The organism is Nocardia sp. NPDC050710 (genome assembly GCF_040654375.1).
GTDB lineage: Bacteria > Actinomycetota > Actinomycetes > Mycobacteriales > Mycobacteriaceae > Nocardia.
Map to the genome: position 1 here is coordinate 1 of NZ_JBFAHV010000002.1, position 57,671 is coordinate 57,671.

Below are 57,671 nucleotides of genomic sequence, written 5' to 3' on the forward strand. Positions count from 1 at the left end.
CAGATTGCGGGCAGTCCGGTCACCATCGGCCGTCCGGTGGATGGTATTGCGGCGCTGGTGCTGGATGCCCGGTTGAATCCGGTGCCGCCGGGTGTTGTGGGTGAGTTGTATCTGGCGGGTGTGGCGATGGCGCGTGGTTATCACGACCGGCCGGATCTGACCGCCGATCGCTTCGTCGCCTACCCCTCGGGTGATCCGGGCGAGCGGATGTATCGCACGGGCGACCTGGTCCGTTGGGTCCCGGCGCTACGACGTGACGACACGGAGGTATCGCCGGGCGGATGGGAGATGGAGTTCCTGGGCCGTACCGATTTCCAGGTGAAGATTCGTGGTTTCCGTATCGAGCTGGGTGAGATCGATGCGGTGCTCGGTGGGCATGACCGGGTCGAGTGGGTCACCACGGTCGGTCGTGAGAATGCGGCCGGGGCCATGGTTTTGGTGTCGTATGTGTTGCCGGTGTCGGGTGCGAGTCTGGATCCCGTGGCATTGACGGAGTTCGCGGCGCGGAGTTTGCCGCAGCATATGGTGCCTGCGGCGGTGGTGTTGCTCGATGAGGTTCCGTTGACTGCGGTGGGCAAGGTGGATCGTCGGGCGTTGCCGGAGCCGGAGTTGGTCGAGCGGCCGTATCGGGAACCGGCGACCCCGCTGGAGCGGGCCGTAGCCGAGGTGTTCGCGGACGTTCTCGGTGTGGAGCGCGTCGGCGTCGACGACGACTTCTTCGCCTTGGGCGGTACGTCGCTGGTTGCCACCAAGGCGGTGAGCCGGTTGCGCACGGTGACCGGTGCCCAGCTCCGCGTGCAATGGTTCTTCACCGATTCCACGGTGGCCGGTCTGAGTCGGCGGATCGCGTCGGCGCTCGCCGATGACCTCGACTTCGAGGAGGATTCGGAGGTTGCACTCGCCGTGCTGCTGCCGATCCGAGCCGAGGGAGTCGCACCCGCGTTGTTCGCGATCCATCCGCTGTACGGGTTGTCGTGGTGCTATACGGGCTTCGCGCGGTATGTGGGTGCGGATCGTCCCGTTTATGGTGTGCAGTCGCCCGCGTTGTCGGAGCCGGATTATTTGCCGGAGTCGCTGGATGAGCTGGTGGCTCGCTATGTGGCGGAGATCCGGTCGGTGCAGCCGGAAGGTCCGTATCACCTGCTCGGTTGGTCGATCGGTGGTGTGCTCGCTCATGCGGTCGCGGTGGCGTTGCAGGCGGTCGGGGCCGAGGTGGGCGCGCTGGTGATGCTCGACAGCGCGATCAGTCGTGATGTCACCGACCTGCACTCCGATATCGCCACCTTGTTCGCCGAGATGGGCGTACCGGGCGCGGCCCTGGTACTCGACGGCGATGATGTCGACGATCTGAGCGAGGAGGCGCTGACGGCGCTGCATGTCACCATCCCGGGCGAGTTGGCGGTGATCACCAAGGAGCGGTTGCGCCAGATCTACCGCAGCGCGGTGCGCTCGGCGCGGCTGGAGGCGGCACACGAGTTCGGGGTGTTCCGCGGTCGGCTGGATTACTTCAGCGCCGAGGGCAGCGACTTCGCGTCGACTTGGCGAGCGTACGTGGACGGTGCCATTATCGATCATCCGGTCGCGGCCAGCCATGAGATGTTGACCTCACCGGAGGTGCTGCAAATCCTCGGTCCGCAAGTAGGCGAACTACTCGATCCGAAATGAATGACTCGCTGGGTAGCCCGCATATCAGCGGGCTGTTCTACGAATCTGGTAACGATCGAGGTTTGTCCCTACGATGCACTCACGGAGGCGCTATGAAGGGGAGCACATCAACCGCCGATAGATAGATAGGGTGAGCTGCTTCATGGTTCGGGTGGTCGTGGATGACCTGTGCACAACGCAGGGACAGGTGTTCTCATGACGCGCCCGGGGCGTACCCGGCCGGTACGGAGTCAACGGTCGAGGACGAAGACATTTCCGCAGCTCCTGGCCGCGGCGGTGGAGGCGAATCCGACAGGTACGGCGGTGCGGTACGCCGATGCCGATTCGACGTCGGTGAGCTACGCGGAGCTCGATGCGTGGTCGACGCGGCTTGCGCGGTTGCTGATTGCCCGTGGTATCGGTCCCGAGGATCTTGTTGCTGTCGGTGTGCCACGGTCTATCGAGTCGATCGTGGCGGTGTGGGCCGTCGCGAAGGCCGGCGCCGGCTTCGTCCCGGTGGATCCCAATTACCCCGCTGATCGAGTCGCAAACATGGTGGCCGACTCCGGTGCGGTACTCGGCCTGACCGTCGCGACGGTGCGCGCCGCGCTGCCGGGGCTGGTGGAGTGGCTCGAGCTCGACGATATGGCGTCTGAGCTGGCCGCGGAATCCACCGAGCCGATCACCAATGCGGACCGGATGCGCCCATTGCGGGCCGAACACCCGGCCTATGTGATCTACACCTCGGGTTCCACGGGAGTCCCGAAGGGCGTAGTCGTCACCCAGGCCGGATTGGGTGGTCTGTGCGACGAGGAACGAGCCCGCTACCGGGCAGGCGCGAACTCACGTGTGCTGCTGTTCGCATCGCCGTCCTTCGATGCCTCGATCTTCGAGATGCTGATGGCCATCGGCGCGGCGGCGACGATGGTGGTGGTGGCGCCGTCGGTGTACGGCGGTGACGAGTTGGCGGGTTTGCTGGCTCGGGAGCGGGTGACCCATGCGGTGATCACCCCGGCGGCGTTGGCGTCGGTGGATCCGTCCGGGCTGAACGAACTCGGCATGGTGATGGTCGCCGGTGAGGCGTGTCCACCGGATCTGGTGGGTCGCTGGGCGGTGCCGTTGCCCGGTGGCGCGACCCGTGAGTTCTTCAATGGTTACGGGCCGAGTGAGGCCACGATCATGACCAATTGCACGGTGCCGATGGTTGCGGGTGCGCCGGTGACGATCGGTGGTCCGACCCGGGGGGTTACCGAGTATGTGCTGGACGACCGGTTGACGCCGGTCCCCGCCGGTGTGGTCGGTGAACTGTATGTGGCGGGTGCGCAGCTGGCCCGCGGTTACCTGGGGCGGGCCTCGCTGACGGCTGGACGGTTCGTCGCGAATCCTTTCGACGGTGGTTCTCGGCTGTATCGGACCGGTGATCTGGTGCGGTGGACGTCGGCTGGTGAGCTGGAGTATGTGGGTCGTAATGATTTCCAGGTGAAGGTCCGGGGTTTCCGGATCGAGTTGGGGGAGATCGATGCGGTGCTGGCCGGGCACGAGTCCGTGGATTTCGCGGTGACGGTGGGGCATACCCTCGACACAGGCGCCGCGATACTCGTCGCCTACGCGCACGCCGCGCCCGGGTACACGATCGAGGTCGATGCGCTGGCCGAGCTCGCCGCCCGGCGACTGCCCGCGCATATGGTGCCGACCATCATCATGGCGCTGGACCAGATCCCGCTCACGCCGGTGGGCAAGCTGGATCGAGCGGCGCTGCCCCCACCCCAATTGCGGGCCAAGACCTACCGCGCGCCGTGCGGGCGCTTGGAAACCCTCGTGGCCACGGTCTTCACGGACCTGCTCGCCGCGGCGGATCCGATCGGCGCGGATGACGACTTCTTCGCGCTCGGCGGGAATTCGCTGATCGCGACGCGGGTGATCGCCCGGCTCGGCGCGGATCTGGACGCGCAGATTCCGGCCCGGCTGCTCTTCGATGCACCGACCGTGACCGGACTCGCGGCGCGCCTGGCGGAGCTCGAGGGCTCGGGTGGCACGCGGGCACTGGAACCGATGCCGCGTCCGGAGCACATTCCGCTATCGCTCGCGCAGCAGCGGATGTGGTTCCTGAACCGATTCGACCCCGAATCGGCGGCCAACAATATTCCGTTCGCGCTGCGGCTCACCGGTGCGCTCGACCCGGACGCGTTGCAGGCCGCCGTGGCGGATCTGATCGAGCGGCACGAGTCGCTGCGCACGGTGTACCCGGCCGTCGACGGCACCGGCTATCAGTCGGTGCTGCCCACACTGTGGGTGCTGCCGGATCTGACGCCCCAGCCGGTGCGCGCGGCCGAGCTGGAGGAATGGCTGCTCGGGTACGCGCTCGGCGGATTCGATGTGGCGGCCGCGGTGCCGCTGCGGATGGGTCTGGCCCGGCTTGCCGACGACCAGCACGTGATCGTGGTCGTGGTGCACCACATCGCCGCCGACGGCGCCTCGGTCGCGCCAATGGTGCGCGATCTGATGACCGCCTATGCGGCCAGGGCCGCGGGCGTGGCGCCGGGGTGGGCGCCGCTGCCGGTGCAGTATGCCGACTACACGCTGTGGCAGCGCGAGGTACTCGGCGACGAAGCGGATCCGCGATCGGTCGCGGCCGCCCAGATCGCCTATTGGCGGACGGCATTGGAGGGGCTGCCCGATCGGCTGGAGCTGCCGACGGACCGGCCGCGCCCGGGTGTGGCGTCCGGCCGCGGTGCGGTATTCCCGTTCGAGATCACCGCCGAAACCCACACCCGGCTCGCCGAGCTGGGTCACGATACCGGCGCCTCACTGTTCATGGTGGTGCACGCCGCGCTGGCGATCCTGCTGGCCCGGCTGTCCAATACCGACGATCTCGCCATCGGCACACCGGTGGCCGGTCGCGGTGAGCGGGCGCTCGACGACCTGATCGGCATGTTCGTCAACACGCTCGTGCTGCGCACTCGGATCGATCGTGGCGCGACATTCCTCGATCTGCTGAATGCCACCAAAGAGACCGATCTGGCCGCGTTTTCGCACGCCGAGCTGCCATTCGAGCGTCTGGTCGAGGTCTTGGACCCGGTGCGCTCGCAGGCGCACCACCCGTTGTTCCAGGTGGCGCTGTTCTTCCAGAATATGGACAGGGCCGTCCTCGAACTGCCCGGATCGACGGCGGAGACGGTCGATTTCGACGGTGCGGTAGCCAAATTCGATTTGCAGCTGACCCTGGTGCCGCGCGAGGAGAACGGTGCTCCGGCGGGTCTGTCGGCACTGTTCACCTATGCCACCGATCTTTTCGACGAGTCGAGCGTCGCGCTGTTCGCCGACCGGCTCGATCGCGTCCTCACGGCGGTCACCGCCGACCCGTATCGCTCGCTGGACACGATCGAATTGCTGGCGCCGGTCGAACGGGACCGGATCCTGCTGGACTGGAACGACACCAGGCACGCGGTCGGCTCGGAACTGCTGCTCGACGGCTATCGCCGCGCGGTGCGTGCATACCCCGATGCGGTCGCGGTAACCTACGAGGGCGTCACGCTGACCTACCGCGAATTCGATGCGCAGGTCAATCGCCTTGCCCGAGTGCTGATTTCGCGTGGCGTCGGCGCGGAGTCGCTGGTGGGTCTGGCGATTCGGCGGTCGCTGGACCTGGTGGTCGGCATGTACGCGATCGTCACCGCGGGTGGTGCGTATGTGCCGCTGGATCCGGATCATCCGGCCGAGCGCATCGGGCACATCCTGGATACCGCGCAGCCCCTCTGTGTGCTCAGCACCACCGCGGATGCCGGTGCGGTGCCGGACGGTACGGCGGTGGTGCTGATCGACACGCTGCGCCTGGACAGGTTGCCGGTTTCGCCGCTGCAGCCGGCCGAGCTGCTGCGCCCGGTGCTGCCGCAGCACGTCGCGTACGTCATTTTCACCTCGGGTTCGACGGGCAGGCCCAAGGGTGTGGCGATTTCGCATGCCGCGATCCACAACCAGACCAGCTGGATGCTCGCGGAGTATCCGCTCGGTCCCGACGACGTCTATATCCAGAAGACCGCGACGACCTTCGACGTCTCGCTGTGGGGCTTCTTCATGCCGCTGCGGGTCGGCGCCACGCTGGTGGTGGCGACGCCGGACGGTCATCGCGATCCCGAGTATGTCGCGGAAACCATTGCGGCACAACGGGTCACCGTCACCGACTTCGTGCCGTCGATGCTGACGGTATTCGCCACCCACGCGCGCCCCGAACTGCTGACCACCCTGCGGCATGTCTTCGCCATCGGTGAGGCGCTGCCGCCGGAGACGGTCGCCGCATTCGCCGCGGTCTCCGATGCCGCGCTGCACAACCTGTACGGCCCGACCGAGGCCGCAGTCTCGGTGACCTACCGGCAGGCCGATGCCTCCGCGACCACCACCGTGCCGATCGGGATTCCGCAGTGGAACACCCAGGTGTACGTGCTGGATTCGCGTCTGCGCGTGGTGCCCGCCGGTGTGGTCGGTGAGCTGTATCTGGCCGGTGACCAGCTGGCCCGTGGGTATGTGCGCCGTCCCGATCTCACCTCGGATCGGTTCGTGGCCAACCCCTTCGGATTCGGCGAGCGCATGTACCGCACCGGTGACCTGGTGGTGTGGCGCGCCGAAGACACCGGCTCGGCCACGCTGGAATATCTGGGCCGTACCGACTTCCAGGTGAAGTTCCGGGGTCAGCGCATCGAACTCGGCGAGATCGAGACCGCCCTGCTGGCACTACCCGAGGTCAGCCAGGCGGTCGCGGTGGTCGCCGCGGGTCCGACCGGTGATCAGCTGGTGGGTTATGTGGTCGCGGCCCCGGGGTACGCGCCGGATCCGGTCGTCCTGCGCGACCGGATCGCCGAGGTGTTGCCCTCTTATATGGTGCCGTCCACGGTGCTGGTGCTGGATGCGCTGCCGCTGAACACCTCGGGCAAGCTGGATCGCAAGGCGCTGCCCGCGCCCGTCTTCGAGACCAGGACCTTCACCCCGCCCGCGACCGCGCTCGAGGAGGCGGTGGCCGCGGTCTTCGGTGAGGTGCTCGGCCTCGGGCAGGTCGGCCGTGACGATGATTTCTTCGCCCTCGGCGGTAACTCGCTCAGCGCCACCCGGGTCGCGGCCCGGCTCGGCGCCGCGCTCGACGCCCACGTGCCGGTCCGGCTCCTCTTCGAAGTGTCGACGGTCGCCGGCCTGGCGGGCCGGGTCGAGCTCACCGACGCGGGGCGTCCCGCGCTGGTGGCCGGACCACGGCCGGATGTCGTGCCGCTCTCGCTGGCGCAACAGCGGATGTGGTTCCTGAACCAGTTCGACACCGACGCCGCGGCCTACAACCTCCCGGTCGCCGTCCAGCTCACCGGTGCGCTCGATATCGACGCGCTGCGCGCCGCCGCCCTGGATATCGTGACCCGCCACGAGACTCTGCGCACCTACTATCCGCAGTCCGATGCGGACCCCGCGCAGGTGATCCTCACGCCCGCGCAGGCCGCGCCCGATCTGACGCCGATCGTGGTGGGGGAGGATGAGCTCTACCAGCGGGTGGCCGAGATCGCCGCCGCCGGTTTCGATGTGGCGGCGGCCGTGCCGCTGCGGATGGCGCTGTTCGAGGTCGAGGAGCGGCCCGAGGAGCGGGTGCTGCTGGTGGTGGTGCACCACATCGCCGCCGACGGCTGGTCGATCGGCGCGCTCACCCGGGATGTGATGGCGGCCTATGCGGCCCGCGCGCAAGGGGTGGAACCGAACTGGACGCCGCTGCCGGTGCAGTACGCGGACTACGCGCTGTGGCAGCGGGCGCTGCTGGGTGAATCCTCGAATCCGGAATCGCTGGCGGCCAAGCAGATCCAGTTCTGGCAGCGCACCCTCGCCGACCTGCCGGAGGAGTCGACCCTGCCGCTGGACCGGCCGCGCCCCGCGACCCAGTCCTACCAGGGCGGCGCCGTCAGCTTCCGGGTCGACGCGGCAACCCACCGTGGGCTGCGCGAATTGGCGCGCGCCGCGAACGCGACCGTATTCATGGTGGTGCATACCGCATTGGCGGTCCTGCTGGCCAGGATGGGCGGCACCGACGACGTCGCCATCGGCACCCCGGTCGCTGGTCGCGGTGCGGCCGAACTCGACGATGTGATCGGCATGTTCGTCAACACCGTGGTGTTGCGCACCGTGCTCGATCCCGGCGAATCCTTCACCGCGCTGCTGGCCCGCCAGCGGGAGGCGGATCTGGCCGCGTTCGCGCACGCCGACATTCCGTTCGAGCAGCTGGTCGAGGTGCTGGCCCCGGTGCGTTCCACCGGACGCACCCCGCTGTTCCAAGTGGCGCTGTCCTTCCTGAACCTGCCCGCCGGTGATTTCGAACTGCCCGGCCTGAGCATCCGCGCCCTCGACGCGCCCATCGATGTCGAGCGCTTCGACATGCAGATGAATATCGCCGAGGGCTCGGTGACCGGCGGCGACGGCATGGCCGGTGAATTGACCTACGCCCGTGATCTTTTCGACGCCTCGACGGTCCGGTCCTGCGCGGAGCGATTCGTGCGCCTGCTGCGCGAGATCGTGTCCGCGCCGGGGGCCGCGGTGGGTGATCTGCGCCTGCTGTCGGATGCCGAATCGGATCGCCTGACCCGGATGAGCGGGCCCGTCGTGACCGCCACCGGCACCCTGCCGGACCTGTTGGCCGCGGCCGCCGCGCACGATCCCGCCGCGGCGGCGGTACAGGATCGCGACCGGATCCTGAGTTACCGCGAATTGGACTCGCGCTCTTCGCAGTTGGCACGTGAACTGATCGACCGCGGCGTCGGCCCCGGCGATCTGGTCGCCATCGGCATCCAGCGGTCGCTGGAGTCGGTGCTGTCGTTCTGGGCGGTGGCGAAGTCCGGCGCCGGCTTCGTGCCGGTGGATCCGAACTATCCGCCGGAGCGGGTCGCGCATATGCTGACCGACTCCGGTGCCGTACTCGGCGTGACAGTCGGTGCCGTCCGCGACGGCCTGCTCGATACTGTCGAATGGCTGGTGCTGGACGATCCGGAATTCGGGTCACTCGTCGAACGACACAGCGGCGCACCGATTTCCGACGCTGATCGGATCCGCCCGGTGCGACACGCGCAGGTGGCCTACATGGTGTACACCTCCGGCTCGACCGGCGTGCCCAAGGGCGTCGCGGTCACCCACGCCGGTCTGGCGGGCTACAGCGCCGAACAGCGTGCGCGATTCGCGGTGACGCCCGAATCGCGCACCCTGCACTTCGCCACCCCGAGCTTCGACGGCGCGGTGCTGGAATTGCTGCTGGCCACCGGCGCGGCGAGCACCATGGTGATCGCGCCGACCGATGTCTACGGCGGCGCCGATCTGGCCGAACTGCTGCGCGCCGAACGGGTGTCGCACATGTTCATCACGGCGGCGGCGCTGGCCTCGATCGATCCCACCGGGCTGACCGATCTGCGCGCGGTCTTCACCGGCGGCGAGACCTGGTCCCCGGATCTGGTGCGCCGCTGGGCGATCGACGGCAGGCAGTTCCACAATGCCTACGGCCCCACCGAAACCACCATCATCGTCAACTTCAGCGAGCCATTGACGCCCGGCGCCGAGGTAACCATCGGCGGCCCGATCCGCGGCATCACCGAATGGGTGCTGGACGAGCGGCTGCATCCGGTTCCGGTCGGTGTCGCGGGCGAGTTGTATATCGCCGGTGACCAGGTGGCCAACGGCTACCACCGGCGGCCGAGCCTGACCGCGAGCCGGTTCGTGGCCTGCCCCTGGCAGCCCGGCGTGCGGATGTACCGCACCGGCGACGTGGTGCGCTGGACCCGGCGAGGCGAGATCGAATTCGTCGGCCGCAACGATTTCCAGGTGAAGGTGCGCGGCTTCCGCATCGAACTGGGTGAGATCGACGCGGTACTGGCCGATCACGAGACCGTCGATTTCGCGGTGACCGTCGGCCGCAAACTGGCCGGCGGCAGCACCGGGCTGGTGTCGTATGTGCACGCCGCGCCCGGGCGGTCCATAGATATCGCCGAGCTGACCGCCTACGCGCAGCAGAAGATGCCCGCGCATATGGTGCCGACCTCGATGATGGTGCTGGACGAGATCCCGTTGACCCAGGTCGGCAAGCTGGACCGGAAGGCATTGCCGGAGCCCGTCTTCGAGACGTCGATCTTCCGCGCTCCCGCCACCGCGGCGGAACAGGCGGTCGCCGAGATCTACGCCGAGGTGCTCGGCGTGGACCGGGTCGGCGTGGACGACGACTTCTTCGCACTCGGCGGCAACTCGCTCAGCGCCACCCGGGTGACGGCCCGGCTCGGCGCGGCGCTGGATATCCAGGTGCCGGTGCGGTTGCTGTTCGAGGCGCCGACGGTCGAGGCGCTGGCCGCCAGGGTGGAGATCGGGACCGGCGGCGGGCGACCCGCGCTGATCGCGGGTCCGCGCCCGGATCTGGTGCCGCTGTCGCTGGCCCAGCAGCGGATGTGGTTCCTCAACCAATTCGATACCGCGTCCGCCGCGTACAACATCCCGGTCGCCGTACGGCTGACCGGTGCGCTCGAGCTCGAGGCGCTGCAGCAGGCGGTGGCCGATGTGGTCGACCGGCACGAGATCCTGCGCACCTCCTACCCGCAGACTCCCGACGGCCCGGTCCAGGTGATCCGGCCGACCGGTACCTCGGTCCCGGTGCTGACACCGATCGTGGTCGACGCGGCCGAGTTGCCCGCCCGGCTGGGCGAGGTGATCGATGCGGGCTTCGATGTGGTCGCCGAGGTGCCGCTGCGGGTGGCGCTGTTCCGGGTCGACGGCGCCTCCGATGATCACGTCATCGTCTTCGTCGTACACCACATCGCTGGTGACGGCTGGTCGATGGGCCCGCTGACCCGCGATGTCATGACCGCATATGCCGCTCGCGTACACGGGACGGCGCCGGGCTGGGCGCCGCTGCCGGTGCAGTACGCCGACTTCAGCGTCTGGCAGCGCGCGGTGCTCGGCGCCGAGGACAATCCGGAGTCGGTCGCCGCCGCGCAGATCGCCTTCTGGCGCGACGAATTGGCCGGGCTGCCCGAGGAATCCACCCTCCGCGGGGATCGCCCCCGGCCGAGTGCGCCGAGTTACCGTGGCGGCGCCATCGATTTCGTCGTGGACCCCGCGGTGCGCGACGAGCTCGCGGCATTGGCGCATACCGCGAACGCGACGTTGTTCATGGTGGTGCACACCGCGCTCGCGGTTCTGGTGTCCCGGCTCTCCGGCGCCCGTGACCTGGCGATCGGCACACCCGTCGCCGGACGTGGCGATGCCGCGATCGACGATCTGATCGGCATGTTCGTCAATACCGTCGTGCTGCGCACCGAGATCGATCCCGGCGAATCCTTCACGGATCTGCTTGCCCGGCAACGGGAACGCGATCTGGCGGCCTTCGCCCATGCCGACATCCCGTTCGAGCGGCTGGTCGATGTGCTGGAGCCGGAGCGGTCGACCACCAGGTCACCGCTGTTCCAGGTGATGCTGGCCTTCCAGAACCTGCCCGGCGGCAGCTTCGAGTTGCCCGGATTGCGTGCGGGCACGGTGGAATTCGATGCCGCCGTGGAGAAGTTCGATCTGTCGCTCACCGTGCACGAGGTGCCGGGGCCGGACGATTCGCTCGCGCTGGCCTGCCGGCTCTCCTATGCCACCGATCTGTTCGACGAGGCGACCGCGGCCGATATCGCGCAGCGCTGGCAGCGCGTGATCCACACCATCGCCGCCGATCCGGCCGTCGCGATCGGCGCCATCGACGTGCTCGACGCCGCCGAGCGCATGGATCTCACCACCCGTGTGGGCGCGCCCGCGGTGGCGCCGCAGCCGCTGCCGGAACTACTCGCGGCCGCGGTCGCCCACGATCCACTGGCCCCGGCGCTGGTGTTCCGCGGCGCCACACTGTCCTACGGTGAGCTCGACGAGCGCTCGAATCGCCTGGCCCGCTTGCTGATCTCCCGGGGTATCGGCGCCGAGGATCTGGTCGCGGTCGCGATTCCGCGGTCCGCGGATTCGATGTTCGTCGCGCTGGCCGTCGCGAAGACCGGTGCGGCGTTCGTGCCGGTCGATCCGACCTATCCGGCCGATCGCATCGCGCATATGGTGGCCGATTCCGGTTCCCTCGCCGGCATCACCGTCGCCTCGGTGCGCGATGACCTGCCGGCGTCGGCGCACTGGCTGGTGCTCGAGAAAATGGATCTCGCCGCTTTCGACCCCGACCCGATCACCGATGCCGATCGGGTGCGACCGGTGCGCCCGGAGCATCCGGCCTATGTCATCTACACCTCCGGTTCGACGGGCGTACCCAAGGGCGTGGTGGTGACGCACCTCGGCCTTGCCAACTTCCGGGCCGAGCAGGTCGAACGTTATGAGCTCGACTCCTCTTCGCGTGCACTGCATTTCGCATCACCGAGCTTCGACGCCTCGATCCTCGAGCTGCTGCTGGCGCTCGGGTGCGGCGGTGCGCTGGTGATCGTGCCGCCGGGTGTGTACGGCGGCGAGGAGCTTTCCGAGCTGATCCGCGCCGAGCGGGTCACGCACGCGTTCATCACACCGTCCGCGCTCACCACCTTCGGTCCGGAGGGGCTGGACACGCTCCGGGTGCTGGTGGCGGGCGGCGAGGCCTGCCCGCCGGAGCTTGTCGCGAAATGGGCGGTGCCGCTGGGTGCTACGGGCGCGATGCGGGCATTGCACAATGGTTACGGTCCGACCGAGACCACCATCATGACCAATATCAGCGATCCGCTGGCGCCGGGTGACCGGGTGACCATCGGCGGCCCGATCCGGGGTATGCGTTCGCTGATCCTGGACGATCGGTTGCAGCCGGTTCCGGTGGGTGTGGCGGGCGAATTGTATTTGTCCGGAATCCAATTGGCGCGTGGCTACCATCGAAGGCCCGCGCTGACCGCGGACCGCTTCGTGGCCGATCCGTATGTGGCGGGTGCGCGCATGTACCGCACCGGTGACGTGGTCCGCTGGACGCACACCGGTGAGGTCGAATACGTCGGCCGCTCCGACTTCCAGGTGAAGGTGCGCGGTTTCCGCATCGAACTCGGCGAAATCGACGCCGCGCTGTCCTCGCACGAGACCGTCGACTTCGCGGTCACCATCGGGCACAAGAGCTCCACCGGCGCCACAACGCTGGTGTCGTATGTCGTCGCGGCGTCCGGAGCCTCGATCGATGTCGCGGCGCTCACCGCGCACGCCGAGGACCGGCTGCCCGGATATATGGTGCCCGCCTCGATCATGGTGCTGGACCAGGTGCCGCTCACCCCGGTGGGCAAATTGGACCGGAAGGCGTTGCCGGAGCCCGTTTTCGCGACCACGGTGTCGCGCGAGCCGGTCGGCGACCTGGAACAGCGCATCGCCGAACTCTTCGCCCAGGTGCTCGGCCTCGACCAGGTCGGCGTGGACGATCCGTTCTTCGCCATCGGCGGCGACAGCATCCTCTCGATTCAGCTGGTGTCGCGTGCCAAGGCGGCGGGCATCGTGTTCACCCCGCGCGATGTGTTCGAGCAGCGCACGGTGGCCGGGCTCGCCCAAGTGGCGAGCAAGGCCGCCGAGAACGAACAGGTGGTGCTCGCGGAACTGCCGGGTGGCGGGATCGGCCGGGTGCCGCTGACGCCGGTGCTCGCCACCTATCTGGCCGACGGCTCATTCGACCGGTTCTTCCAGAGCATGGTGCTCGGCCTGCCCGACGATATCGATGCGGCCGGTCTGGTGGAAACCATTACGGCCGTTGTCGATCACCACGACGCGCTGCGCGCCAGGGTGTGGCAGGTCGACGGCGCATGGCGTTACGAGACGCTGGCGCCCGAGGAGATCGACGTCACCGGCCTGATCGGCCGGATCGACGTGCCCGCCGGTGTCGACGACGACCAATTGCAGCAGATCGCCGCCGCGGCGATGGAGGAGACGGTCGCCGAACTGGATCCGGCCGCCGCCAAGATGATCGCCTTCACCTGGTTGGTGCGCCCCGATGCCCGCGATGTACTCGCCGTCGCCGCGCATCACTACGCGATCGACGGTGTGTCCTGGCGCATCGTCATCCCCGATCTCGCCATGGCATGGTCGCAGCGCGCCGCGGGGCAGCCGATCACCTTGCCCGGCACCGGGACCTCGATCCGGCGCTGGGCGCACGGTCTGGTGGAGATCGCCGCCTCGCCGCAGCGCCGGGAGGAAATCGATTTCTGGAAAGCCGTTGCGGCGACCCCGGATCCGCTGCTCGGCGTCCGCGCGCTGGATCCGGCGGTCGATACCCAGGCCACTGTGCGACGGATTCAGGTCAGGGTGCCGGTGGCGGTCGCCGAGAATGTGCTGACCAAGGTGCCCGCGCTGTACCAGGGTGGGGTCAACGACGGTCTGCTCGCGGCGCTGGCCATGGCGGTGCGCGCCTGGCGGGCCCGCCGCGGTGTCGACGCGCCGCGCACCCTGGTGAAGCTGGAGGGCCACGGCCGCGAGGAATCGGTGTTGCCCGGTGCGGATCTCACCCGCACCGTCGGCTGGTTCACCAACGTCTACCCCGTCGCGCTGGATCTGAGCGATATCGACGCCGAGACGGTCTTCGACGGTGGCGCGGCCACCGGAGCCGCGCTCAAGGCGGTCAAGGAACAGTTGCTGGCCATCCCGGACAAGGGCATCGGCTACGGCCTGCTGCGGCACCTGAACCCGGAGACCGCGGCCGAATTGCCCGGCCACCTCGGGCAGATCAGCTTCAACTATCTCGGCCGCGTGTCCGCGGGCGGCGTACCGGAAGGCCTGACCGCGCTCGGCTGGATGCCGACCGGTGAAGTCGGCCAGCACAATCCGGACCAGGATCACGGCATGCCCGCCGGTGCGGTCGTGGATATCAACGCCATCGTCAACGACGGCGACGACGGCCCGCGGATGGATGTGACGCTGCTCTACGCCGCCGACATCATCGGCGAGGCCGAAGTGTCGGAGTTGGCGCAGGACTGGATCGACGCACTGACCGCGCTGGCCCGGCACGCCGAGGATCCCGCGGCAGGCGGCCTGACCCCCTCGGATGTGCCGCTGGTCCGGGTCTCTCAGGCCGAGCTCGATGACTGGCAGCGTGAGCGCCCCGGCCTGACCGATGTGCTGCCGCTCTCGCCGCTGCAATCCGGTCTGCTGTTCTTGACCGAGCTCTCGGGCGCCGGAGCCGAACTCGGCGCGGCGTCGGTGGACGACTACATCATCCAGTTCACGCTGGAACTGTCCGGCCGCATCTACATCGACCGGATGCAGCGGGCGGCCCAGGGCGTGCTCGATCGGCATGCCAACCTGCGCACCGCCTTCGTCACCGCCTCGGACGGCACCCCGATGCAGGTGGTGGTGGATTCGGTCGAGGTGCCGTGGCAGGCCATCGACGGCGTGCCCGACGACGAACTGGCCGGCGTGCTCGCCGCCGAACAGCAGCGTCGCTTCGATCCGGCCGTCGCGCCGCTGGTGCGATTCGCCATGCACCGCACCATCTCCGGGCGCAGCTTCCTGACGCTGACCACCCACCACATCCTGGTCGACGGCTGGTCCATGCCGCTGCTGATGAAGGATCTGCTCGCCCTGTACGCGACCCGCGGCGACGCCTCGGTGCTGCCCCGGGTCCGGCCTTACCGCGACTACCTGGCGTGGCTGGCCGAGCAGGATCCCGAGGTCGCGCTGCGGACCTGGACCGAGGCGCTGACCGGGGCGGAGCCCACCCCGCTGGCGCCCGCACTGGCCGAACCCGCGGTGCCGGTGGCCGGGGTCGGCACCATCAAGTTCAACCTGTCCCCGGAGGAAACCGCGGCGCTGTCCGGATTCGCCACCGCGGCGGGCGTCACCATCAATACCGTCGTACAGGCGGCCTGGGCGCTGGTCATCGCGGTCAGCACCGATCGCACCGAGGCGATCTTCGGCGCAGCCGTCTCCGGACGGCCGCCGCAGCTCGACGGCATCGATTCGATGATCGGACTGTTCGTCAACACCATCCCGGTGCGGGTCCGGTTCGAGCCGGGCTGGACGGTGACCGAACTGTTGAGCCGGTTGCAGGCCGAACAGGCGGCCCTGCTCGACCACCACTATCTCGGTCTGGCCGATATCCAGCGCGGTATCGGCGTGGACGGTCTGTTCGACTCGCTGATGGCCTTCGAGTCGTATCCGATCGATACCGAGGGGCTGGCGGCCGCGAGCACCATCGACGGCATGTCCGTCACCGATCTCAAGGCGGTGAACTTCACCCACTATCCGGTCACGCTGTTGATCAACCTGGATGCGCAGCTGTGGGTGGAGATGCTCTACCAGCGCGAGTCGGTGGACAGCGCGGTCGCCCAGTCCGTCGCCGAGCGGCTGCGCATGCTGATCACGCAATTCGTGGCGGCGCCGCAGCGCACCCTCGCGGCGACCAAGCTGCTGCTGAGAACCGAACGCTTCGTGCTGGATGCGATGAACCGGACCGACGCGCCCCTCGTGGCCGACGACGCCACCCTGGTGTCGCTGTTCCACGCGCAGTGCGAACGGACCCCGGACGCCCCCGCGGTCACCTACGGCGAGCAGACGCTGACCTACGCCGAACTGCGCGCCCGGGCCAACGCATTGGCCGGTGCGCTGATGCGGCGCGGCGCCGGACCGGAGACCCTGGTCGCCGTCGCGATGCGGCGCTCGATCGACCTGGTGGTGGCGATCTACGCGGTGCTGGAGTCCGGTGCGGGCTACGTGCCGGTCGATCCGGACCACCCGGTGGAGCGCAACGACTATGTGCTCACCAGTGCGGCGCCGCTATTCGTGCTGACCACGGGCGCCGATGCCTTCCGTACCGACACCGCGACACCGGTTTTCGACCTCGCGGCGCTCACCGCGGGGGCCGGTTCGGAGTCGATGCCTGCGGTGCGGCCGGGGAATCTGGCCTACGTCATCTACACCTCGGGTTCCACCGGGCGGCCGAAGGGCGTGATGATCACGCACCGGCAGATGGTGAACCAATTCCGCTGGTGTCAAACGGCGTATCCGCACGACGGCTCCGATGTGGTCCTGCACAAGACCCCCATTACCTTCGACATCTCGACATGGGAGCTGTTCTGGCCCTTGCAGACCGGCGCCCGGCTGGTCATCGCGGAACCGGACGGCCACCGCGATCCTCGCTATCTCGCCGATCTGATCGAGCGTGAATCCGTCAGTACGGTGCATTTCGTGCCCTCGATGCTGGACGCGTTCCTCGATCTCGCGCCGGAGTTGCCGACCGCGATGCCGCGGCGGGTCTTCGCCGCGGGCGAGGCGCTCGGCACGGCCACGGTCGACCGGTTCGACGCGGCACTGCCCGGCGTGCTGTACAACTGGTACGGCCCGGCCGAGGCCACCGTGGTGACCGCCTGCCGCGCCGACGGTGCCGACCGGCGCGGTCCGGTGCCGATCGGTTCACCGGTGGCCAATACCCGGGTGTACGTGCTGGATCGGCAGCTGCGCCAGGTGCCGTTCGGTGCGCCGGGCGAGTTGTATGTGGCCGGGGTGCAATTGGCGCGCGGCTACATCGGTGCGCCCGGGCTGACCGCGGAACGGTTCGTCGCCGATCCATACCGACCCGGCGCGCGGCTGTACCGCACCGGCGATATCGTGCGGCTGTCCCGCGGCGGTCTGGAGTATCTGGGCCGCGCCGATTTCCAGGTCAAGATCCGCGGTCAGCGCATCGAGCTCGGCGAGATCGAAACCGTCCTGCTGCACCATGATTCGATCGCCCACGCGGCGGTCGCGGTGGTGCCGGAGCCGGATCGTCTGGTCGCCTACGTGGTGCCCGCGCCCGGCCGGACCGTATCGGAGCGGAGCCTGATCGAGTACGCGCGCGCCGGACTCCCGTCTTATATGGTGCCCGCGGTCGTCGTCGTGCTGTCCGAGCTGCCGCTGAACGCCAGCGGCAAGCTGGACCGCAAGGCGCTTCCGGTGCCGGAGTTCACCGCCCGTGCCTTCCGTGCGCCGGTCACCGCGATGCAACGCATGGTCGCCGAGGTATTCGAGGAGGTACTCGGGCTGGACCGGGTCGGTCTGGACGACGACTTCTTCGCGCTCGGCGGCACCAGTCTGGTGGCCAGCCAGGTGGTGCACCGGCTGCGCAAGCTCACCGGCGTCGAACTGCGGGTGCAATGGTTCTTCCTGGCCCCGACCGTGCAGGCGCTCGCCGATCGGCTCGCCGCCGCGCGTGAGGGCGGCATCGACTACGACGCCGAATCCGATGCCGCGCTCGGCTTGCTGCTGCCGATCCGGGCGACCGGTTCCGAGTCGCCGCTGTTCTGCATCCACCCGATGTACGGCCTGGCCTGGTGCTACACCGGGCTGATCCAGTACGTGGACGAACAGCGCCCGATCTACGGCGTGCAGGCCGCCGCGCTGTCGGAGGACGGCCCGCCCCCGGCCTCGCTGTATGCCATGGCGCAGCGGTACGCCGACGAAATCGTGGCCGCGCAACCGGAGGGGCCGTACCGCCTGCTCGGCTGGTCGCTCGGCGGGGTGCTCGCCCACGAGATCGCGGTCCGGCTGCGGGCGTCGGGCCGCGAGGTGGCGCTGCTGGCCATGCTGGACAGCGATCACAGCTTCGACCTGACCACCTGGCGCACCACGATGGTGGAGATGCTGGCCGAACTCGGCATCGGCGGGTTGAGCATCGAGCAGCTCGATGTGCTGTCCGAAGCGGACTTCACCAAAATGCACGATCTGATCCCCGCCGAGATGGTCGGCATGACCCGCGATCGGCTGCGGCGCATCTACACCAGCGCCATGGTCTCGGTCGGTCTCACCCAGACCTACGAGCCGGGTGTGTTCGACGGCACCATCGAGTTCTTCCGCGCGGCCGACGACGCCCGCCGCACCCACGACGTGATCGAGGCGTGGCGGCCCTACGCGGCCGCGGTGATCGACCATCCGGTGCCGACGGTGCACGAGCTGATGACCCAGCCGGAGGCCCTCGTCGAGATCGGTCCGGTACTCGATAAATTGTTGCGCGAGGGAGGCGGCGATCGCTGAGCCAACGGTGTTGCCGTCGCGTTATCCGGCTACCGGTCGGTTGTGCATGAATTGTCCTGGTCAGGCATGATGGGGCAACGTTCAGGTAACAACGCCCTCTATTGTCACGACTACATAGACCGTATGGTCGGGCGTGCCGTTGATCGAGCGGGGCGCCCACGGCCAAGGGAAGCCCACCCCTCATCCCGATACGAAGTGAAGGTGCGAAATTGATACGTCGACAGACCCGGCGCCGTGGCACTCGTGCCGCGGCGGTGTTCGCGGCCACCGCGGTTCTCGCGGGAGTCATGTCCGGACTCGGCGCATCCCCGGCAACCGCTGCTGATCCGGTCATCGATTCCAAGGCTCTGCTCGCGAACCCGGTCGCGCCCGACGGTTCCAAGATCACCAAGGCCGAGATCAAGGATTCGCGCAGCATTCGCCTGCACGTCTACTCGGCCGCGATGGACGAGACCTTCCCGGTCGACGTGCAGCGCCCGGCCGACGCCTCGGTGCCGCGCCCGGTGCTGTACCTGCTCAACGGTGCGGGCGGCGGCGAGGACCAGGCGTCCTGGAACGCCAAGACCGATGCGCTGAAGTTCCTGAGCGACAAGAACGTCAATGTGGTCCAGCCCATCGGCGGTAAGTGGAGCTACTACACCGACTGGATCAAGGACGATCCGACGCTGGGTCGCAACAAGTGGACGACCTTCTTCACCGAGGAGCTGCCGCCGCTGATCGACGGCGCGCTCGGCACCAACGGTGTGAACGGCATCGCGGGCCTGTCCACCTCGGGCACCACCGTGCTCGCGCTGCCGATCGCGAAGCCGGGCCTGTACAAGACGGCCGCCGCCTACAGCGGTTGCGCGCAGACCAGTGACCCGGTCGGCTCGGAGTTCGTCAAGCTCACCGTCGAGACCTGGGGCGGCGGTGACACCGAGAACATGTGGGGTCCGCAGGGTTCCGAGGAGTGGAAGAAGAACGACCCGTACGTGAACGCCGAAGGGCTGCGCGGGCTGGATCTCTACATCTCCACCGGCACCGGCCTGCCCGGCCAGTACGACACCCTCGACGGCAAGTACGCGCTGCCCGGCGCCTACGGTCTGGCCAACCAGCTGCTCATCGGCGGCGTGATCGAGGCGGGCACCAACTACTGCACGCGCAACCTGCAGACCAAGCTGCAGGAGCTGGGCATTCCGGCGACCTTCAACTTCCGTCCGACCGGCACCCATTCGTGGGGTTACTGGAACGACGAGCTGCACCAGTCGTGGCCGACCCTGGCCCGCGGCCTGGGCATCTGAGGTGAGCTGAGCCGGAGCTGAACTCCGACAATCGCCCCGGTCACGCATGCTGCATGACCGGGGCGATTGCTTGCCCGGTGAGGCCGTGCCAGGTGGTCCCACAGACCTTCTGCACGCCTCACAGGGCGTACATCCTTTGTGAGGCGTGCAGAAGGTCTGCGAAGACTATGCCCGGGCCAAGCTCGGATTGGTCACCCCCGGCTGCTGCGCGCGACGAAGCTCGATGTCGGCTTGGCCATGGTGCTCGCGGGCACGGTCAATCCGGCCATGCTGCTGATGGTGGCGAATACCCTGCGCGGGCGCGAGGGGGGCGACACCCTCGAAGGCGCGCACGCGGCCGTGACCGACGCGCTGGGGCCGATCGCGGGCCTACTGCTGGCGATCGGACTGCTGGCCTCCGGGTTGGCCTCGACCTCGGTCGGCGCGTACGCGGGCGCGATGATCATGCAGGGGCTGCTGCGCCGCAAGATCGCGCTGCTGGTGCGGGGCCTGATCACGCTGGTCCCGGCCATCTTCATCCTGGCCGCGGGCATCGACCCGACCTAGGCGTTCATCGTCTCGCAGGTGGTGCTGTCCTTCGGCATCCCGTTCGCGCTCATTCCCCTGGTGCACTTCACCAGTGACCGGGCGCCGATGTGAATCACCGGGTGACGACCGGGCTGGCGTGGCTGGTCGCCGCGATCATCTCGACGCTCACCGTCGCGCTGATCTACCTGACGATCACCGGCTGACCCCTCCCGTGGCGGCACCGCCGCGAGCTACACCCAGTTCTCGATCCAGTACTTCCAGATCAGTGCGGCATAGCCGGCCAGCGGCGGCACCTTGATGTCGGTGCCCGCCAGCGCCGCGGTGGTGTTGCGGCAGTCGAACCAGCAGGTGAACTCGCTGTGCGCCAATACATCCTGAGGAACACCGACGCGGGGGAGCAGCCATTTCGCACCCGGCACCCGCAGCATCATCTCCAGCGTGCGTTTGGGCATCACTTCGACCAGGTGCGGCGCCCCGGCCTCGTCGGCGAAGAGGTTCAGTGCCTCGGCCGCGCTCTGCCTGCGCGGATCGACCAGGTGGAAGGTGGTCGAGTTCGGACCATCCAGGTGCGCCAGATGTGCGAGCGCGCGGGCCACGAAATCGACGGGGACCATATTGGTTTCGCCCAGCTTCGGCGCCAGCACCGGCAGGATGCGCGGCAGCTGGGCGGCCATCCGTAGCAGCCGGAAGAAGTAGTAGGGCCCATCGACGCGGTCGATTTCGCCCGTCCGGGAATGGCCGATCACGATCGAGGGACGGTAGATGCGCCAGCCGAGGGCCGACTCGCGCACGATCTTCTCGGCCTCGAATTTCGTCCGCTGCATCGGGGTCGCGAGCACCTGACCCTGGTCGAACATGTCCTCGGTGAACAGGCCCTCGAAGGTGCCCGCCACCTCGACCGTCGAGACATGGTGCAGCAGTGCGGCCTCCAGATCCTCGGCGACGTCGACCAGGTGCCGGGTGCCGCCGCCGGGTTCGGTCAGGTCGTAGCCCGCGGCGAGATGGAAGACATGGTCGATGGTGCCGCGATGCTCGGCCAGCCAGGCCGGGTCGATGCCGAGTCCGGGTACGCCGAGATCGCCACGCACGGGCCGGATCCGATCATCCGCCGCCCATTCCCGGGCGCAGCACGCGAACCGGTCGGCCGAGTCGACGCCGGGGCGCACCAGCACGTGGATATCGCCGTCGCGTTTCAGCAGTTCGGGGATGAAGTGTCGACCGATGAACCCAGTTGCTCCGGTAACCAGGTAAGTCATAGCCGATCAACATAGTTGTGTCCCCCGTAACACTGTTGGGCGGGGTCGATCGGGTATTTATCGCAGGCCGGACAAACCCTCCCCAGCCCCGTTCGGAGCGAGTTTTGCGAGCGACCCGTTCGCGGCCGTCTCGCGTCCGAGTGGCCGAAGCGCACGCGACGCAGTCGCAAGTCTCGGCCGCTCGGACGCGAGACATCCAGGGCCGCGAACGGGTCGCGCCGCAGGCGCGGCAATTAGACACCGAAGACCGGCTTGCGCTTGGTGAGCATCGCGGTCGCGCCTTCGAAGAAGTCGGGCGACTGGAGCAGCTCGGTCTGTCCGGACTTTTCGGCCGCCAGCGCCGCATCGAGCGACGGCAGGGTGGCCGCGTTGAGTGCCTTCTTGGTGAGCTCCAGCGCGCGGCGTGGACCCGCGGCGAGCTTCGCGGCGGCGGCCTCCACCATCGCGTCGAGTTGGTCCTCGGCGAGGACGGCGGTGAACAGCCCGGCCTCTTTGGCGGCCGGGGCGGGCAGCCGCTCGCCCAGGAGCGCCATCTCCGCGGCGAGTGGGCGTCCGGCCGCCGCGGCGACCATCGCCGCCGCGCCACCGTCGGGCATCAGGCCGATATTGATGAAGGCGAGCAGCAGGTAGGAGTTCGCGTCGGCGTAGACCAGGTCGGCGGCCAGGGCCAGGCCGACGCCGACGCCCGCCGCGGCGCCCTTGATGCGGGCGATCACCGGAACCGGCGCGTCGACGATGGCCTTCACCAGGCGGCTGGCCGCGTCCATCACCATGTCGGAGGTGATGCCGCGCTGTGCTTCGCCTGCGCTCGCCGACAGGTCGGCACCGGTGCAGAAGTCGCCGCCCTCGCCGGTCAGCACGATGACGCGGACCGCGCGATCCTGTGCCGCGGCGAGGAAGATGTCACCGAGTGCGACCATCGTGTCGTAGTCGATGGCGTTCTTTCGTTTCGGGTTGGTGATGGTGACGCGGAGTATGGTGCCGTCCTTGACGGTAGAGAAGCGCGCCGCGGTGGCGGAATCGGTATCACTCATCTTTTGCTCCTGGTCAGCAATTCGGCGGACACCACGTCGTGAATAGTGGTTAACTTTGCGAATTGTGGTTAACTTAGGTTGACTTGTCCGGCGCTGTCAACCAGCAGCGCCGTCCCAGAACGGAGTGGTGCATGGTCGCGGATCGCAGCGAGGTCGACCTCGCTCCCGCGCGGCGTGACACGGGGGGGAGTACGCCGGCGACGGAGGCCGCCAAGTCGGTGCGGCGTCGCCCGAAGGATCGCAAGGTGCAGATCATCCGGGCGGCGGCCCGTGCCTTCAGCGACCGCGGGTATTACCCGGTCGGCGTGGACGAGATCGCCGCCGAGGTGGGCATCTCCGGCCCCGCGCTGTACCGGCACTTCGCCAACAAATACGCGCTACTGGTCGCGGCTGCCGAGGAGGGCGCCAAACATCTGCTCGGCATCGCTCGAGCCGCCGATGACCCGCGCTTGGAGCCCACCGCGCGGCTGGACGCCGTGATCAAGGCCCTCAGCGAGCACACCATCGAGATTCGCCGCGAGGCCGGGCTGTACCGCTGGGAGCGGCGCTATCTGGAGCGTGCGGACCGGATCCGGATCCGCAAGATCTACGACGATCTCAACGCCACCGTGGCCGCGCCGATCGCGCAATTGCGCCCGGACGCGCCGCCGGAGGACATCGCCATGATGGCCGCCGCGGTGCTCAGCGCCGTCGCGAGCATCTCCGCGCACCGCACCGCGCTCTCCGGCGCCCGGCTGCTGTCGCTGCTGCACGAGATGTGCTGGGCGCTGGTGCGCGCCGAGCTGCCGCCCGCTCCGCCGCCGCCCCAGCCGGGACCGGCGACCAAGGGGCTGCCGGTCACATCGAAACGCGAACAGCTACTCACCGAGGCGATCCGCATCTTCGGCAGGCAGGGCTATCACGAGGCCAGCATCGAGGAGATCGGCGCGGCCGTCGGCATCAATGCCTCCAGCGTGTATCGATACTTCACCAGCAAGTCCGATCTGCTGGCCGCGGCCTTCTATCGCACCGGTGACCGGGTGGCCATGGCCATTACCGAGGCGCTGGCCGAGGCGACGAGCCGCCCGAACGCGGTGCGCCGCATTGCCGAGCGCCAGGCCAAGCTGACTTTCGCGATGCCCGAGATCATGCCGGTCTACTACGCCGAATTCAGCAACCTGCCGCCCGCCGAGCAGCACAAACTGCGCGCCATCCAACGCCAGAACGTGCTGGAGTGGGCCAACCTGCTCGACGGCGACCCGATCGAGGCGCGCTTCCGCGTGCACGCCGCGATCGGTCAGGTGATCGACGTCGGCAGGCTGGTCCGATTCGATTCCCGCCCCGCCCAATTGGCCCGCGTCACCGCGCTGATGGAAGCCGTCCTGCTCGGCTGAGTTCAGGGGCGGCGCGCGTGTCGCAGTCGGAACATGGCCTTGGCAAGCCGCAGCTGGCGCGGATGCCGATCGAAGGTGGACAGATTCACCGGCGCCCGATACCGCTTGCGAGCGACGGCCAGCGTCCGGCTGAATTCGCGCAGCCCGTGTTCGCCGTGGCTGTGTCCCTGGCCGTACTCGCCGACCCCGCCGAACGGTAGCGCGGGAATCCCCGCGTACGCCGTCGAGGAGTTGATGGTGACCACGCCGACCCGCAGCCGTTCGGCGAACGCCTCGACGCTCTGCACATCCCGGGTGAAAACCGAGACCGCGACACCGTTGCCGGTGGCATTGATGCGCTGGGCCGCCTCGTCCATGGTCGCGACCCGATTCACGATCAGCACCGGGCCGATCGCCTCCCCGGTGATCGCCACACTCTCCTCCGGCACCTCGGCGAGCACGATGGGCTCGATATACGGTTCGCGGATCGAATCGAGGCCACCGACCACCGCCCGGCCGCCGCGGGCGAGCGCGTCGCGCACCTGTTTGCGCACCACATCCACCTGCGACTCCAGGATCATCGGACCGTAGGAGGCCTTCTTGTCCGCACCCGGCCGCAACTGCCTGGCCCGGTGAGCCGCCAGCTCGAGGAAACGGTCGTAGACCGAGTCGGCGACATAGGCCCGCTGAATCCCCGTGGGATTCTGGCCCGCATTGGCCATCGCGCCGAATACCGCGGCCTCCGAGGCATCGTCGAGTTTGGCGTCGACGTGCACCACCATCGAGCCCTTACCGCTGCGCTCGACCACCACCGGAGTCATCGATTGGGCGCATACCGAGATCACCTCGCGGGCGCCCGCCTCCGAACCGGCGTAGGCGATCTTGTCCACCTTGGCCCGGCACAGCCCGGTGCGCGTCGTCTTGTCGCCGGTAACCACCTGTAGCACAGGCTGACTCGGCGCCAGCTTGTTCCAGCTCTCGGCCAGCCAGACGCCGACGCCGGTGGTCAGCTCATGCGGTTTGAACACCACCGCATTACCCGCCGCCATCGCGTAGGCGATCGATCCCATCGGTGTGAAGACCGGGTTGTTCCACGGACCGAGAACCCCCACCACGCCGAGCGGCAGGTAGCCGACCGAGGCCTTCTGGTTGCGGGTCAGCCAGGTCGAGCCCAGCTTGCGTCTGCCGAGGGCGTGCGCCGCGTTGCGGGCGGCCCAGTCCAGGTTCTCGACCGCGAGCATGACCTCGATTGCTGCGTCCGCCTGAGGTTTTCCGGTTTCCTCGGACAGGATTTCGACCAATTCGCCTGCCCGCCTTGCGATGCTGCGCTTCCAGTCCAGCAGCCAACGCTTGCGTCCGGCGAAACCTAGTTCGGCCCACCACTTTTCGGCGGCCCGTGCGGCGCGTACGGTGCGGTTCAGCTCGCCCGGACCCATGACCGCGTAATTGCCGACGACTTCGCCGGTGCGCGGATCGTAGGAGGTCAGGACGTTGGATCGGCCCGATCCGACGAGCGCCGCCACTCGTGCCTGCGCGGACTCGGCCATGGTCACCTCTTCGCAGTTCATCCCGCCCTGGCGCGCATCCGGTGTACAGCGACCCCGCCGACGAATGCGCGCGTTTGGTTCCCCTGATTGCAGCGTATGGTTGCCGCCGCGGCCCGACAAGGTGCCGCCACCGCCCTTTTGCTGCCTCTGACCGGCTGGACCAGCGCCGATTCGATTGCGACCTGCCCACCCCTGGGAAGTGTGAGTAAAGACACAGTTAGGATCGGCTCCGGCGGGATACGGGCGCTGGCCTGGGGAGTGGAGCGGGGCCGGTAACATCACGCCGAGCGGTCCGATCACCTCCGGAGGGCGCATGCACGAGTTGCGCTCCGGCGATGTGGTCGCCGCCCCCGGCCGATAGTGGAGAGTTGATGCCGAGCTTGAACCAAGCAGATTCGCACGCGAGTGATCCAGCGGTCATTGTCGAGGATGTCCGAAAGTCCTTCGGTGATGTCCATGCGCTGCAGGGCGTCAGTTTCACCGCTGCGAAGGCCAGTGTGCTCGGCATCCTCGGGCCCAACGGCGCGGGTAAGACCACGACGGTGAAGATCCTGTCCACACTGCTGCGACCGGACTCCGGCACCGCCGTGGTCGCGGGCCACGACGTGAGCAAGGACCCGGCCGGGGTGCGCCGGTCGATCATGATGACCGGCCAGTACGCCGCACTGGACGAGAACCTGTCCGGCCGGGAGAACCTGGAGCTGTTCGGCCGCCTGATGGGGCTGCGCAAGTCGGTCGCCCGCAAGCGCGCCGACGACCTGCTCGAGCAGTTCGATCTGGTCAGTGCGGGCCGCCGGGCGGTGCGCAACTATTCCGGCGGCATGCGGCGCCGGGTCGATATCGCGTGCGGCCTGGTGGTGCGGCCCGAGGTGGTGTTCCTCGATGAACCGACCACCGGGCTGGATCCGCGCAGCCGCCAGGGCGTCTGGGATCTGGTGCAGGTGCTGAAGGAGCAGGGCATCGCGGTCCTGCTGACCACGCAGTACCTCGAGGAAGCGGATGTGCTCAGCGACAACATCATCGTCATCGATAAGGGCACGGTGATCGCGGAGGGCACCGCCGACGAACTCAAGGAGAAGACCGGCGGCAGCTACTGCGAGGTGGTGCCGATGGATCCGACGCAATTGCAGCGCGCCGCCGACGCGCTCGGCGATCTGGTGCCGCCCGCGGTGGCGGCCGAACTCGACGGCGCGGACCGGCTGTCCATCCCCGCGCCCGAGGGCGCCGCCACGCTGGCCGAGGCATTGCGCCGACTGGACTACGTGGGTGTCGATCTGGCGGATATCGGCCTGCGCAGGCCGTCGCTCGATGACGTATTCCTGTCCATCACCGGTCATTCGGGTACCCACGCATGACGGCGGCGACCACCGAACGGGCCGGCTACGAGGCCGACCCGGCCGTCCTCTTCGCCGAGCTACCCGTCGCCCAGCCGTCGTCCTTCGCGCAGTGGCGGGCACTGACCGGTCGCGTGGTGAAGACCATGGCGACCAAGGGTGAGCTGATCGTCGCATTCGTGACCCCGCTGGTTTTCACCCTCGGCTTCTACCTGCCGCTGCGGTTCGTGATGAAGTTCCAGGGCATCGACTACGCGCAGTTCGTCATGCCGGTCATCGTGCTCCAGACCATGGCCTTCACCATGATGTCGAATGCGCAGCTGTCCGCGTTCGAAGCCCTCACCGGGCTGAGCACCCGGCTGCAGACCATGCCGATCGGCACGCTGGTGCCGCTGCTGTCGCGGGTCTCCGCGGGTCTGGTTCGCTCGGTCACCTCGCTGATCGCGGCGCTGATCTTCGGCTACATGATCGGGTTCCGTTTCGTCGCGGGCTTCTGGCAGGCCGCGCTGTTCTGTGTCTTCTCGCTCGCGGTCGGCACCGTGCTCGCGGTCGGTGCCGACGGACTCGGCAGCCTGACCAAGAGTCCCGAATCGCTGAGTCAGGCGCTGACGCTGCCCACCCTGATCTTCGGCATGCTCTCGTGCGGCTTCGTCCCTGAACGCAGCTTCCCGGAATGGATCCGGCCGTTCGCGCGCAATCAGCCGATCTCCCAGTTCTCCTTCGCCATGCGCGATATGGCGGCCGACGGCGTGACCTGGCAGGTGCTGTGGGTCCCGTTGGCCTGGCTGGGCGGGTTGGCGATCGTATTCATTCCGTTTGCGATCTGGGCGAGTGTGAGGCGGTCATGAGTACGGTGGAGACCACCCTGGAGACCAGGCTGGAAAAGCCCGTCATCGGCCAGTGGGACCCGCTGCCCGAAGTGGAGAATCCGAAGCACGAGGGCGGGTTCGGCATCTGGGTTTCGCACAGTGTCATCCAGTGCAAGCGACTGCTGTACGGCTGGGCACGCGACCCCGCGACCACCATTCAGACGCTGATCTATCCCGCGCTGACCCTGCTGATGTTCCATGTGGTGCTCGGCAATTCGATCAGCGCGGCCACCGGTAAACCCGCCGTCTACGGCCAGGTCCCGATGATCACCCTGGTGGCGGCCATGTCGGGCGCCGTGGTCAGCGCGCTCGGATTCAAGGTGGAGAAGGCCACCGGTCTGCTCGGCCGGTTCTGGACCATGCCGGTGCACCGCGCGGCGGGCCTGACCGGGCGACTGCTCGCCGAGGCGGTCCGGGTGCTCGTCACCACGTTGTTCGTGATCGCGGTCGGGTTCGCCCTCGACTTCCGATTCGACCAGGGGTGGCTGGCGGCGCTGGCCATGATCGGGATTCCGGTGGTGTTCGGCGTCGGCTTCGCGGTACTCGTCACCGCGCTGGCGACCATTACCGAGGGCGTGATGCTGGTCAGCCTGATCAGCATCGTGAATACGCTGCTCATGTTCTTCAACACCGGATTCGTTCCGGTCGGCGCCTACCCGGTGTGGTTGCAGGACGTGGTGGAGAACCAGCCGATGAGCTGTGCCATCGACGCCATGCGCGGGCTGTCCTACGGTGGCCCGGTCGCCGAACCGCTGTTGAAGACCATCGCGTGGACCGTCGGCATCGTGCTGGTGTTCGCCTATCCCGCGATCAGCGGTTACCGCCGAGCGGCGCAGAACAGCAACTGACTTCGAGTCCGTCGAACGCCACGTCCGGAGTTGCCGGGCGTGGCGTTCGGTCGTTCGGGGATCGGCCCCCAGGTGCGATAGGTGGTCCGTATGCTGGGGGCACGAGCAGAGGGAGGTGTGAGCAGTGACCGCAGCTACCGCGCATGAGCCGCAGCGGGATCCAGCAGATGTGCTACTGGAGGGTTTTCATGCGCTGGAGACTCCTGAAGGATTCCGGGCCGAACTGATCGAGGGGGAGATCATCGTGACACCACCACCTGTCGGTACGCATGAAGGAAATATTGCCTCCGTGATCCGTCAGGTGATGCGGCATGCCGCAACCGAATGGGACTTCTCCGGAAACAAGGGCTTGGTGCTCGATCGCGGCGGCCTCTGCCCGAAGAACCATCTGATCCCCGATGGTGTATTCGTACCTGTCGGCGCCTTCATCGACGAGCCTTCGTGGATGCCGGTCGACAAGGTCGTGATGGTGCTCGAGGTCACGAGCTCGAAACCGGACCGGGATCGCAAGACCAAGCGTTACTGCTACGCGCGCGGTGGCGTGCCGATCTACCTCCTCATCGATCGCGAGAAGCAGGACATCACGCTGTTGAGTGAGCCCGGCGGCGAAGCGGACCTGATCGACTACCGTCAGGAACTTCGCGTTCCGTTCGGCAAGCCACTCGACATTCCCGAACCGTTCTCGTTCACCTTGGAGACCGCCGGATTCCGCTGAGGCGCCGGTACTTTCGTCGAGCGCGGCGCATCAGTCGGCACGGGGTGCGATGCGCTCGGGTGCCTCGTCGAACGGGAAGTCCAGCCAGCGGTTGCGGTTGGTCCAGCCGACCAGGTCGTAGCGCCAGCGGAACGGCCAGGTGTGCGCGACCGTGTTGAACAGCACCGCGCCGAGGGCGGTGTAGTCGTCGTGGGCCGAGAGCAGGGCGCGCTGGCCGCGTTCGGATTCGGTGAAGAAGGCCTCGAACATGGCGATGGACTGGTCGGTGGTGATCCGGCCGAGGCCCCACAGTCCGCGCATCCGCATCCAGTAGACGAGGCGGGCCTGCCACGGCCAGAGCGCCTCGATCGGGTCGCGGCCCCGCTGGAGTGCGGTGACGGCGGTGTCGGCCAGGGCCAGTGAGTCGGCGACGCTGTAGCCGGTGCAGGGGTGCATCATGCCGCCGCGGGAGCCGAATGGAATCGCCTGGGCGACACCCTTCCGCGGCGGCCGCTGGTCGAGCGGGTAGTGCGCGGCCTCGGAGGGTTCCTCGCCGGTGAGCGTGATGCCGTGCGCGGCAAGACGATTCAGGGTGCGCTTGCGCAGTTCGTGCTGTGGCATGCCGCCGCGCAGGCCGAGGCTGGTCTCCTCGAAGATCACCGTGCCGTCGCCGAGCGGGACCGCGTAGAGGAACGATGGCGGTTCGTCCGGGCCCGCACCGTTCTCGGGCCGCCAATCCAGCAGCAGGCCCTCGTTACCCGCGACCATCGGCGCCGCGGTGTCGGCGTCGACGAAGATTCCGTGTGCGCTTGCCGCCCTGCGGTTTCCGAGTGTCGGCAGGCCACGGGTGTCGAAAACCGTTGCGGCCCTGAGGGTGGTTCCGTCGGCGAGCTCGACCGCGTTGGCGTCGACGTGGGTGGCGCGGGCGGCGAAGACCGCGGCGTCGTCCAGCGGCAGCGCCGCGTGCAGTCCGGGCTTGGAGAGCACGCAGTATGGGCGCTCGATCCGGTGTTCGGTCTTGGTCCAGACGGTCGGCGCCGGAATGGTGATGGCGATGGCGCTGGGTGGCAGCCAGTCCGGCAGTTCGTCCACCCAGCACGAGAATGTCGGCGGCCAGAGCCGGTCCGGGCGCGGATCGACGGCCGCGACGCGGAATCCGGCGCGCATCGCGCGATGTGCCAGCGTCCGCCCGGCCGGGCCGAGCCCGACCACGCAGATATCGAAGTCGCGGGCCGCGGTGTGGTCACCCACCCCGCTGTCCGCCATCCCCGTGCCACTCATAAGCGAATTCAATCCGCCTCGATCGCCTGTGCGCAACCTTCGGCGTAAGGCACAGGCGGGACCGAGGGGCCGCGAACACGCCGTGCCGCAGGCGCGGCAATTCAACGGGGCGTGACCCAAGTGGTGATGTCGGCGTGGACGACCTCTAGCCCGTGCTTGTCGTAGATCGAGACCGGCACGATGAGGTCCTGGCCCGAGGTGATCTGCGTGAAATCGGGTACCTCGGGCAGCTTCGCCACCGCGCGCAGCCCGGTTTCCGCCTTGGCCAGGTACTGCACGTTCATGGCCTTGGGAATCCAGCGGTGCGTGGACGGCACCGTCGCCTCGCTGAGCATCCCCATCGCCACCTCGGCCAGGTTGCACGCCGCGATGGCGTGGTAGGTGCCGAGATGGTTGTGGATGCCGAACCACTTCGGCGAGGTCACCTCGCACAGGCCGGGTTCGAGCCGCACCACGCTCGGCAGCACCGTCCCGAAATACGGCACCCGGGCGACCATGCCCAGCGAGAACAGCGTGTGCCCCAGCCGGTTGTCCGGCAGCTTCTTCCAGCCGCGGTAGGTCGCGGTCTCTTTCGTCATATCCCGAATATTACTCAAAAGTAAGTTCCAATGCGGTTCGCCCGGGGCATACTTGGGGAAATACGCCGCTGGCGTGGCCCTTTCGGGGTCTGAGCGGGGTCGGCGGGGGCGGATTTGAAGTGTCCGAGGGCATCGGGCATACTGTTCGGGTTGCCTTGCACCAGGCTGTGGCTGTTCCCCCGTGGAGCGGAGTGCGGTCGGGCGGGGCGAGCAGTACCAATCGTGTACCTCACTGGTTATCAGTGCGGGTACGTCCGGGACAGACGTTCCAGGCCTGAGATGAAGTTTCGATCCGGGCAGAGGAATGAGCGGATGGGCGACACGCCCGACCGCGTGGACCGGAGAACCATGACAGATGAACAGCGGCGAGGATCGGGCGTGCCCCGGTCGTTGGTCTCCACTGAGTCGGATGTTGCCCGAGCGGGGGCCCTGCGTGGTTACGCAGGCTGCCTCCTTCGGGCCTGATCCGCCCGGGCTGGGACGTCTTCGTGTGTTCGGGCTGTGCAAATGAGGGTGGTACGGAAGCCCGGCTTCCGGATCACGAACGAAAGCGGAGAAAAGGACACTTAGCGTGGCGGGACAAAAGATCCGCATCAGGCTCAAGGCCTACGACCACGAGGCGATCGACGCATCTGCGCGCAAGATCGTCGAGACGGTGACCCGTACCGGGGCCCGTGTCGTCGGCCCGGTGCCGTTGCCCACCGAGAAGAACGTGTACTGCGTCATCCGTTCGCCGCACAAGTACAAGGACTCGCGCGAGCACTTCGAGATGCGTACGCACAAGCGGCTGATCGACATCCTCGACCCGACGCCGAAGACGGTTGACGCGCTGATGCGCATCGACCTGCCGGCCAGCGTCGACGTCAACATTCAGTGACGGGGACTCGAGATATGACTGACAACAAGAACCGGCCCGCGGCCGGCATCCTGGGCACCAAGCTCGGCATGACCCAGGTCTTCGACGAGAAGAACCGCGTCATCCCGGTCACCGTCATCAAGGCGGGCCCGAACGTCGTGACCCAGATCCGCACCGTGGAGCGCGATGGCTACAGCGCCGTCCAGATCGCCTTCGGCGCCATCGACCCGCGCAAGGTGAACAAGCCGGTCTCCGGCCAGTTCGCCAAGGCCGGCGTCACCCCGCGCCGCCACGTCGCCGAGATCCGCGTCGCCGACGCCTCCACCTTCGAGATCGGCCAGGAGCTCTCCGCCGACGTCTTCGAAGAGGGCACCTACGTCGATGTGACCGGTACCAGCAAGGGCAAGGGCTTCGCGGGCACCATGAAGCGCCACGGCTTCCGTGGTCAGGGTGCTTCGCACGGTGCACAGGCCGTGCACCGTCGCCCGGGTTCCATCGGTGGTTGCGCCACCCCCGGCCGCGTGTTCAAGGGCATGCGCATGTCGGGCCGGATGGGTAACGACCGCGTCACCACCCAGAACCTGTCGGTTCACAAGGTGGATGCCGAGAACGGCCTGCTGTTGATCAAGGGAGCGATCCCGGGTCGCAAGAACAGCGTCGTGATCGTCAAGAGCGCCGTGAAGGGTGGTGCGCACGCATGACCGTCAATACCGAGAAGAAGGCCGCGAGCCTGACGCTGCCGGTCAAAGAAATCGGTGGCAAGACCAACGGCACCGTCGACCTCCCCGCGGAGATCTTCGACGTGACCGCCAATATCGCGCTGATGCACCAGGTCGTCGTCGCGCAGCTGGCCGCGGCCCGTCAGGGCACCCACGCGACCAAGACTCGCGGCGAGGTCTCCGGCGGTGGCAAGAAGCCGTACCGGCAGAAGGGCACCGGCCGCGCCCGTCAGGGCTCGACCCGCGCGCCGCAGTTCGCCGGCGGTGGCACCGTGCACGGCCCGCAGCCGCGTGACTACACCCAGCGGACCCCCAAGAAGATGAAGGCCGCCGCCCTGCGTGGCGCCCTGTCCGACCGGGCGCGCAACGAGCGCATCCACGTGATCACCGAACTGGTGGCCGGGCAGACCCCGTCGACCAAGACCGCCAAGACCTTCCTGGCCGAGCTCTCGGACCGCAAGAAGTTCCTGGTTGTCGTCGGCCGCGAGGACATCGCCGCGTGGAAGAGCGTGGCGAACCTGGAGAACGTGCTGCCGATTGCTCCGGACCAGCTCAACACCTACGACGTCCTCAACAGCGACGAAGTGGTGTTCAGCGTCGAGGCTCTGAACGCCTTCGTGCACGGCCCGGCCGAAGCTGCACAGGAGGAGAGCAAGTGACCACCATCGCCGACCCCCGCGACATCCTGCTGGCGCCGGTCATCTCGGAGAAGTCCTACGGACTGATCGAAGAAGGCACCTACACCTTCATCGTGCACCCGGACTCCAACAAGACGCAGATCAAGATCGCCGTCGAGAAGGTTTTCGGTGTGAAGGTGACCAGCGTCAACACCGCCAACCGTCAGGGCAAGCGCAAGCGGACCCGCTTCGGTTACGGCAAGCGCAAGGACACCAAGCGTGCGCTCGTGACCATCTCGGCCGACAGCAAGCCCATCGAGATCTTCGGAGGCCCGGTCGCGTAAGCGCCTGGGACTCCAGAAAGTAGAGAAGAACTCATGGCAATTCGTAAGTACAAGCCGACAACGCCGGGCCGTCGTGGCGCCAGCGTCTCCGACTTCGCCGAGATCACCCGGTCCACCCCGGAGAAGTCGCTGCTGCGTCCGCTGACCAAGAGCGGTGGCCGTAACGCGCACGGTCGCATCACCACTCGTCACCGCGGTGGCGGCCACAAGCGTGCCTACCGTCTGATCGACTTCCGTCGACTGGACAAGGACGGCATCCCGGCCAAGGTCGCGCACATCGAGTACGACCCGAACCGCACCGCCAACATCGCGCTGCTGCACTACGTGGATGGCGAGAAGCGCTACATCATCGCGCCGAAGGGCATCGCGCAGGGCACCCCAATCGAGTCCGGCCCCACGGCCGACATCAAGCCGGGTAACAACCTGCCGCTGCGCAACATCCCGACCGGTACCACCATCCACGCGGTGGAGCTGCGTCCGGGCGGCGGCGCCAAGCTGGCCCGCTCGGCCGGTATGAGCATCCAGCTGCTCGGTAAGGAAGGCCCCTACGCCACGCTGCGTATGCCCTCCGGTGAAATCCGTCGCGTCGACGTGCGCTGCCGCGCCACCGTCGGCGAGGTCGGCAATGCCGAGCAGTCGAACATCAACTGGGGTAAGGCCGGCCGTATGCGCTGGAAGGGTCGCCGCCCCACGGTCCGTGGTGTCGTCATGAACCCGGTCGACCACCCGCATGGTGGTGGTGAAGGCAAGACCTCCGGTGGTCGCCACCCGGTCTCGCCGTGGGGTCAGCCGGAAGGCCGCACCCGCAAGCCCAACCGCCCGAGCGACAAGCTCATCGTCCGCCGTCGCAAGACCGGCAAGAAGCGCTAAGGAGGAGGTAAGAAATGCCACGCAGCCTGAAGAAGGGCCCGTTCGTCGACGACCACCTCCTCGCGAAGGTGGACGTTCAGAACGAGAAGGGCACCAAGCAGGTCATCAAGACCTGGTCCCGTCGTTCGACCATCATCCCCGATTTCATCGGTCACACCTTCGCCGTCCACGACGGCCGCAAGCACGTGCCGGTGTTCGTCTCGGAGTCCATGGTCGGACACAAGCTGGGTGAGTTCGCGCCCACCAGGACGTTCAAGAGCCACGTCAAGGAAGACCGGAAGAGCAAGCGGCGATGACGACAACCGAGACTCAGAACCCGACTGCGCGCGCGACCGCCAAGCACGTTCGCGTGACCCCGATGAAGGCTCGTCGTGTCGTGGACCTGGTCCGCGGCAAGCGAGTCGAGGACGCCCTGGCGATCCTGAAGTTCGCGCCCCAGGCCGCGAGCGAGCCGGTCGCCAAGGTCGTGGCCAGTGCCGCGGCGAACGCCGAGAACAACCTCGGCCTGAACCCGGCCACCCTGGTCATCTCGACGGCCTACGTCGACGAGGGCGCCACCATGAAGCGGTTCCAGCCGCGTGCCCAGGGCCGTGCGTTCCGCATCCGCAAGCGCACCAGCCACATCACCATCGAGGTCGAGAGCGTTCCCACCGCCGGTGGATCCACTCGTAACCGCCGGAAGGGAGGGGCAAAGTAAATGGGACAGAAGATCAACCCCCATGGCTTCCGCCTCGGTATCACCACCGACTGGAAGTCGCGTTGGTACGCGGACAAGCAGTACGCGGACTACGTGAAGGAAGACGTCGCCATTCGCAAGCTCCTCGCCACCGGCATGGAGCGGGCGGGCATCTCGAAGGTCGAGATCGAGCGCACCCGTGATCGCGTCCGTGTGGACATCCACACCGCGCGTCCGGGCATCGTGATCGGCCGTCGTGGTGCGGAGGCCGACCGCATCCGCGCCGAGCTGGAGAAGCTCACCGGCAAGCAGGTGCAGCTGAACATCCTCGAGGTCAAGAACCCCGAATCGGATGCGCAGCTCGTCGCCCAGGGTGTGGCCGAGCAGCTCTCGAACCGTGTGGCGTTCCGTCGCGCGATGCGTAAGGCCATCCAGTCGGCCATGCGCTCGCCGAACGTCAAGGGCATCCGTGTGCAGTGCTCGGGCCGCCTCGGTGGCGCCGAAATGTCGCGCTCGGAGTTCTACCGCGAGGGTCGGGTGCCGCTGCACACGCTGCGCGCCGACATCGACTACGGCCTCTACGAGGCCAAGACCACCTTCGGTCGCATCGGCGTGAAGGTCTGGATCTACAAGGGCGACATCGTCGGTGGTAAGCGTGAGCTGACCGCCGCGGCCGCCCCGGCCGGCGATCGCGATCGTCCGCGCCGGGAGCGTCCGAGCCGTCCGCGTCGGTCCGGTTCCGCCGGCACCACGGCGACCAGCACCGAGGCCGGGCGCGCCGCCACCGCTGTGGCGGAGGCACCGGCAGAGACACAGGAGGGCTGACGCAATGCTGATGCCTCGCAAGGTCAAGCACCGCAAGCAGCATCACCCGAGCCGGTCCGGCATGGCCAAGGGCGGCACCTCGGTGGCGTTCGGTGAGTTCGGCATCCAGGCGCTGGAGCCGGCCTACGTGACCAACCGGCAGATCGAGTCGGCGCGTATCGCGATGACCCGCCACATCAAGCGTGGCGGCAAGATCTGGATCAACATCTACCCGGATCGCCCGCTCACCAAGAAGCCCGCCGAGACCCGCATGGGTTCCGGTAAGGGTTCGCCGGAGTGGTGGATCGCGAACGTCAAGCCCGGTCGCGTGATGTTCGAAATGTCTTACCCGAATGAGGAGATCGCTCGTGAGGCCCTGCGCCGCGCGATGCACAAGCTCCCGATGAAGTGCAGGATCGTGACCAGGGAGGAGCAGTTCTGATGGCTACCGGAACACCGGCCGCAGAGCTCCGCGAGCTCACCGAGGACGAACTCGTTTCCCGCCTGCGTGAGTCGAAGGAAGAGCTGTTCAACCTGCGCTTCCAGATGGCGACGGGTCAGCTGGACAACAACCGTCGGCTGCGCGTCGTTCGTCACGAGATCGCGCGCATCTACACGGTCATGCGCGAGCGTGAGCTCGGCCTGGCCACCGGACCCGCTGGCAAGGGAGATGCGGCATGAGCGAAAAAGTGGAAGGACAGCGCAACAGCCGCAAGGTTCGTGTCGGCTACGTTGTCTCGGACAAGATGAACAAGACGATCGTCGTCGAGCTGGAAGACCGTACCCGGCACCCGCTCTACGGCAAGATCATTCGCACCACCTCCAAGGTGAAGGCGCACGACGAGAACGAGATCGCCGGCATCGGTGACCGCGTTCAGCTGATGGAGACCCGTCCGCTGTCGGCCACCAAGCGCTGGCGTCTGGTCGAGGTCCTGGAGAAGGCCAAGTAAGGTCTGCTCCTCGGCTGACAAGTCGAATATCGAAGGCCCGCTTCCCATTTCCGGAAGCGGGCCTTCGTTCGTTCAGCGGTACGAGTTCCCCGCGCATTCGTGCCGCATCGCGATTTCGACTCGGAGTGCTGGATAGAGAGATTGCGTGATATGCCGTCGACGTCGTTCCCCGACAACCTGCGTGCCGATATCGAAATCCTCTGGCACTACAACCAAATGCACCACGAGGTCCGTCCGGTCGATGTGGGCATCGGACTCGGCGGCCACGATATCGGGGTCGCCACCTACGCGGCCGATCTCTATCACCGGGGCATCTTTCCGCTGATCGTATTCAGCGGCGCGAACGCGCCCACGACCATCGGACGATTTCCGCGTGGCGAAGCGGTGCACTACCGCGAGCATGCCCTCGACTCGGGTGTTCCCGACAGCGCGATCCTCATCGAATCGAATGCGACCAATACCGGCGAAAACATCGACTACAGCCGGGCTCTGCTCGAAAGCCTCGGCTACGAGTCGATTTCGTCGGTGATGCTGATATCGCGCCCGTATCAGGAGCGTCGTAGCTATGCGATCTGCCGGAAGCGGTGGCCCGAGGTGGACGTCATCTGTACGTCGTTACCCTTGCCGCTGGACGACTATGTCCGTGAAATCGGCGACGCCGTCCTCATGATCAACATGCTCGTCGGCGACACTCAGCGTATCCGCGTCTACGCGGACCGGGGATGGGCGATCGAACAGCACATTCCCGACACGGTACGCGCGGCATATACGCGGCTCGTCGACGCGGGTTTCACCGGTCGATTACTCCCCGACTAGAGGTCGAGGTTGTGGCGGGCGACGACGCCCCTTGTCGAGAAGTCGAGGTCCACTTCCGGCCTGGATGCCTGCTGTCTGTCGACATATCACCGAGGGTGGTATCAGTGCTGAGACCATGTGGTCATGACCTGGACCATGCGGCTCACGGACGAGGAAGAGGCGGCGCTCACTGCACAAGCAGATGCCGAGGGGCGCTCGAAGCACGACATCGCTCGTGATGCTGTTCGGGACTACCTTATGCGGCATAGGCGGTGGGAGACTCCGTTGCTGAGCGGCGAGGAGACATTCGACCTCGGGTCCGATCGAAAAGACGCTATCCGCGATGCGTCAGGGGGAGTTCTCAGCGCTACTGATCCGACAGGCTTGCGATTGCCCGGCGGAGTTCGGTGGCGCGGGATCGAGGGGTCGTGGCCTTCATGAGTCGTAGGAACAGCGCGTACTGATCGGTCCTGTTGAGGAGTGCGAAGCGGTGCCGGGCACGCTCATCGCTCGCCAGGGCGGCGGCGAGGTCGGGTGGGATGGTTGCGGTGCGCTGAGGTTCGTAGGCGGCGCACCAGCGGCCGTCAGCCTTGGCGGATTCGATGGCGGCCGAGCCGGGTTCGCGCATGCGACCGGCGGCGATGAGCGCTCGAGCCTTGTCGACATTCACCTGGGACCAGGGGCTTTTGGGACGGCGAGGGGAGTAGCGCTGGAGGTAGTGCTCGGCGTCGTGGCTTTTGCGGTGGCTGTCGATCCAGCCGAAGCAGAGGGCGGCGTCGAGTGCCTCGGTGATGGTGATCGAGGTTCTGCCGGAGTTCTTCTTGGCGATCTTCAGCCAGACTCCGGTGCTCAGCCCATGGTTCTCGGATAACCAGCGCTCCCAGTCGGTCGCGTCCGTGTAGTCGAGGATGACGGCTTCGTCGCGTGATTCCATTGCTACTCCCATGCGGTCGAGTTGTCGGTACTGATCATGCCGATCAAAGTGCTCACCGAATGAACACTTTTTCTGAGGTTCTTGTGCTGATCCGGTCTCGGCGGACACTTTCGGCGTGCAAACGCCCCGAAACGCCTATTTTCTTCGGAGAGTGCACGCTCGGACCGGCTACGGCCCGCGCTCGCACTGTGCGCGGGCGGGCCTTCTGGTTGGCTGGCGGTGTGGGGCTCACCGGTTACGTGGAGGTGTGGCAATGGATTTCGGACGTGCCGATCGAGAGTCGCTGCGGGAGCAATTGCTACGGGCGCGGATCGCCGGGGAGGTGGCTACCCCGCGGGAGGGAAACCTCGAGCACTATCGCCGGATGGTGGCGAAGTATCCGGATTATCAGTTCGGGTTGGCGCTGAAGGATTGGACGTTCGAGGAGACCCTCGACATGATGGCGCGGCTGTGCGGGGTGAATCCGGATCCGGGACATGTACGGGGGATCGACACCATTGATCCGGACCTGACGATCGACGCCCTCGAGGCGATGGGTGCGCGGATCGGCGAGGCGGCTCGTGAGCGCGAGGCCGTGCTGTTGGCGACCGGACATCCGGCGAAGTTGATGGTTGTGTATCGGGCCCTCGAGGATCGCTTGCGGGCTGCGGGATGCGCGGTGCTGACGCCTGCCGCGGGTTGGTCGTACGACGCGGACGTCCACTTCGGATCGGCGTATCGCGAAATCGCCTACACCTCGGGTGTTGCCGCGCTATTCGGTGACGACGGCCTGCCGAGGCATACCCACGATCCGCGTCCGATGCAGGCGATGCTGCGCGAACTCGCGGCGACCGATCCCGGATACCGGCCGGACCTGGTCATCGCCGATCACGGTTGGGCGGGCGCGGCGGGTGAAGCGGGTATCGACACCGTTGGATTCGCTGATTGCAATGATCCGGCCCTCTTTGCGGGCCAGGTCGAAGGCAAGATCGTCGTCGCCGTGCCGCTCGATGACGGGATAGTTCCCGCGGAGCATTACGCCCCGCTCATCGCGTACCTGCTCGCGCGGGCAGGTCTCGGCGATTGAGCTCGCCGGGGTCCGCCGCGCCGGGGCGCTGCCGGTGACCGAGTGTCATCCGGACAACCACGCCTTGCTTTATACGTATACATCTACTTATAGTAAGTCCAGACAAGGCGTTGCCGGCGAGGGGCGCGGCGTCACCGGATAACTGCAGATCGACAGGGGTACGACGGGCCGAAGTCACGGGTCCGTCGCTACTACATCCATGCCGTTATGCGCATTCACTTATGAAATGGAGCCAAATCATGAGCACCGAACAACAGAGCGGGCACAGTGCGGATCTCGACAATGACGCCGTGGTTCAGGTCGTCGACATCGAGAAGGGCGCGCCGGCGGAATTCGAGGAGATCGTGTTGAAGGTGGGCCCCGGCGGCGGCCGGTCGCAGCGGTTCTTCGGGCGGCAGGTGGGCGAGTCGCGGCAGATCACCAAGGAGGGTGTCGAGTCGGTCCGGGTCTACCTGAGCCGCAAGGGCAAGTACGTGGTCCACCGGCAGCAGTCGGACTGGTCGGACTTCTCGATGCTGGGCAACTGGATCAATGACTGGAAGAACTGGCGCAGCATGATCGGCCTTGGCGACCAGGATTGGGGTGATTTCACCGTCGACGTGGTGGATTCGATCGAGGACCTGCGCGAGCTGGTCCCGGCGAAGACCTATCGCTCGATCGCCGATGTGGCGCTGAACCCGCGCATGCAGGATCTCGACATCTGAGCCACCGGCTCGCATCACGCCTCGGAAAGGACCTTCCCCCATCATGTTTGCGCGACTGGGACGCATTGTCGTCCACCACCCGTGGAAGGTGATCGGCCTCTGGGTGATCGCCATCATCGCGGTGGTGTCGGCGGCGCCGACGCTCACCTCGACCACCGACCAATCCGCCTTCTTGCCATCGCATTACGAATCGATCCAGGCGATGGAACTACAGGAGCGGGCATTTCCGCAGAATGCGACGCCCGCGGCGCTCATCGTCTTCGCCCGCGCCGACGGCGCACCGCTCACCGAGAGTGATTCGGCGTCGGTCACCGCGACCGCATCGAAGCTCAACGGCGCGAACATCGAGGGCGTCACCGGAATTCAAGCCACGCCACCGTCGGAGAACGGGCTGATCCAGGTCATCGCCGTGCAGCTGATCAAGCAGGTGAATGCCTCCGACAAGACGCAGGGTGACGCGGTGAAGAGCCTGCGTGAGGACCTGAAGGAGCAGGTGCGGGGCACCGACCTGAAGGCAGGCATTACCGGCGCCGCGGCGCAGACACTGGACCAGACCGAATCCAGTGAGAAGGGTATGGCCATCATCGGCATCGCCACCGTGGCGTTGATCCTGGTGCTGCTGCTGGTCATCTTCCGGAGTCCGGTGATCGCGCTGCTGCCGATCGTCGTCATCGGCGCGATCTCCAGCACGGTCGGTGGCCTGATCGCCATGGCGGCCAAGGCATTCGACCTCGATATGGACACCTCGGTGAACTCCATGCTGCTGGTCGTACTGTTCGGCGTAGGTACCGATTACATCCTGTTCCTGATGTTCCGGTACCGGGAACGGCTGCGTGCCGGGGAGGATCCGAAGACCGCCATGGTCAGCGCCGTCGCCCGGGTCGGCGAGGCCATCACCTCGGCGGCGGGCGCGGTGATCATCGCGTTCATGGCGCTGACGCTGTCCAGCCTCGGACTGTTCCGTGCCCTCGGGCCCGCGTTGGCCATCGCGGTGGCGGTGGCGCTGCTGGCCGGACTCACCCTGGTTCCCGCGGTGGTTTCGCTGCTCGGCAGCAAGGTGTTCTGGCCGTCCAAGGTGTGGCAGGTGGAGCCGAAGGGCGCACGCTTCACCGCGATCGGTGCGTCGATGGGACGTCGGCCGGGTGCATTCGCGGTGGTCTCCGGCGGGGTGTTGGTGGCCCTGGGTGTGCTCGCGTTCGGATTCAATCCGACCTTCGATCTCGGATCCGGCTCGACCTCCGATGCCTCCGAATCCGTGGTCTACAACAAGGAACTACTGAAGGGCCTGCCCGCGGGCGCCACACAGCCCTCCGATGTCCTGCTGCATTCGAACGACGGTGGCGCGTTGAATGCGGATCAGCTCGCGAACTATCGCGCCGCCCTGGCCCACGTGCCCGGCGTCGGTTCGGTCTCGGAGCCACGGGTGTCCTCCGACGGCACCATCGCCGACTTCCAGGTAACTCTCACGGACGCACCGGAATCCGATGCCGCGCTGAATACGGTCGACGGACCGCTGCGCGATGCCGCGCATGCCTCGGCGCCGGCGGGCACCACCGCCGCGGTCGGCGGCATTACCGCGGTGTTCGTGGACTTCAAGGATGCGATGAACCACGATTACGCGATCGTCTTCCCGGTCGCGGCCCTCTTGATCATGATCGTGCTGGCGCTGCTGCTGCGCAGCCTGGTCGCGCCGTGGTATCTCATGATCTCGGTATTCCTCGGATTCGCCGCGACACTCGGCGCGACCGTGCTGGTATTCCAGAACATTCAGGGTGATTCCGGGTTGATCTTCACGCTCCCGGTGATCATGTACCTGTTCGTGGTCGCGCTCGGCACCGACTACAACATCCTGATGGTCGCCCGACTGCGTGAAGAGGCTCGCGAAGGACACAGCCCTGGCGAGTCCGCGGCCCTGGCCGTGCGCCATACCGGACCCACCATCGTCGCCGCGGGTGTCATCCTGGCGGGCACCTTCGCGTCGATGATGTTGGCGGGCAACAGCACCCTGTCCCAGATGGGCTTCGCGATCTCCGTCGGCATCGCCATTGCCGCCTTCGTCATGGCCCTGTTCTTCACCCCCTCCATTACCGCGCTGATCGGCAAGCGGGCGTGGTGGCCGGGACACGGCGGTGACGGTAAGCGCCTTCCGGACAACTCCGAATCGCGCTGGGCGAAGTACGACTACGCGGAGACCTACTACACGTCACCGCGGCAAGAGGTGACCGCAGGAAAGGAAGGGTGGGGCTGGTCGAATACCGGCAACCGGCGCGGCTGATCCTGGACCGCCCCGAACACGTGGGCCCGTTCCCTTTGGGGAGCGGGCCCACGGGCTGTTCGGATGTATCGCGGAATCACGCACGGCGGGTCAGTTCGTCGGTGCGTAGGGCCGACGCACCTTGCGCGCGGAGTCGATGACCCTGGCGACCGTCGAGGTGGGAACGCCGACCTCGTTGCCGATACCGGCCGGGGTCCACGATTGGTCGGCGAGGGTGAGGATTTCGGCGATCTGTTCGACGGGGATTCTGGACAGCCCACGATCGGCGATGCCGCGGGCCACCGACCAGATCTCCACGTCGCCATCGGGTTCGATGGAAGCGTCCGGGATTTCGGCGGCCTCGAACTCTTCGACGGCATTGCGGGCCGCGGCGATGGCGTCGAGGGTGATGCGCGGGTGACGCGGCTCGGGACCCGGGTCTTCGTCCAGGGCGAGTTGGTCGATGTCGGGTGCGGGCTCGGTAGTGGTGCGGACCTGCGCTTTTCGACCCGCGCCTTCCCCGGTTGTCCGTGTGGGAGGTGTGGGCAGGTCTTCGAGGGGGATCAGCGGGCCGGTGGTCGGCGCGGGGGAGGGGGGCTTGCGCTCCGCGGACCGGGCGCGGGTGACCTCCCGCTCGGAGGGTCGTGCCGCAGGCTCCCGGTCGGCCGGGCGCGCGTCGTTCTCGCCATGGTGAGGTGATGCGCTGTTGCCTTCGGTAGTCGGTGCGGTGGTCTTGCCTTGGGCCGGGTGCGCTTCCTTCTCACGATGGCGAGGTGATGCGTCGGCGTCTTCCGTTGCCGGAGCGGTGGTCCTACCTTCGGATGGGCGCGCTTCCTTCTCACGAAGGTAAGGCGATCCGCTGTTGCCGTCGAGTATTGGTGCGGTGGTCTCGCCTTCGGCCGGGCGCGACTGCTTCCCGCCACGGTGAGGGGATCCGCTGTTCTCGTCGAGTATCGGTGCGGTGGTCTTGCTTTCGGAGGGGCGTGATCCCTCGCGATGGTGAGGTGATCCGCTGTCGTCATCGAGTATCGGTGCGGCGGTTTCGTGTTCGGGCGGTCGCGATTCCTCCCGGCGAAGGTCGGCGGGTCTGGATTCGCCGGTCATGTCGCGCTCGACGGCGGTGAAGCCGTTGACGAGGGTCAGATCGACGCCGCGCCGGTCGGTGTTGCGGGCGTGCGTCGCACGGTCGAAGGCGAGTGGCGCGGCATGACCGTTGGTGTATCCGTCGGCGGGAGCGGCGCCATCGGTAAGTGACTCGGTCCGGTCTTCGATGGTGTGCGCTGACAGGGTCGCCTCGTCGAGCGAGCCTTCGTCGACGGCGATCGGATACGGCGCGAAGATCGCCTGTGCGGTATGGCCGTTGGTGCGCATGGACGGCATCGCGTTGCCGTGTCCGTTGGTCTTGCCGTTCCCGTTGATCCGCCGGTTGTTACGCGTATCGCCCGGGAACACGTGCGGCGCGGTCCCATTGGTCGGTGCGCCGTTGGTGGATCGGGGTGAGCGGCCGTTGCGCGGGCGGGCGGAGGTGCGATCCAGGTATCGGGTGAGTGGATCTTCCTCCTCGGGGCTCGCGAGCCCACCGTTCAACAGCGACAACGGCATCGAATACGGCACCGGATCGTCGACGGGATCGAGGTCCCCGGCTGATTCGCGCGGGGCGCGATCCGGCGCCGGTGATTCGGCAACCGATTCGGCCCTGCGCTCGGCGGGCAGTTCGGGGCGGTCCGCCGCGGTGACGGTGGGCGACGGCGCGTCGTAGATACTGCCGTACAGCTTGGGCGCGGCCGTATCGTCGACGATGGGCACGCTGTCGATGAGCTGCGCGTACCGCGCGGAAACCCACGCGTGCAACCAGATCACGACACCGACCATCAGCGGAGCGATGGAGTATTCGGCCGCCTTGCCGAGCTGACCCGACGCCAGGTGCGGTCCCGCGTTCAGCGCGATCGTGGTGCCGAGCAACGCCGTTTCGAAGAAGACGACCTTGCCGCGCGGCAACTCCCGGCCCCAGCGCGCCGCGGTGGTCGCCACCACCATGATGGTGATGATCGGGATCGAGATCATCGCCTCGATGCCATAACTCAGCCAGTACAGCGGGTCTGACATATCCCCGCTCGGCACCAGATTGTGTTGCACATTGACCCCGGCCCACACCATGCCGAGCACTACGACGCCGATGAGTGCCCGCGACGACCATTCGGCACGCCGGTAGAGCTGGGCCAGTCGAGCATCCTGATTGGCGACACGACGCCGGGCCGCGAGCGCGCGCCGATGCCAGCGCGCGTCGGCCTCGTCGACCCGCCGGACTGCCGCCGCGCTGCGGCGATCACGCTTCTCGGCGATCAGTTCGTCCTGTACCGCCCGCCGCCGCTGTCCCCGGCGCTGCGCGCGAATCCATTCCGCCAGTTCGCGTTCGGCCGCGATCTCGGCGTCGGACAGCACATCGACCAGGGCGGCATCATGCTGTAGCGGCAGCTTGCCGCGTGCCGTCGCGACCCGGTGTGCCAATGCGGCGATCTCGGAATTGCCGGGCGACTGTTCGTCGGGCATCGCGAACCTTCCCTGGAATGGGTATCGTGCCGATTCATCGGTGGCGACAAGTTTGCTCGAACATATGTTTGAACGGTGTGAGAGTAAACCTGCCGCCCCCGAAGGTCAATGCCGACGCCGACGAAGTGATGAAAATCCGGTATCCGTCAGGCGTCCTCGCGGCATACCCTCCGCCGCAATCCGCCCGCCGCGCGAATATCCCCGCGCCCGAGCCGGATAGCAGAGCCTGAACGCTACTTTGCCGCCCGTGACCCGAACCGATAATTACGTCTGCGCCCCGCAGTGGCGACTCGCACTCCGGCACCGGCATCAACTCGTCGTAATAGCCCTGAGATTCGCCCGGATGGCCAAGGTTGATCCATAGATGTCCTTGGCATACAACGCAATTCGACTTTTCGTAATAGGTCTCGGTGAGCCGCTTTCCCAACAGCCGAACCTGTCGCAGATAGTCACCTTCAGCAAGCGGGTCTATGAGACGCCACGCTTCCAGCGAGCTCCCCGTCGCAACACGCGTCGTGCAGCTGGACGAGTCGGGCATCAGCTACGCCGACAGCTCCACCGCGCCCAACCCCTCCCTGGCCGACGTCGAACAGGTCCTCGCCACCCTGTCACGCCCGGTCTCGCGACCACAGACCTTGTCAACGCCTCACAGCAGCTACAACATCTGTGGGGCGTGCGGAGGGTCTGTGGGGGCTCAGTCGAGCGCGGCCCTGCTCACCGTGCGGCGGCCGCTCTGGCTTCGGGGCGCGCCAAGTGCCGCGCGTAGATCCGAGGGCGACCTCTCAGCGACTGCGGTGGGTGTTGAGGCGGGCGGCTTGGCGGGTGAGGTAGTCGCGCTCGGCGAGGTTGGGCGCCTTGTGGGCCGCCTCGGCGTACAGCCGCGCCGCCGTCGCCAGGTCGCCGTCGCGCTCGTGGAGGTACGCCGCCACCGCGGTGTGGCGGGGTAGTGAGTCGTTCAGTGCCGCGAGCGCCTCCAGCCCGGCGCGCGGTCCGTCGGCCTCGCCGACAGCCACCGCGCGGTTGAGCCGGACGACCGGGCTGTCGGTCAGGCGTGCGAGCTCGTCGTACCACTCGACTATCTGCGCCCAGTCGGTCTCCTCCGCGGTAGGTGCGTCGGCGTGGAGTGCCGCGATGGCGGCCTGGGCCTGGAACTCGCCCAGCCGGTCGCGGACGAGGGCCGCCTGGAGGATCGCGACGCCCTCGGTGATCAACTCGGTGTCCCAGCGGCCGCGGTCCTGCTCGGCGAGCGGCACCAGGCTGCCGTCGGGTGCGCTCCGGGTGGCGCGCCGGGCGTGGTGGAGCAGCATGAGAGCGAGCAGCCCCGCCACCTCGGGGTGGTCGATCGTGGCCGCGAGCTGCCGGGTGAGCCGGATGGATTCGGCGGCGAGGTCGACGTCGCCGGAGTAGCCCTCGTTGAAGACCAGGTAGAGGACGCGCAGCACGGTGGCGACATCGCCGGGCTGGTCGAACCGCACATCGGACACGGCGCGCTTGGCACGGCTGATGCGCTGCGCCATGGTCGCCTCGGGCACCAGGTAGGCCCGGGCGATCTGGCGGGTGGTCAGCCCGCCGACGGCGCGCAGCGTGAGCGCGACCGCCGCCGATGGCGTCAGCGACGGGTGGGCACACAGGAAGTAGAGCTGGAGCGTGTCGTCCACCGCGGGTGCCTGCTCAGCGTCATGGTCGCTCGGCGAACCTCGCTCCGCGTCGAGGAGGTCCTCGCGTCGGCGGCGGGCGGCATCGGCCCGGGTCGCGTCGAGGAACTTACGCCAGGCCACCGTGACCAGCCAGCCCTTCGGATCCCGCGGCTGGTCGACCGGCCAGATGCGGACCGCCTCGACCAGCGCGTCCTGGACGGCGTCCTCGGCCGCCGCGAAGTCGGCTCCGCGCCGGATGAGGATCCCGAGCACGCTCGGAGTGAGGCTCCGTAGCTGGGCCTCGTGCAGCGGTGAGGTCACTCCGTGATGGTGGGCGGCGCGGTCAGGAACGGGCGCAGTTCGAGCCATTCGTGGATCGGCTTTCCGCCCGCCCCGGGCGCGGCCGACAGTTCCCCGGCCAACTCGAGGGCGCGCTCGTAGCTGTCGACGTCGATCACCATCCAGCCGGCGATGAGGTCCTTGGTCTCGGCGAACGGTCCGTCGGTGACCGGCGGGCGCCCCTCACCGTCGTACCGGACGAACGTTCCACCGGGGGCAAGCGCCTGACCGTCGACGAATTCGCCGGTTCCCTCGAGCCGGGCGGCGAAGTCCTCCATGTACCGCACATGCGCCGAGATCTCCTCCGGGGTCCACTGGTCCATGGGCACGTCGTTGACCGAAGCCGGAGCGCCGCGGTAGTGCTTGAGCAGCAAATACTTGGCCATCGTGTTTCTCCTCTGTGCTGTGCGACCCATTCTGGTCACGTTCACAGCGGGGACGGAGCCGGTTACGGGTTCTCGACATCGCCATCCGAATTTCTCGGCCGAACGAGCCGACCCAGGCTGACCCACAAGGTCCGCCGCGCATCCGGGCGAAATCGGCGAGTGCGGCCCGATTCAGGCGAGGGTGGTGTGCCAGACGATGGCGGCGGCGAGGGCGCCCGCGCCGTTGACCGACCAATGCAGGGCAATGGGGGCCAGCAGGCTACCGCTGCGGCGGCGCAGCCAGGTGAAGACGACGCCCGCGGCGGCGGTGGCGGCCACGGCGAGGAGGATGCCCGCGATCTGGCCGGCGAGCCCGCCGCCGAGGAAACCGGTGAGCCCGCGGTTGTTGGTGGTGAGGCCGAAGGAGGAGGCGATATGCCAGAGGCCGAAGAGTAGCGATCCCGCGGCAAACAGTCCGCGTGCGCCGACGACGCGATCGAGGGTGCCGTGCAGGACGCCACGGAAGGCGAGCTCCTCAGGAATCACGGTCTGGAGCGGGATCACGATCATCGACGCGATAAGCGCGCCGGAGATGGTGGCGTACCGGTCGGCGAGGAAGAACGGGCGGGTCATCGGGAGCAGTGCGCCGATGGCGACGGCGGTGAGCACCACGCCCACCGCCGCGACCGCGTACAGCGAACCGCGCCGCCAATGTCGCGGCGAGAGTCCGAGTTCAGACCAGCCGAGGCCGCGGCGACGCACCAGCGCGAGCAGGATGACCGCCGCGACCGGGACGGTCACGATGCTGGCCCACGCGGTCGTGAAATGGGCGATCAGGTTGGTCCCGGCGAGAACTACGACGACGACGGCCACATCGATATAGGCATGCAGTTTGTGGCGGGGCGGGGCCGCTTCCTCGAGGTCCGTGTGAAGCACCCGGCCCAGTGTACGGATGGGCACCGAGTGAGCCAGCGCACCGCCGGAGGGCGTCATCACAAGGGCCATATCCGGGATACTGCCGGTTCTCACGGCCCCGCGATACCGCCGCGAGGGTGGTGTTGCCGGGCCCGAGGTGTTGCGAATTCGACCCAGGGTGCGACAAATCTGACTGGAACATGTTTCAGTTTTTTCTCGAAACCGCCTCCTGTCGAACTGGACGGTCGATACAGTTCGCGCATTCGCACCACCGCGTGCGTCGCACAGAGGAGTTACAGGATGAGGAAAACCCGCCGGACCGGCCGTCGACTCGGCGCCGGCCTGACCGGGCTGGCCGCCTTCGGCTGCGCGGCCGTGCTGAGCGTGCCCTACGCCTCCGCGACCGTCGACGACCTGACGGTCGACGGCCGCGTACTACAGGCCGGATGCACCTACCAGATCACCGCCAAGGTGAACCACTGGTTCGAAGTGTGGTTCTACGACAATGCGTTGGTCATCACGGGCAGTCCGGTCAAGCCGGTGAACGGCGTGGCGACCATCCAGTGGAAGCCGAAGAAGTCGGGCACCCACACCCTGGCCGCCCTGCAGGGCCTCGCCTACGAGATCAAGGTGAATGTGGCCGAGCCCACCCTCACCGGCAGCGCCACCTGCGGCGCCGGACCCCTGGCCTGGATGGGTTCCTGAGAGACCGCGTCCGGTCCAACCGATGGCAGCACCCATGGACGTGACGGAGTTGTGCGTCCGCGCGGCCCAGTCATGAGCCAGTGTCCATGGGGGCACGACCGAGCCGATCATCAGGGCGGTGGCGGTCGAAGCCACGGACCGGACGCTCGGGCCGGCTGACACCAGTGCCGTCAGCCGGCCCACCCCTCCGGATCGGCCCACGCCCGGAGCGTCCGTACGGTCTCGAAGCGCCGCGATTCCCCGCTGACCGGATCGGTGAACTCCAGCGCCGCGGCCAGTAGTTGCAGCGGCCGGGTGAAATCGTTCACCGGCTTATCGGTCAGCACCGGATAGAAATCGTCACCGAGAATCGGCACCCCGAGGCTGTTCATATGCAGCCGCAACTGGTGTGTCCGTCCGGTCGACGGTCGCAGCCGGTAGCGCCCGAGCCCGTCGCGGTGTTCCAGCAGCTCCACCACGGTCTCCGCATTCGGTTCGCCCTCGACCTCCTGGGCGGCGAGCACCTGCTTCTCCTTGATGATCCGGCTGCGCACCGTGCGCGGTAGTTCCAGTGCGGGGTCGTAGGGGGCGATCGCCTCGTACTCCTTGCGCACCGTGCGCCGGTGGAACATCGTCTGATACGCCCCGCGCCGGGCCGGATTGATCACGAACAGCACCAAACCCGCGGTGACCCGATCGAGCCGATGCGCCGGAATCAGATCCGGCAGGTCGAGTTCGTGCCGCAGCCGCACCAGCGCTGTCTGTCGAATGTGCTGGCCGCGCGGAATCGTCGCGAGGAAATGCGGTTTGTCGATCACCAACAGGTCGTCGTCGCGGTGCACGATGCCGATCTCGAACGGGACATCGGTCTCCTCCGGCAGATCGCGGTGGAACCACACCGCGCCGCCGGGGACATACGGTGCGTCCGGGGGAATGGGTCCCGCGAGGTCGACGATCGCGCCCGCGCGCAGCAGCTCGTCGATCCGCGCCGGATCGACCCGGGGCAACCGCTCGACCAGGTGGTCCCTGATGGTCGCCCACGCGCCGTCCTCCGGCAGCCGTAGCCGGGCCGGATCCAAGCCGAACCGCTTGGGCAGCGGCGGCTGCTGCCTCCTTCTCACCTGGAAAACCCTAGTCGCCGCCCGGCTGTGACCCGGCCGACAGCCCGGTTCGGTGCACGCGCACGGCGAGACTCGGATAGTCGATGACCGGTCCGAACTCGTCTTAGACCAAGGTCCTGGTATAGGAGAAATTCGCGGCCGCGTAATCGAAGCGCTGCTGCACCCCGTTATCGGATATCGGGTGGTAGGTCTGGTCCAGCCGGGTCACGTCCGAACTGGCGGCGCGCACGTAGGCGGCGGGCGCCTCGGCCGAGTCGCCGATGGTGGGGGGACAAAAGCTCGAGTCAGAATCCGCGCAGTCGATCAGGGGTGATGCGGACCGCGACCGAGTACTCGGCGTAGAACTGCTCCGGTGTCATCGAGATATCCACCAGTCCTTCGGTGTATTTCGTTGTGTAAGAGTTGATTTCATCGTCACTCGGGCGTTCGTCATCGATCCGGGCCGTGCCGGTGAGCACCACGATATCGCCGCCGTGTTCATTGCTGTTGAGGTGCAATGAGACTCGTGGATTGCGGGCGATATTGCGGAGCTTCGACGTGCCGGCTTGGCTGAACAGCAGGAATTCCCCGTCGCGCCACTGGAACCAGACCGGGTTGGGTTGCGGTGTGCCGGTGGCGCCGACGGTGGTCAGCCAGGCGACGAGCTCGTTGTTCAGGCGCTCGGCGACCTTGGCGCCGAATGTGGTCTCGGTGTCGACGACGGGAGCTGCGGATCGATCGGATGCCGTTGAGGTCATGTCGTGCACAACACCTCGACCGCTTGTCCGATTCCGGACCTGCCCGAGTTGGCCGATGCTCGCAAGATCAGGGTTCGGCCCGCTCGTCGAGAACCATGAGCCGGGCCTCGACCAATGTCTGCCGGGCCCGGCGCCGCACCCGGCACCGCTCGACGCTGCAATTCAGGTGCACCTGCATGGCGCGGTGTGCCTGTGCGGCGGTGAGCTCCCCGGGGTCGGCGTGGCAGTCGACGAGGTTCGAAACAATCTGTGTTACAAACATTTTCACAACTCCGATCGCGAAAACCGATTGGTACTGGGAAATTAGTCCGCATCCGCCGGTTCCCGAGGTCGGATTGCACCTCGTTCACGCAAGCTTCCGCGTCGCGTCGAACGCCGGACAGCATCGCCCTCGGAGGGCGATGATTGGTTTCGCGGGATTTGCCACCCGTTCGGGCGGCATTCTGAATTCGCAGGGCATCACGATCGGACAGGAACGAAGACTTCCGGATACCGCAACGTTGCTCCGTCGGTTCTCCGAGGGTGGGCCTGCTTCGGCCGCACTGATGCGGGAAGTCGACCCCGCCACCGTGGTGGCGCATCCACGCGGTGACCTACGGGCGCTGGCCGAGGTGGCTGTGGTGGATCGGACCGTGCACCTGCTCGATCTGATCGCGGCGGTGGGTGGACCGCCCGTGCCCGAGCCCGCGCTGCGGTTCACCAGTGGGGTGCTGGCGGCGGTGCCCGATTCGGTCGCGTTCATCGAGGCCGCGACCGGCCGCGGCGTCGCCCCGGTGTTGCTGGTGATACGATCCCCGCGCTGAGATAACTTAGCCTAACCTATCTTCTTGGCACTCACTGTGTGAAGATGAGGGCCGATTCCGGCGAGATGCCATGAAGGTCGAGAGGCGAGGACAGATGACGGTGGAGGTCGCGCCGCTACCGGCGGCGGAGGCGGGGAACCGGCAGCGCAAGTCGGTGCAGAAGTCGCAGAAACAGCAGGAAGCGCGGGCGCGCAAGGAGATTCTCGCGCCGGTTCGGGTGCCGCTTCTGCTGGCGAGCACCATCATGATGATCGCTTCGGTCTGTACGGTGCTGCCTTTCGTGCTGATTGTCGCGGCCTGCCGGGAACTGCTCGCCGATACGGTGGACACCGAGCGGGTCTGGCGCCTGCTCGCGATTGCCGCGCTGGCGCTGGTCGCCCGTGCCCTGCTACAGGCGGTCGCGTTGACCTGGTCGCACCTGGTTGACGGCGGGTATCAGCTGACGCTGCGCCGGCTGCTCGCGGCCAAACTGACCCGGGTGCCGCTCGGCTGGTTCGGCGAACGTAGCTCCGGCGAGGTGAAGAAGTACCTGCAGGACGATGTGGAGGCGCTGCACTATCTGGTGGCGCATGCGCGGCTGGAGTTCGTCGGCGCGCTCACCATCCCACTGGTCACCCTCGGCTACCTGGTCACCGTGGACTGGCGGCTCGCCCTGGTGCTGCTGCTCCCGCTGGTCGCCTTCGCGGTGCTCTACAGCCGGATGATGGATCAGGACGGCCGGGACCGGTTCGCCGTCTACAACCGCTCCGAGCAGCGAACACAGCAGGCCACCATCGAGTTCGTCGACGGCATCCAGGTGGTGCGGGCATTCGGCCAGGCGGGTAAGGCACACAGCGAGTTCCAGGCGGCGGTCGACCATCAGGCACGCAGCGTGGACCGGCTGAAGACGCCGATCATCAAGGTGCAGTCGGCCTCCGACATCGTGGTCATGCCGGTGTTCGTCATGCTGGTCGTGGTCGTCGCGGGACTCGCCGCGGTCGGGCTGGACTGGGTGGAGCCACTGGACGTATTGCCGTTCCTACTGGTCGGACTCGGCCTGGGTAGCTCGCTACTCGGTCTCGGTTACGGCGCGCAGGCGTTGCGGGCCGCGGGCGCCGCCGCACTGCGGCTGCACGAGCTGCGCCAGACTCCCGAATTGAGTTCGGGGACAACAGTTGCCACCGATCCCGCGCCCTCGGTCGCGGTTCGGTTCGAGCGTGTCGGATTCGGCTACCGCACCGACCACGAGGTGTTGCGCGACATCGATATCGAGTTGGCGCCGGGCACCATCACCGCGCTGGTCGGCCCCAGCGGATCGGGTAAGTCCACACTGGCCAAACTGCTGCCTCGCTTCTACGACGTCGGATCGGGCCGAATCACCGTCGGCGGCCGCGATATCCGCGACCATTCGACCGAAGAGCTCTACCGCACCGTCGGATTCGTATTCCAGGATGTGCGGCTGATTCGCGGCAGCATCCGCGAGAATCTGCGGCTGGCCCGTCCCGACGCCGATGACGCCGCGCTGGAGCGGGCGGCCGTGGCCGCGCAGATCCACGACCGCATCGTGGCCCTGCCGCGCGGTTACGACTCCGAAATCGGCGTCGACGCCACCCTGTCCGGCGGTGAGGCGCAACGCCTCTCGATCGCCCGGGCGCTGCTGGCCGACACCCCGGTGCTGGTGCTGGACGAAGCCACCGCCTTTGCCGACCCGGAATCGGAGGCCGCAGTGCAGGACGCCTTGGCGGTGCTGGTCGCCGGGCGCACCGTGCTCGTCATCGCGCACCGGCTGCACACCATCACCGGAGTAGACCGAATCCTGGTGCTGGAGCACGGAACCGTGGTCGAACAGGGCGATCACGCGAGCCTGCGCGATGCGGGCGGCACTTACCAGCGGCTCTGGGAGATCAACGAGGCGGCACTGGGTGATCTGGCCATGATCGACAGCGCGGAGGGCGCACGATGATTCGCAAGGTACTCGGCCTGATTCCGGCCGAATTCGCCCATCTGACCCCGAAACTCTTCGCCGCGATCGTGGCCCAGGCGCTCAGCCAGGCGGCGGCCTACCTGCTGTTGGTGCCGGTGCTGGAGGCCTTGTTCGGCAATGAACTCGGCCGCGCCTGGTTCTGGACGCTGTGGATGCTGCTCGCCGTCGCGGGTGTGGTGGTCTTCAGCTACCTGCAGGCCGCGATCGGACTGCGTATCGGCGTCGGTATGCAGCGCGGGCTGCAGACCCGGCTCGGTGACCACCTGAATGCGCTGCCATTGGGCTGGTTCGAGACGCGCGATGCCGGGCCGCTGTCGCGGATCGTGGTGGAGAACGTGCGAGAAGTGCAGGGCCTGGTCGCCTACCTGCTCGCCAAGGTCCTCACCGCCGTCATCGTCCCGCTCGGGGTCGCGGTCGGCATGCTGTTCGTCGACTGGCGGATCTCGCTGGCCATGCTGCTCGCCGCCCCGGTGCTCTACCTGGTCAACGGCCTCGCCGATCGCACGTATACCCGCGCGGACCAGCGAATGCACGCCGCGGCGACCGAAGCCGATTCGCGGGTTATCGAATTGGCGCAGGCACAACCGGTGTTGCGGGCCTTCGGCGCGGTCGGACGCGGCAACCGCGCGCTCGATACCGCGCTGGCCGGGCAGCGGTCCGCGGGCCTGAGGATGATCGTCGCCAGCGTGCCGGGTCTGATCTTGTTCGCGCTCTTCGTCCAGGCCGTTTTCCTGGTGCTGGTGTACGTGGTGCTGGGACAGGTGACCGACGGCGCGATTTCGGCGGCCGCCGCGATTGCGCTGATCGCGGTGAGTGCGCGTTTCATCGAGCCGCTCAATCAGGCCGCGCAGCTGGGCAATGCGCTGCGCTCGGCGGCGGCCGCCGCGGACCGGATCGATGAGCTGCTCGCGGAAGCGATACTGCCGGAGGCGGATATGCCGGTCACCCCCGGCGCGCCGTCGGTGATCTTCGACAATGTGTCCTTCGGATACCACGCGGGCGAACCGGTGCTGACGGAGGTAACCTTCAGCGTCCCCGCGGGCACCACCACCGCGATCGTCGGGCCGAGCGGCGCGGGCAAGACCACCCTGCTGCGGCTGGCCGCCCGGTTCTACGATGTCGATTCCGGCCGGGTCGCGGTCGGCGATCACGATGTGCGCGAACAGCCCTCGGCGACACTGCTGGATCAGTTGTCCCTGGTCTTTCAGAACGTCTACCTCTTCGATCAATCGGTGGCCGACAATATTCGGATCGGCAGGCCGACGGCCACCGACGCCGAGGTGCGGCGCGCGGCCGAGGCGGCCCGGGTGGACGAGATCGTCGATCGGCTCCCCGACGGCTTCGACACCCGTGTCGGCGAGGGCGGCACCACGCTCTCCGGCGGTGAACGCCAACGTGTTTCGATCGCCAGAGCCCTGCTCAAGGATGCGCCCATCGTGCTGCTGGACGAGGCGACCAGCGCCCTGGACCCGCACAGCGAAGCGGTCGTGGTGCGCGGCATCCACGAAATCACCAGGGATAAGACGGTGATCGTGGTCGCGCACCGCCTGGCCACCATCGCGCACGCCGACCAGATCCTGTTCCTGGACGGTGGTCGTATCGTGGAACGTGGCACCCACGTGGAACTGCTTGCCTCCAACGGTCGCTACGCCGCCTTCTGGAACGAGCGCTCCCGAGCCACCGGCTGGCGCCTGGAACCGACGCCCGCGTAGCGGGAAGCTCAGCGGACGCGGCCGCCGTGGATGTCCGGGTACCGGGCCGCCGCGGCCGCGATATCCGCCGCGGGTCCGCCGAACGGCTCGGCCAGGAACGCCACCAGGATGTCGTTGGTCGCGCGCTGGGTCTGCTGCGGTCCGCGGCTGCCGCCGATGACCTGGGCCGCGGCGAATCGTGCGGGGGCCGAAAGGAACAGCGGCACATCGGTGAAGCTGTAGTGGTTGGCCTGCGCGATCTCGTAACGGAATCCCGGCGCGGCCAGGTGTTCGAGCAGTGTGCGGTTGCCGTCCAGAAACCGCTGTGAGTGGCCCGTTTCCGAATGATCGCTTTGCACCAGAAGGAACGGCTGCCGCAGCGACTGTTCGGGCAGTGTCCCGTAGAGCGTGCCATCGATATTGGCCGCCGCGTCGATCCGCGGATCATCGGCGAGGGCCGCTGCCGCGCTCGCTCCGCCGAACGAATGCCCCACCACCGCAACGTGATCAGTATCGATCCGGTTCTCCAGTGGGCCGAGCACTTCCGGCCTGCTCAGCTGGTCGACGACGAAACGAAGATCCGCCGTGCGTATTCCGAGCTGCTCGCTCATGTATCGATTGCCGTCGGGATCGTCGTCCTCGAGCCGTTCGACCAGTGTCGCGAGGGTGCCGTCGGCGAGTTCGGTGACGGCCGCCTCGTAGGGATGGTCGACCGCGAACACCACGAAACCGCGGCTGGCCAGGTCGGTGATCAGTCCGGTGTAGAAGGCCCGCGGTGCGCCGTATCCGGGGGAGAACAGTACCACCGGCCAGCGTTCCCGGTCCGGGCTGACGGGCACCTCGGCTCGGGCGTTGGTATCGATGTGGTCGTAGCGGCGCATGACGAATCCGGGGATCTGGGTCACCCGATCCGGTAATCGCCCGACTCCGTCCAGGTACACGTACTGCCGCCCGGAGTCGACCTGCGTCGGATACCACGCCTGGACAACCACATTGCGCCGGTCCTCGGCCGAATCGGTTGCGGCTTCGGGTCGTTGCTCGTCGACCCACCGAAAGATGGCCGAGCCGACCGCGTAACGGCCGGTCGGCTCGGGGAGCTCGGGTACCGGGACCAGGCTCCAGGGCAGCACCGCCACGGCGGCGAGCAGCCCGAGCAGGCCGCGGCCGGTCAGCGCGGGCAGCTTCCGTCGCGGCTGAGCGAGTCCCAGGGTCCACACGGCCAGCCCGGTGGCGACGATCACGAGGTAGATCGGCACGAACTGCCAGTAGAAGTCCTCCAGCGCCCACTGGACAGCGCAACCCAGGACCAGCAACGGCAGCACGATCGGTGCGGCGCGCAGCCCGACCCGCGGGGAGACCACCACGGTTACCGCGAAAACGATGGTGACAGCGGAGATCACCGCGTCGATGACCGACATTTCCGACTCGCTTCGATGTGATCTGTTCGGGACGGCCCGGTGCCGACCCGACTTCGGATCCCAGCCTGCCGAGTACCGGTCTCCGGCGCGTCACCAGAAGGTAGTGCGATGATCATCCTCGGGGATGACGCGAGGGTATCCCTGTTGCGGCGATCGCTCGGCCGGGTGTGGCCGCGGCCGTACCCGACGAGTTGGAAGGCGCCCACCGTCGAGGACTACGCCCGGACGGGTGGATCAGTTCTTTACCGGACGGTTCGGGGCCGTCGACTCGACGGCGGGGCCAGCGTCACGGCAGCCTACGAACGAGTGCTCGGCGCTGACCCTGGCATCGGAAATCACCCAGTACCGCGGATGGCTCGAGCATGCGATCGGCGCCGCCGCCACCGCCCGCCGCACCCTCGGCGCGGCGGTGAGCTTCGCCGAGGAGGCGCGAGATCCGGACCGCCTCGCGCACAGCCTCGGATTCCTCGGCTACGTGACTGTCAGCGCAGGGAACTACGGCGAAGTCCTGGCCCTGTCCGACGCCGCCCTCTCCGTGCGCGACGCACACCCGGTCGTCAACGCCTACGGGCGGATGCGCCGTGCCGAACTACTCGCCGCCCACGGAGCGAAACGCGAAGCGCAACACTCGCTCATCCTCGCGGACTCGGCG

42 protein-coding genes and 1 pseudogene (1 of these 43 running past the window's edge) are annotated in these 57,671 nt (G+C 67.4%); 29 read left to right on the top strand and 14 right to left on the bottom strand.

The window, feature by feature from the left end; all coding sequences use genetic code 11:
• The 4 genes and pseudogenes from AB0H61_RS06080 to AB0H61_RS06095 all read left to right on the top strand — a co-directional run.
• The coding region (locus tag AB0H61_RS06080) for a thioesterase domain-containing protein (protein ID WP_357299947.1) at positions 1 to 1,665 on the top strand (1,665 nt) is incomplete at its 5' end.
• Between the two features lie 195 nt (positions 1,666 to 1,860).
• The gene (locus tag AB0H61_RS06085) at positions 1,861 to 18,606 is read left to right on the top strand and encodes an amino acid adenylation domain-containing protein (RefSeq protein ID WP_357299950.1); all 16,746 of its coding nucleotides are present in this window, start codon (positions 1,861 to 1,863) and stop codon (positions 18,604 to 18,606) included.
• Between the two features lie 287 nt (positions 18,607 to 18,893).
• Positions 18,894 to 19,886, top strand: a complete 993-nt coding sequence (locus tag AB0H61_RS06090) for an alpha/beta hydrolase family protein (RefSeq protein ID WP_357300571.1) — start codon at positions 18,894 to 18,896, stop codon at positions 19,884 to 19,886.
• A gap of 198 nt (positions 19,887 to 20,084) precedes the next feature.
• Positions 20,085 to 20,617 (top strand): annotated as a pseudogene (locus AB0H61_RS06095) (Nramp family divalent metal transporter); the annotation flags it as partial.
• A gap of 27 nt (positions 20,618 to 20,644) precedes the next feature.
• Here the strand turns inward: AB0H61_RS06095 and AB0H61_RS06100 are convergent.
• Both AB0H61_RS06100 and AB0H61_RS06105 read right to left on the bottom strand, forming a co-directional pair.
• Positions 20,645 to 21,670, bottom strand: coding sequence for an SDR family oxidoreductase (locus tag AB0H61_RS06100; RefSeq protein ID WP_357299952.1), 1,026 nt, complete (start codon positions 21,668 to 21,670; stop codon positions 20,645 to 20,647).
• 233 nt (positions 21,671 to 21,903) lie between these two features.
• Positions 21,904 to 22,704, bottom strand: a complete 801-nt coding sequence (locus AB0H61_RS06105; protein ID WP_357299955.1) for an enoyl-CoA hydratase-related protein — start codon at positions 22,702 to 22,704, stop codon at positions 21,904 to 21,906.
• 131 nt (positions 22,705 to 22,835) lie between these two features.
• Between AB0H61_RS06105 and AB0H61_RS06110 the strand changes: the two genes are divergently transcribed.
• A complete protein-coding gene (locus AB0H61_RS06110) occupies positions 22,836 to 24,077 on the top strand; it encodes a TetR family transcriptional regulator (protein ID WP_357299958.1) in 1,242 nt (413 codons plus the stop codon).
• 2 nt (positions 24,078 to 24,079) lie between these two features.
• On the opposite strand, the gene AB0H61_RS06115 is transcribed toward AB0H61_RS06110, so the two are convergent.
• On the bottom strand, positions 24,080 to 25,603 hold the full coding sequence (locus AB0H61_RS06115) for an aldehyde dehydrogenase family protein (RefSeq protein ID WP_357299960.1): 1,524 nt from the start codon (positions 25,601 to 25,603) through the stop codon (positions 24,080 to 24,082).
• Between the two features lie 371 nt (positions 25,604 to 25,974).
• Between AB0H61_RS06115 and AB0H61_RS06120 the strand changes: the two genes are divergently transcribed.
• From AB0H61_RS06120 to AB0H61_RS06135, 4 genes are all read left to right on the top strand, one after another.
• Positions 25,975 to 26,958, top strand: a complete 984-nt coding sequence (locus AB0H61_RS06120; protein WP_357299962.1) for an ATP-binding cassette domain-containing protein — start codon at positions 25,975 to 25,977, stop codon at positions 26,956 to 26,958.
• The gene (locus AB0H61_RS06125; protein ID WP_357299965.1) at positions 26,955 to 27,785 is read left to right on the top strand and encodes an ABC transporter permease; all 831 of its coding nucleotides are present in this window, start codon (positions 26,955 to 26,957) and stop codon (positions 27,783 to 27,785) included. Before AB0H61_RS06120 ends, AB0H61_RS06125 begins: the two co-directional genes overlap by 4 nt.
• On the top strand, positions 27,782 to 28,654 hold the full coding sequence (locus AB0H61_RS06130) for an ABC transporter permease (RefSeq protein ID WP_357299968.1): 873 nt from the start codon (positions 27,782 to 27,784) through the stop codon (positions 28,652 to 28,654). Before AB0H61_RS06125 ends, AB0H61_RS06130 begins: the two co-directional genes overlap by 4 nt.
• Before the next feature lie 124 nt (positions 28,655 to 28,778).
• Positions 28,779 to 29,369, top strand: coding sequence for a Uma2 family endonuclease (locus tag AB0H61_RS06135; RefSeq protein WP_357299971.1), 591 nt, complete (start codon positions 28,779 to 28,781; stop codon positions 29,367 to 29,369).
• A gap of 30 nt (positions 29,370 to 29,399) precedes the next feature.
• Here AB0H61_RS06135 and AB0H61_RS06140 read toward each other — a convergent pair whose 3' ends face one another.
• Together AB0H61_RS06140 and AB0H61_RS06145 are read right to left on the bottom strand one after the other, a co-directional pair.
• Positions 29,400 to 30,629, bottom strand: coding sequence for a lycopene cyclase family protein (locus tag AB0H61_RS06140; RefSeq protein ID WP_357299974.1), 1,230 nt, complete (start codon positions 30,627 to 30,629; stop codon positions 29,400 to 29,402).
• 101 nt (positions 30,630 to 30,730) lie between these two features.
• A complete protein-coding gene (locus AB0H61_RS06145) occupies positions 30,731 to 31,207 on the bottom strand; it encodes a hotdog fold domain-containing protein (protein WP_357299976.1) in 477 nt (158 codons plus the stop codon).
• Between the two features lie 571 nt (positions 31,208 to 31,778).
• Between AB0H61_RS06145 and rpsJ the strand changes: the two genes are divergently transcribed.
• From rpsJ to AB0H61_RS06205, 12 genes are all read left to right on the top strand, one after another.
• A complete protein-coding gene (rpsJ, locus tag AB0H61_RS06150; protein WP_003938093.1) occupies positions 31,779 to 32,084 on the top strand; it encodes a 30S ribosomal protein S10 in 306 nt (101 codons plus the stop codon).
• 14 nt (positions 32,085 to 32,098) lie between these two features.
• Entirely contained in the window at positions 32,099 to 32,764 is a 666-nt protein-coding gene (gene rplC / locus AB0H61_RS06155; protein WP_357299979.1) for a 50S ribosomal protein L3, read from the top strand.
• Positions 32,761 to 33,441 (top strand): 50S ribosomal protein L4, encoded by a 681-nt coding sequence (gene rplD / locus AB0H61_RS06160; protein ID WP_357299980.1) that lies wholly within the window; start codon positions 32,761 to 32,763, stop codon positions 33,439 to 33,441. Before rplC ends, rplD begins: the two co-directional genes overlap by 4 nt.
• Positions 33,438 to 33,743, top strand: a complete 306-nt coding sequence (gene rplW / locus AB0H61_RS06165) for a 50S ribosomal protein L23 (protein ID WP_040686547.1) — start codon at positions 33,438 to 33,440, stop codon at positions 33,741 to 33,743. The genes rplD and rplW overlap by 4 nt, the downstream gene beginning before the upstream one ends.
• A 33-nt stretch (positions 33,744 to 33,776) precedes the next feature.
• Positions 33,777 to 34,613 (top strand): 50S ribosomal protein L2, encoded by an 837-nt coding sequence (rplB, locus tag AB0H61_RS06170; RefSeq protein ID WP_357299982.1) that lies wholly within the window; start codon positions 33,777 to 33,779, stop codon positions 34,611 to 34,613.
• Positions 34,614 to 34,627: 14 nt separating this feature from the next.
• Positions 34,628 to 34,909 carry a 30S ribosomal protein S19 gene (rpsS, locus tag AB0H61_RS06175; RefSeq protein WP_067785343.1) on the top strand — a complete coding sequence of 94 codons (282 nt, stop codon included), beginning with the start codon at positions 34,628 to 34,630 and terminating at the stop codon, positions 34,907 to 34,909.
• Positions 34,906 to 35,310, top strand: coding sequence for a 50S ribosomal protein L22 (gene rplV / locus AB0H61_RS06180; RefSeq protein ID WP_357299984.1), 405 nt, complete (start codon positions 34,906 to 34,908; stop codon positions 35,308 to 35,310). The genes rpsS and rplV overlap by 4 nt, the downstream gene beginning before the upstream one ends.
• Positions 35,311 to 36,114 (top strand): 30S ribosomal protein S3, encoded by an 804-nt coding sequence (rpsC, locus tag AB0H61_RS06185; RefSeq protein WP_357299987.1) that lies wholly within the window; start codon positions 35,311 to 35,313, stop codon positions 36,112 to 36,114.
• A gap of 4 nt (positions 36,115 to 36,118) precedes the next feature.
• A complete protein-coding gene (rplP, locus tag AB0H61_RS06190) occupies positions 36,119 to 36,535 on the top strand; it encodes a 50S ribosomal protein L16 (RefSeq protein WP_014981662.1) in 417 nt (138 codons plus the stop codon).
• Positions 36,535 to 36,774 carry a 50S ribosomal protein L29 gene (gene rpmC / locus AB0H61_RS06195; RefSeq protein ID WP_355035193.1) on the top strand — a complete coding sequence of 80 codons (240 nt, stop codon included), beginning with the start codon at positions 36,535 to 36,537 and terminating at the stop codon, positions 36,772 to 36,774. The genes rplP and rpmC overlap by 1 nt, the downstream gene beginning before the upstream one ends.
• Positions 36,771 to 37,043 carry a 30S ribosomal protein S17 gene (rpsQ, locus tag AB0H61_RS06200; protein WP_357299991.1) on the top strand — a complete coding sequence of 91 codons (273 nt, stop codon included), beginning with the start codon at positions 36,771 to 36,773 and terminating at the stop codon, positions 37,041 to 37,043. Before rpmC ends, rpsQ begins: the two co-directional genes overlap by 4 nt.
• Positions 37,044 to 37,193: 150 nt before the next feature.
• Positions 37,194 to 37,859 (top strand): YdcF family protein, encoded by a 666-nt coding sequence (locus AB0H61_RS06205; protein WP_357299993.1) that lies wholly within the window; start codon positions 37,194 to 37,196, stop codon positions 37,857 to 37,859.
• Positions 37,860 to 38,205: 346 nt separating this feature from the next.
• Here the strand turns inward: AB0H61_RS06205 and AB0H61_RS06210 are convergent, their stop codons facing one another.
• A complete protein-coding gene (locus AB0H61_RS06210; protein WP_357299995.1) occupies positions 38,206 to 38,772 on the bottom strand; it encodes a YdeI/OmpD-associated family protein in 567 nt (188 codons plus the stop codon).
• 253 nt (positions 38,773 to 39,025) lie between these two features.
• Between AB0H61_RS06210 and AB0H61_RS06215 the strand changes: the two genes are divergently transcribed.
• From AB0H61_RS06215 to AB0H61_RS06225, 3 genes are all read left to right on the top strand, one after another.
• Positions 39,026 to 39,838 carry a phosphatase gene (locus AB0H61_RS06215; RefSeq protein WP_357299998.1) on the top strand — a complete coding sequence of 271 codons (813 nt, stop codon included), beginning with the start codon at positions 39,026 to 39,028 and terminating at the stop codon, positions 39,836 to 39,838.
• 239 nt (positions 39,839 to 40,077) lie between these two features.
• A complete protein-coding gene (locus tag AB0H61_RS06220; RefSeq protein ID WP_357299999.1) occupies positions 40,078 to 40,542 on the top strand; it encodes an EXLDI protein in 465 nt (154 codons plus the stop codon).
• A gap of 43 nt (positions 40,543 to 40,585) precedes the next feature.
• A complete protein-coding gene (locus AB0H61_RS06225) occupies positions 40,586 to 42,817 on the top strand; it encodes an MMPL family transporter (protein WP_357300002.1) in 2,232 nt (743 codons plus the stop codon).
• 90 nt (positions 42,818 to 42,907) lie between these two features.
• Here AB0H61_RS06225 and AB0H61_RS06230 read toward each other — a convergent pair whose 3' ends face one another.
• From AB0H61_RS06230 to AB0H61_RS06245, 4 genes are all read right to left on the bottom strand, one after another.
• Positions 42,908 to 45,346: a hypothetical protein gene (locus AB0H61_RS06230; protein ID WP_357300005.1), complete on the bottom strand. Its 2,439-nt coding sequence runs from the start codon at positions 45,344 to 45,346 to the stop codon at positions 42,908 to 42,910.
• Between the two features lie 782 nt (positions 45,347 to 46,128).
• The gene (locus AB0H61_RS06235) at positions 46,129 to 47,292 is read right to left on the bottom strand and encodes a DUF6596 domain-containing protein (RefSeq protein ID WP_357300572.1); all 1,164 of its coding nucleotides are present in this window, start codon (positions 47,290 to 47,292) and stop codon (positions 46,129 to 46,131) included.
• 8 nt (positions 47,293 to 47,300) lie between these two features.
• A complete protein-coding gene (locus AB0H61_RS06240) occupies positions 47,301 to 47,708 on the bottom strand; it encodes a YciI family protein (protein ID WP_357300008.1) in 408 nt (135 codons plus the stop codon).
• Positions 47,709 to 47,879: 171 nt separating this feature from the next.
• A complete protein-coding gene (locus AB0H61_RS06245; RefSeq protein ID WP_357300010.1) occupies positions 47,880 to 48,623 on the bottom strand; it encodes a CPBP family intramembrane glutamic endopeptidase in 744 nt (247 codons plus the stop codon).
• A 279-nt stretch (positions 48,624 to 48,902) separates the two neighbouring features.
• Here AB0H61_RS06245 and AB0H61_RS06250 point away from each other — a divergent pair, with 279 nt between their 5' ends.
• Complete coding sequence (locus tag AB0H61_RS06250) at positions 48,903 to 49,307, top strand: hypothetical protein (RefSeq protein ID WP_357300012.1); 405 nt, start codon at positions 48,903 to 48,905, stop codon at positions 49,305 to 49,307.
• A 170-nt stretch (positions 49,308 to 49,477) separates the two neighbouring features.
• Here AB0H61_RS06250 and AB0H61_RS06255 read toward each other — a convergent pair whose 3' ends face one another.
• The 3 genes from AB0H61_RS06255 to AB0H61_RS06265 form a co-directional block, all read right to left on the bottom strand.
• Positions 49,478 to 50,407: an RluA family pseudouridine synthase gene (locus AB0H61_RS06255; protein WP_357300015.1), complete on the bottom strand. Its 930-nt coding sequence runs from the start codon at positions 50,405 to 50,407 to the stop codon at positions 49,478 to 49,480.
• Positions 50,408 to 50,691: 284 nt separating this feature from the next.
• On the bottom strand, positions 50,692 to 51,144 hold the full coding sequence (locus AB0H61_RS06260) for a TIGR03667 family PPOX class F420-dependent oxidoreductase (RefSeq protein ID WP_357300017.1): 453 nt from the start codon (positions 51,142 to 51,144) through the stop codon (positions 50,692 to 50,694).
• A 67-nt stretch (positions 51,145 to 51,211) separates the two neighbouring features.
• Positions 51,212 to 51,406 (bottom strand): hypothetical protein, encoded by a 195-nt coding sequence (locus AB0H61_RS06265; RefSeq protein ID WP_357300019.1) that lies wholly within the window; start codon positions 51,404 to 51,406, stop codon positions 51,212 to 51,214.
• Positions 51,407 to 51,545: 139 nt separating this feature from the next.
• Between AB0H61_RS06265 and AB0H61_RS06270 the strand changes: the two genes are divergently transcribed.
• The 3 genes from AB0H61_RS06270 (at position 51,546) to AB0H61_RS06280 (ending at position 55,622) form a co-directional block, all read left to right on the top strand.
• A complete protein-coding gene (locus tag AB0H61_RS06270) occupies positions 51,546 to 51,947 on the top strand; it encodes a hypothetical protein (protein WP_357300022.1) in 402 nt (133 codons plus the stop codon).
• 94 nt (positions 51,948 to 52,041) lie between these two features.
• Positions 52,042 to 53,889, top strand: a complete 1,848-nt coding sequence (locus AB0H61_RS06275) for an ABC transporter ATP-binding protein (RefSeq protein WP_357300025.1) — start codon at positions 52,042 to 52,044, stop codon at positions 53,887 to 53,889.
• Entirely contained in the window at positions 53,886 to 55,622 is a 1,737-nt protein-coding gene (locus tag AB0H61_RS06280) for an ABC transporter ATP-binding protein (RefSeq protein ID WP_357300027.1), read from the top strand. The genes AB0H61_RS06275 and AB0H61_RS06280 overlap by 4 nt, the downstream gene beginning before the upstream one ends.
• A gap of 8 nt (positions 55,623 to 55,630) precedes the next feature.
• Here the strand turns inward: AB0H61_RS06280 and AB0H61_RS06285 are convergent, their stop codons facing one another.
• Entirely contained in the window at positions 55,631 to 57,019 is a 1,389-nt protein-coding gene (locus AB0H61_RS06285) for a dienelactone hydrolase family protein (protein WP_357300029.1), read from the bottom strand.
• Between the two features lie 229 nt (positions 57,020 to 57,248).
• Here AB0H61_RS06285 and AB0H61_RS06290 point away from each other — a divergent pair, with 229 nt between their 5' ends.
• Positions 57,249 to 57,671 carry the 5' portion of a hypothetical protein gene (locus tag AB0H61_RS06290; RefSeq protein ID WP_357300032.1) on the top strand. 120 nt of this gene lie beyond the right edge of the window, so 423 of the gene's 543 nt are visible here — the first part of the coding sequence; the start codon lies at positions 57,249 to 57,251; its stop codon lies off the right edge, out of view.

What these genes read in the sequence shown, in the direction of transcription:
- rplB (WP_357299982.1), top strand. Translation starts at nt 33,777, where the DNA reads ATGGCAATTCGTAAGTACAAGCCGACAACGCCGGGCCGTCGTGGCGCC.
- rplV (WP_357299984.1), top strand. Translation starts at nt 34,906, where the DNA reads ATGACGACAACCGAGACTCAGAACCCGACTGCGCGCGCGACCGCCAAG.
- AB0H61_RS06100 (WP_357299952.1), bottom strand. Translation starts at nt 21,670, where the DNA reads ATGACTTACCTGGTTACCGGAGCAACTGGGTTCATCGGTCGACACTTC.
- AB0H61_RS06130 (WP_357299968.1), top strand. Translation starts at nt 27,782, where the DNA reads ATGAGTACGGTGGAGACCACCCTGGAGACCAGGCTGGAAAAGCCCGTC.
- rplP (WP_014981662.1), top strand. Translation starts at nt 36,119, where the DNA reads ATGCTGATGCCTCGCAAGGTCAAGCACCGCAAGCAGCATCACCCGAGC.
- rplC (WP_357299979.1), top strand. Translation starts at nt 32,099, where the DNA reads ATGACTGACAACAAGAACCGGCCCGCGGCCGGCATCCTGGGCACCAAG.
- rplD (WP_357299980.1), top strand. Translation starts at nt 32,761, where the DNA reads ATGACCGTCAATACCGAGAAGAAGGCCGCGAGCCTGACGCTGCCGGTC.
- AB0H61_RS06085 (WP_357299950.1), top strand. Translation starts at nt 1,861, where the DNA reads ATGACGCGCCCGGGGCGTACCCGGCCGGTACGGAGTCAACGGTCGAGG.
- AB0H61_RS06240 (WP_357300008.1), bottom strand. Translation starts at nt 47,708, where the DNA reads ATGGCCAAGTATTTGCTGCTCAAGCACTACCGCGGCGCTCCGGCTTCG.
- rpsC (WP_357299987.1), top strand. Translation starts at nt 35,311, where the DNA reads ATGGGACAGAAGATCAACCCCCATGGCTTCCGCCTCGGTATCACCACC.
- AB0H61_RS06210 (WP_357299995.1), bottom strand. Translation starts at nt 38,772, where the DNA reads ATGGAATCACGCGACGAAGCCGTCATCCTCGACTACACGGACGCGACC.
- rpmC (WP_355035193.1), top strand. Translation starts at nt 36,535, where the DNA reads ATGGCTACCGGAACACCGGCCGCAGAGCTCCGCGAGCTCACCGAGGAC.
- AB0H61_RS06285 (WP_357300029.1), bottom strand. Translation starts at nt 57,019, where the DNA reads ATGTCGGTCATCGACGCGGTGATCTCCGCTGTCACCATCGTTTTCGCG.
- AB0H61_RS06125 (WP_357299965.1), top strand. Translation starts at nt 26,955, where the DNA reads ATGACGGCGGCGACCACCGAACGGGCCGGCTACGAGGCCGACCCGGCC.
- rpsS (WP_067785343.1), top strand. Translation starts at nt 34,628, where the DNA reads ATGCCACGCAGCCTGAAGAAGGGCCCGTTCGTCGACGACCACCTCCTC.
- AB0H61_RS06265 (WP_357300019.1), bottom strand. Translation starts at nt 51,406, where the DNA reads ATGTTTGTAACACAGATTGTTTCGAACCTCGTCGACTGCCACGCCGAC.
- AB0H61_RS06205 (WP_357299993.1), top strand. Translation starts at nt 37,194, where the DNA reads ATGCCGTCGACGTCGTTCCCCGACAACCTGCGTGCCGATATCGAAATC.
- AB0H61_RS06110 (WP_357299958.1), top strand. Translation starts at nt 22,836, where the DNA reads ATGGTCGCGGATCGCAGCGAGGTCGACCTCGCTCCCGCGCGGCGTGAC.
- AB0H61_RS06105 (WP_357299955.1), bottom strand. Translation starts at nt 22,704, where the DNA reads ATGAGTGATACCGATTCCGCCACCGCGGCGCGCTTCTCTACCGTCAAG.
- AB0H61_RS06260 (WP_357300017.1), bottom strand. Translation starts at nt 51,144, where the DNA reads ATGACCTCAACGGCATCCGATCGATCCGCAGCTCCCGTCGTCGACACC.
- AB0H61_RS06220 (WP_357299999.1), top strand. Translation starts at nt 40,078, where the DNA reads ATGAGCACCGAACAACAGAGCGGGCACAGTGCGGATCTCGACAATGAC.
- AB0H61_RS06280 (WP_357300027.1), top strand. Translation starts at nt 53,886, where the DNA reads ATGATTCGCAAGGTACTCGGCCTGATTCCGGCCGAATTCGCCCATCTG.
- AB0H61_RS06145 (WP_357299976.1), bottom strand. Translation starts at nt 31,207, where the DNA reads ATGACGAAAGAGACCGCGACCTACCGCGGCTGGAAGAAGCTGCCGGAC.
- rpsQ (WP_357299991.1), top strand. Translation starts at nt 36,771, where the DNA reads ATGAGCGAAAAAGTGGAAGGACAGCGCAACAGCCGCAAGGTTCGTGTC.
- AB0H61_RS06250 (WP_357300012.1), top strand. Translation starts at nt 48,903, where the DNA reads ATGAGGAAAACCCGCCGGACCGGCCGTCGACTCGGCGCCGGCCTGACC.
- AB0H61_RS06120 (WP_357299962.1), top strand. Translation starts at nt 25,975, where the DNA reads ATGCCGAGCTTGAACCAAGCAGATTCGCACGCGAGTGATCCAGCGGTC.
- AB0H61_RS06270 (WP_357300022.1), top strand. Translation starts at nt 51,546, where the DNA reads ATGATTGGTTTCGCGGGATTTGCCACCCGTTCGGGCGGCATTCTGAAT.
- AB0H61_RS06115 (WP_357299960.1), bottom strand. Translation starts at nt 25,603, where the DNA reads ATGGCCGAGTCCGCGCAGGCACGAGTGGCGGCGCTCGTCGGATCGGGC.
- AB0H61_RS06275 (WP_357300025.1), top strand. Translation starts at nt 52,042, where the DNA reads ATGACGGTGGAGGTCGCGCCGCTACCGGCGGCGGAGGCGGGGAACCGG.
- AB0H61_RS06230 (WP_357300005.1), bottom strand. Translation starts at nt 45,346, where the DNA reads ATGCCCGACGAACAGTCGCCCGGCAATTCCGAGATCGCCGCATTGGCA.
- AB0H61_RS06090 (WP_357300571.1), top strand. Translation starts at nt 18,894, where the DNA reads ATGTCCGGACTCGGCGCATCCCCGGCAACCGCTGCTGATCCGGTCATC.
- AB0H61_RS06140 (WP_357299974.1), bottom strand. Translation starts at nt 30,629, where the DNA reads ATGAGTGGCACGGGGATGGCGGACAGCGGGGTGGGTGACCACACCGCG.
- AB0H61_RS06215 (WP_357299998.1), top strand. Translation starts at nt 39,026, where the DNA reads ATGGATTTCGGACGTGCCGATCGAGAGTCGCTGCGGGAGCAATTGCTA.
- AB0H61_RS06225 (WP_357300002.1), top strand. Translation starts at nt 40,586, where the DNA reads ATGTTTGCGCGACTGGGACGCATTGTCGTCCACCACCCGTGGAAGGTG.